Annotated in this window: 62 protein-coding genes and 4 tRNA genes (2 of these 66 only partly in view); 60 read left to right on the top strand and 6 right to left on the bottom strand. The window is 68.1% G+C overall.

Annotated elements, in window-relative coordinates:
• The 9 genes from IEY91_RS29600 to IEY91_RS29640 all read left to right on the top strand — a co-directional run.
• On the top strand, positions 1-875 hold the 3' portion of the coding sequence (locus IEY91_RS29600; protein WP_189176328.1) for a complex I subunit 1/NuoH family protein. It extends 94 nt beyond the left edge of the window; the window shows 875 of its 969 coding nt (coding positions 95-969); the start codon falls outside the window, past its left edge; the stop codon is at positions 873-875.
• Complete coding sequence (locus IEY91_RS29605; RefSeq protein ID WP_189176329.1) at positions 875-1,552, top strand: NuoI/complex I 23 kDa subunit family protein; 678 nt, start codon at positions 875-877, stop codon at positions 1,550-1,552. Before IEY91_RS29600 ends, IEY91_RS29605 begins: the two co-directional genes overlap by 1 nt.
• Complete coding sequence (locus IEY91_RS29610; protein WP_189176330.1) at positions 1,549-2,178, top strand: NADH-quinone oxidoreductase subunit J family protein; 630 nt, start codon at positions 1,549-1,551, stop codon at positions 2,176-2,178. The genes IEY91_RS29605 and IEY91_RS29610 overlap by 4 nt, the downstream gene beginning before the upstream one ends.
• On the top strand, positions 2,178-2,615 hold the full coding sequence (gene nuoK, locus IEY91_RS29615; RefSeq protein WP_189176331.1) for an NADH-quinone oxidoreductase subunit NuoK: 438 nt from the start codon (positions 2,178-2,180) through the stop codon (positions 2,613-2,615). Before IEY91_RS29610 ends, nuoK begins: the two co-directional genes overlap by 1 nt.
• Positions 2,612-4,606: an NADH-quinone oxidoreductase subunit 5 family protein gene (locus IEY91_RS29620; RefSeq protein ID WP_189176332.1), complete on the top strand. Its 1,995-nt coding sequence runs from the start codon at positions 2,612-2,614 to the stop codon at positions 4,604-4,606. Before nuoK ends, IEY91_RS29620 begins: the two co-directional genes overlap by 4 nt.
• A 6-nt stretch (positions 4,607-4,612) precedes the next feature.
• Positions 4,613-6,193: an NADH-quinone oxidoreductase subunit M gene (locus tag IEY91_RS29625; protein WP_189176333.1), complete on the top strand. Its 1,581-nt coding sequence runs from the start codon at positions 4,613-4,615 to the stop codon at positions 6,191-6,193.
• On the top strand, positions 6,190-7,737 hold the full coding sequence (locus IEY91_RS29630; protein ID WP_189176334.1) for an NADH-quinone oxidoreductase subunit N: 1,548 nt from the start codon (positions 6,190-6,192) through the stop codon (positions 7,735-7,737). Before IEY91_RS29625 ends, IEY91_RS29630 begins: the two co-directional genes overlap by 4 nt.
• Before the next feature lie 195 nt (positions 7,738-7,932).
• Positions 7,933-8,796 (top strand): zinc metalloprotease HtpX, encoded by an 864-nt coding sequence (gene htpX, locus IEY91_RS29635; protein ID WP_164321811.1) that lies wholly within the window; start codon positions 7,933-7,935, stop codon positions 8,794-8,796.
• A complete protein-coding gene (locus tag IEY91_RS29640) occupies positions 8,793-9,245 on the top strand; it encodes a YccF domain-containing protein (protein ID WP_189176335.1) in 453 nt (150 codons plus the stop codon). Before htpX ends, IEY91_RS29640 begins: the two co-directional genes overlap by 4 nt.
• 91 nt (positions 9,246-9,336) lie before the next feature.
• Here the strand turns inward: IEY91_RS29640 and IEY91_RS29645 are convergent, their stop codons facing one another.
• A complete protein-coding gene (locus IEY91_RS29645; protein WP_189176336.1) occupies positions 9,337-10,617 on the bottom strand; it encodes an APC family permease in 1,281 nt (426 codons plus the stop codon).
• Positions 10,618-10,729: 112 nt separating this feature from the next.
• Here IEY91_RS29645 and IEY91_RS29650 point away from each other — a divergent pair, with 112 nt between their 5' ends.
• On the top strand, positions 10,730-10,996 hold the full coding sequence (locus IEY91_RS29650) for a GlsB/YeaQ/YmgE family stress response membrane protein (RefSeq protein WP_016640223.1): 267 nt from the start codon (positions 10,730-10,732) through the stop codon (positions 10,994-10,996).
• An 82-nt stretch (positions 10,997-11,078) separates the two neighbouring features.
• Here IEY91_RS29650 and IEY91_RS29655 read toward each other — a convergent pair whose 3' ends face one another.
• On the bottom strand, positions 11,079-11,567 hold the full coding sequence (locus IEY91_RS29655; RefSeq protein ID WP_164321805.1) for a YajQ family cyclic di-GMP-binding protein: 489 nt from the start codon (positions 11,565-11,567) through the stop codon (positions 11,079-11,081).
• A gap of 208 nt (positions 11,568-11,775) precedes the next feature.
• Between IEY91_RS29655 and IEY91_RS29660 the strand changes: the two genes are divergently transcribed.
• Both IEY91_RS29660 and IEY91_RS29665 read left to right on the top strand, forming a co-directional pair.
• Positions 11,776-11,857: transfer RNA gene (locus IEY91_RS29660), tRNA-Tyr, on the top strand.
• A 137-nt stretch (positions 11,858-11,994) separates the two neighbouring features.
• Positions 11,995-12,219, top strand: coding sequence for a hypothetical protein (locus IEY91_RS29665; RefSeq protein WP_164321803.1), 225 nt, complete (start codon positions 11,995-11,997; stop codon positions 12,217-12,219).
• A 58-nt stretch (positions 12,220-12,277) separates the two neighbouring features.
• Here the strand turns inward: IEY91_RS29665 and IEY91_RS29670 are convergent, their stop codons facing one another.
• A complete protein-coding gene (locus IEY91_RS29670; RefSeq protein ID WP_189176337.1) occupies positions 12,278-12,934 on the bottom strand; it encodes an SDR family oxidoreductase in 657 nt (218 codons plus the stop codon).
• A 139-nt stretch (positions 12,935-13,073) separates the two neighbouring features.
• Positions 13,074-14,312 (bottom strand): amidohydrolase family protein, encoded by a 1,239-nt coding sequence (locus tag IEY91_RS29675; protein WP_189176338.1) that lies wholly within the window; start codon positions 14,310-14,312, stop codon positions 13,074-13,076.
• A 301-nt stretch (positions 14,313-14,613) separates the two neighbouring features.
• Between IEY91_RS29675 and IEY91_RS29680 the strand changes: the two genes are divergently transcribed.
• From IEY91_RS29680 to IEY91_RS29715, 8 genes are all read left to right on the top strand, one after another.
• Positions 14,614-14,686: transfer RNA gene (locus tag IEY91_RS29680), tRNA-Thr, on the top strand.
• Between the two features lie 50 nt (positions 14,687-14,736).
• Positions 14,737-14,809 (top strand) — tRNA-Met (locus tag IEY91_RS29685).
• A gap of 88 nt (positions 14,810-14,897) precedes the next feature.
• On the top strand, positions 14,898-15,062 hold the full coding sequence (rpmG, locus tag IEY91_RS29690; RefSeq protein ID WP_003956487.1) for a 50S ribosomal protein L33: 165 nt from the start codon (positions 14,898-14,900) through the stop codon (positions 15,060-15,062).
• A 144-nt stretch (positions 15,063-15,206) separates the two neighbouring features.
• Positions 15,207-15,671, top strand: a complete 465-nt coding sequence (locus tag IEY91_RS29695; protein WP_164321798.1) for a MaoC family dehydratase N-terminal domain-containing protein — start codon at positions 15,207-15,209, stop codon at positions 15,669-15,671.
• A 4-nt stretch (positions 15,672-15,675) separates the two neighbouring features.
• Positions 15,676-16,104, top strand: a complete 429-nt coding sequence (locus tag IEY91_RS29700; RefSeq protein WP_164321796.1) for a MaoC family dehydratase — start codon at positions 15,676-15,678, stop codon at positions 16,102-16,104.
• 152 nt (positions 16,105-16,256) lie between these two features.
• The gene (locus IEY91_RS29705) at positions 16,257-16,832 is read left to right on the top strand and encodes a TetR/AcrR family transcriptional regulator (RefSeq protein ID WP_164321794.1); all 576 of its coding nucleotides are present in this window, start codon (positions 16,257-16,259) and stop codon (positions 16,830-16,832) included.
• 113 nt (positions 16,833-16,945) lie between these two features.
• Positions 16,946-18,379: an MFS transporter gene (locus tag IEY91_RS29710; RefSeq protein WP_164321792.1), complete on the top strand. Its 1,434-nt coding sequence runs from the start codon at positions 16,946-16,948 to the stop codon at positions 18,377-18,379.
• A 125-nt stretch (positions 18,380-18,504) separates the two neighbouring features.
• Positions 18,505-19,560: a UDP-N-acetylmuramate dehydrogenase gene (locus IEY91_RS29715; RefSeq protein ID WP_164321789.1), complete on the top strand. Its 1,056-nt coding sequence runs from the start codon at positions 18,505-18,507 to the stop codon at positions 19,558-19,560.
• A 13-nt stretch (positions 19,561-19,573) separates the two neighbouring features.
• On the opposite strand, the gene IEY91_RS29720 is transcribed toward IEY91_RS29715, so the two are convergent.
• Positions 19,574-20,593 carry an adenosine deaminase gene (locus IEY91_RS29720; protein WP_164321787.1) on the bottom strand — a complete coding sequence of 340 codons (1,020 nt, stop codon included), beginning with the start codon at positions 20,591-20,593 and terminating at the stop codon, positions 19,574-19,576.
• Positions 20,594-20,721: 128 nt separating this feature from the next.
• On the bottom strand, positions 20,722-21,948 hold the full coding sequence (locus IEY91_RS29725) for a pyridoxal phosphate-dependent aminotransferase (RefSeq protein WP_164321784.1): 1,227 nt from the start codon (positions 21,946-21,948) through the stop codon (positions 20,722-20,724).
• Positions 21,949-22,154: 206 nt separating this feature from the next.
• Between IEY91_RS29725 and IEY91_RS29730 the strand changes: the two genes are divergently transcribed.
• The 40 genes from IEY91_RS29730 to IEY91_RS29925 form a co-directional block, all read left to right on the top strand.
• A tRNA-Trp gene (locus IEY91_RS29730) sits at positions 22,155-22,227 on the top strand.
• A 106-nt stretch (positions 22,228-22,333) separates the two neighbouring features.
• A complete protein-coding gene (gene secE / locus IEY91_RS29735) occupies positions 22,334-22,618 on the top strand; it encodes a preprotein translocase subunit SecE (RefSeq protein WP_164321782.1) in 285 nt (94 codons plus the stop codon).
• A 77-nt stretch (positions 22,619-22,695) separates the two neighbouring features.
• Positions 22,696-23,640, top strand: a complete 945-nt coding sequence (gene nusG / locus IEY91_RS29740; protein ID WP_164321780.1) for a transcription termination/antitermination protein NusG — start codon at positions 22,696-22,698, stop codon at positions 23,638-23,640.
• A gap of 303 nt (positions 23,641-23,943) precedes the next feature.
• A complete protein-coding gene (locus IEY91_RS29745) occupies positions 23,944-24,471 on the top strand; it encodes a hypothetical protein (protein ID WP_189176339.1) in 528 nt (175 codons plus the stop codon).
• A 214-nt stretch (positions 24,472-24,685) separates the two neighbouring features.
• Complete coding sequence (gene rplK, locus IEY91_RS29750) at positions 24,686-25,120, top strand: 50S ribosomal protein L11 (RefSeq protein ID WP_016645192.1); 435 nt, start codon at positions 24,686-24,688, stop codon at positions 25,118-25,120.
• Between the two features lie 79 nt (positions 25,121-25,199).
• Positions 25,200-25,922 (top strand): 50S ribosomal protein L1, encoded by a 723-nt coding sequence (rplA, locus tag IEY91_RS29755; RefSeq protein ID WP_164321776.1) that lies wholly within the window; start codon positions 25,200-25,202, stop codon positions 25,920-25,922.
• 212 nt (positions 25,923-26,134) lie between these two features.
• Entirely contained in the window at positions 26,135-27,028 is an 894-nt protein-coding gene (locus IEY91_RS29760; RefSeq protein ID WP_189176340.1) for an SCO4651 family lipoprotein, read from the top strand.
• Between the two features lie 102 nt (positions 27,029-27,130).
• Entirely contained in the window at positions 27,131-27,982 is an 852-nt protein-coding gene (locus tag IEY91_RS29765) for an SCO4651 family lipoprotein (protein ID WP_164321755.1), read from the top strand.
• A gap of 334 nt (positions 27,983-28,316) precedes the next feature.
• Positions 28,317-28,844 carry a 50S ribosomal protein L10 gene (gene rplJ, locus IEY91_RS29770; RefSeq protein ID WP_164321753.1) on the top strand — a complete coding sequence of 176 codons (528 nt, stop codon included), beginning with the start codon at positions 28,317-28,319 and terminating at the stop codon, positions 28,842-28,844.
• Positions 28,845-28,954: 110 nt separating this feature from the next.
• Positions 28,955-29,338, top strand: coding sequence for a 50S ribosomal protein L7/L12 (gene rplL, locus IEY91_RS29775; protein ID WP_164321751.1), 384 nt, complete (start codon positions 28,955-28,957; stop codon positions 29,336-29,338).
• Positions 29,339-29,959: 621 nt separating this feature from the next.
• Positions 29,960-33,445 (top strand): DNA-directed RNA polymerase subunit beta, encoded by a 3,486-nt coding sequence (gene rpoB, locus IEY91_RS29780; protein WP_164321749.1) that lies wholly within the window; start codon positions 29,960-29,962, stop codon positions 33,443-33,445.
• Positions 33,446-33,539: 94 nt separating this feature from the next.
• The gene (locus tag IEY91_RS29785; protein ID WP_164321747.1) at positions 33,540-37,454 is read left to right on the top strand and encodes a DNA-directed RNA polymerase subunit beta'; all 3,915 of its coding nucleotides are present in this window, start codon (positions 33,540-33,542) and stop codon (positions 37,452-37,454) included.
• A 105-nt stretch (positions 37,455-37,559) separates the two neighbouring features.
• On the top strand, positions 37,560-38,108 hold the full coding sequence (locus IEY91_RS29790) for a DUF1707 and DUF4190 domain-containing protein (protein WP_373288049.1): 549 nt from the start codon (positions 37,560-37,562) through the stop codon (positions 38,106-38,108).
• Between the two features lie 263 nt (positions 38,109-38,371).
• A complete protein-coding gene (gene rpsL / locus IEY91_RS29795) occupies positions 38,372-38,743 on the top strand; it encodes a 30S ribosomal protein S12 (protein ID WP_003948652.1) in 372 nt (123 codons plus the stop codon).
• A 2-nt stretch (positions 38,744-38,745) separates the two neighbouring features.
• Entirely contained in the window at positions 38,746-39,216 is a 471-nt protein-coding gene (gene rpsG, locus IEY91_RS29800; protein WP_055553483.1) for a 30S ribosomal protein S7, read from the top strand.
• A 39-nt stretch (positions 39,217-39,255) separates the two neighbouring features.
• Positions 39,256-41,385: an elongation factor G gene (gene fusA, locus IEY91_RS29805; RefSeq protein ID WP_164321745.1), complete on the top strand. Its 2,130-nt coding sequence runs from the start codon at positions 39,256-39,258 to the stop codon at positions 41,383-41,385.
• A gap of 144 nt (positions 41,386-41,529) precedes the next feature.
• Positions 41,530-42,723 carry an elongation factor Tu gene (gene tuf / locus IEY91_RS29810; protein ID WP_164321744.1) on the top strand — a complete coding sequence of 398 codons (1,194 nt, stop codon included), beginning with the start codon at positions 41,530-41,532 and terminating at the stop codon, positions 42,721-42,723.
• Between the two features lie 513 nt (positions 42,724-43,236).
• Positions 43,237-43,545, top strand: a complete 309-nt coding sequence (gene rpsJ / locus IEY91_RS29815) for a 30S ribosomal protein S10 (protein WP_003948644.1) — start codon at positions 43,237-43,239, stop codon at positions 43,543-43,545.
• A gap of 14 nt (positions 43,546-43,559) precedes the next feature.
• Positions 43,560-44,204, top strand: coding sequence for a 50S ribosomal protein L3 (gene rplC, locus IEY91_RS29820; RefSeq protein WP_016645181.1), 645 nt, complete (start codon positions 43,560-43,562; stop codon positions 44,202-44,204).
• Positions 44,205-44,211: 7 nt separating this feature from the next.
• Positions 44,212-44,865: a 50S ribosomal protein L4 gene (gene rplD, locus IEY91_RS29825; protein ID WP_164321741.1), complete on the top strand. Its 654-nt coding sequence runs from the start codon at positions 44,212-44,214 to the stop codon at positions 44,863-44,865.
• Positions 44,865-45,281, top strand: a complete 417-nt coding sequence (gene rplW, locus IEY91_RS29830; protein ID WP_164321739.1) for a 50S ribosomal protein L23 — start codon at positions 44,865-44,867, stop codon at positions 45,279-45,281. Before rplD ends, rplW begins: the two co-directional genes overlap by 1 nt.
• Positions 45,282-45,320: 39 nt before the next feature.
• Positions 45,321-46,157: a 50S ribosomal protein L2 gene (gene rplB, locus IEY91_RS29835; protein WP_016645178.1), complete on the top strand. Its 837-nt coding sequence runs from the start codon at positions 45,321-45,323 to the stop codon at positions 46,155-46,157.
• 12 nt (positions 46,158-46,169) lie between these two features.
• Positions 46,170-46,451 carry a 30S ribosomal protein S19 gene (gene rpsS / locus IEY91_RS29840; RefSeq protein ID WP_003948639.1) on the top strand — a complete coding sequence of 94 codons (282 nt, stop codon included), beginning with the start codon at positions 46,170-46,172 and terminating at the stop codon, positions 46,449-46,451.
• A gap of 40 nt (positions 46,452-46,491) precedes the next feature.
• A complete protein-coding gene (gene rplV, locus IEY91_RS29845) occupies positions 46,492-46,839 on the top strand; it encodes a 50S ribosomal protein L22 (protein ID WP_026290933.1) in 348 nt (115 codons plus the stop codon).
• A complete protein-coding gene (rpsC, locus tag IEY91_RS29850) occupies positions 46,839-47,681 on the top strand; it encodes a 30S ribosomal protein S3 (RefSeq protein ID WP_125514476.1) in 843 nt (280 codons plus the stop codon). The genes rplV and rpsC overlap by 1 nt, the downstream gene beginning before the upstream one ends.
• A 5-nt stretch (positions 47,682-47,686) precedes the next feature.
• A complete protein-coding gene (gene rplP / locus IEY91_RS29855) occupies positions 47,687-48,106 on the top strand; it encodes a 50S ribosomal protein L16 (protein WP_164321737.1) in 420 nt (139 codons plus the stop codon).
• On the top strand, positions 48,106-48,330 hold the full coding sequence (gene rpmC, locus IEY91_RS29860) for a 50S ribosomal protein L29 (RefSeq protein WP_010036720.1): 225 nt from the start codon (positions 48,106-48,108) through the stop codon (positions 48,328-48,330). The genes rplP and rpmC overlap by 1 nt, the downstream gene beginning before the upstream one ends.
• Positions 48,330-48,617: a 30S ribosomal protein S17 gene (rpsQ, locus tag IEY91_RS29865; protein WP_164321735.1), complete on the top strand. Its 288-nt coding sequence runs from the start codon at positions 48,330-48,332 to the stop codon at positions 48,615-48,617. The genes rpmC and rpsQ overlap by 1 nt, the downstream gene beginning before the upstream one ends.
• Positions 48,618-48,756: 139 nt before the next feature.
• Positions 48,757-49,125 carry a 50S ribosomal protein L14 gene (gene rplN / locus IEY91_RS29870; RefSeq protein ID WP_003974257.1) on the top strand — a complete coding sequence of 123 codons (369 nt, stop codon included), beginning with the start codon at positions 48,757-48,759 and terminating at the stop codon, positions 49,123-49,125.
• 2 nt (positions 49,126-49,127) lie between these two features.
• The gene (rplX, locus tag IEY91_RS29875) at positions 49,128-49,451 is read left to right on the top strand and encodes a 50S ribosomal protein L24 (protein WP_164321733.1); all 324 of its coding nucleotides are present in this window, start codon (positions 49,128-49,130) and stop codon (positions 49,449-49,451) included.
• A complete protein-coding gene (rplE, locus tag IEY91_RS29880; protein ID WP_164321731.1) occupies positions 49,451-50,008 on the top strand; it encodes a 50S ribosomal protein L5 in 558 nt (185 codons plus the stop codon). Before rplX ends, rplE begins: the two co-directional genes overlap by 1 nt.
• A 5-nt stretch (positions 50,009-50,013) precedes the next feature.
• Positions 50,014-50,199: a type Z 30S ribosomal protein S14 gene (locus tag IEY91_RS29885; RefSeq protein ID WP_003956452.1), complete on the top strand. Its 186-nt coding sequence runs from the start codon at positions 50,014-50,016 to the stop codon at positions 50,197-50,199.
• Between the two features lie 225 nt (positions 50,200-50,424).
• Positions 50,425-50,823, top strand: a complete 399-nt coding sequence (gene rpsH, locus IEY91_RS29890) for a 30S ribosomal protein S8 (protein ID WP_030359017.1) — start codon at positions 50,425-50,427, stop codon at positions 50,821-50,823.
• Between the two features lie 24 nt (positions 50,824-50,847).
• Entirely contained in the window at positions 50,848-51,387 is a 540-nt protein-coding gene (gene rplF, locus IEY91_RS29895; protein WP_164321728.1) for a 50S ribosomal protein L6, read from the top strand.
• 3 nt (positions 51,388-51,390) lie between these two features.
• Complete coding sequence (rplR, locus tag IEY91_RS29900) at positions 51,391-51,774, top strand: 50S ribosomal protein L18 (RefSeq protein ID WP_058848125.1); 384 nt, start codon at positions 51,391-51,393, stop codon at positions 51,772-51,774.
• A gap of 38 nt (positions 51,775-51,812) precedes the next feature.
• Entirely contained in the window at positions 51,813-52,418 is a 606-nt protein-coding gene (rpsE, locus tag IEY91_RS29905) for a 30S ribosomal protein S5 (protein ID WP_006376045.1), read from the top strand.
• Between the two features lie 2 nt (positions 52,419-52,420).
• The gene (gene rpmD, locus IEY91_RS29910) at positions 52,421-52,603 is read left to right on the top strand and encodes a 50S ribosomal protein L30 (RefSeq protein WP_005481207.1); all 183 of its coding nucleotides are present in this window, start codon (positions 52,421-52,423) and stop codon (positions 52,601-52,603) included.
• 2 nt (positions 52,604-52,605) lie between these two features.
• On the top strand, positions 52,606-53,061 hold the full coding sequence (gene rplO, locus IEY91_RS29915; protein ID WP_164321726.1) for a 50S ribosomal protein L15: 456 nt from the start codon (positions 52,606-52,608) through the stop codon (positions 53,059-53,061).
• A gap of 235 nt (positions 53,062-53,296) precedes the next feature.
• The gene (secY, locus tag IEY91_RS29920; RefSeq protein WP_164321724.1) at positions 53,297-54,610 is read left to right on the top strand and encodes a preprotein translocase subunit SecY; all 1,314 of its coding nucleotides are present in this window, start codon (positions 53,297-53,299) and stop codon (positions 54,608-54,610) included.
• Positions 54,610-55,025 carry the 5' portion of an adenylate kinase gene (locus tag IEY91_RS29925; protein WP_164321722.1) on the top strand. The gene runs 238 nt beyond the window's last position, so the window shows 416 of its 654 coding nt (coding positions 1-416); it begins with the start codon at positions 54,610-54,612; its stop codon lies off the right edge, out of view. The genes secY and IEY91_RS29925 overlap by 1 nt, the downstream gene beginning before the upstream one ends.

Here is a 55,025-nt window from a genome sequence, read left to right on the forward strand (position 1 = left end):
TCATGGCCCACATGCAGGGCCGCCTCGGCCCCATGTACGCGGGCGGCTTCCACGGCTGGGCCCAGCTCGTCGCCGACGGCGTCAAGTTCGCCCAGAAGGAAGACATCGTCCCGGCCGAGGCCGACCGCCGTGTCTTCCAACTCGCCCCCGCCGTGGCGCTCCTGCCCTATCTGCTCGTCCTCCTGGCCATCCCGATCGGCCCCGGCGAGGGCGCGGTCGGGGAGGTCGTCGACGCGGGCATCTTCTTCGTCCTGGCCGTCATGGGCGTCGGTGTCCTCGGCTCGCTGATGGCGGGCTGGGCGTCGGCCAACAAGTTCTCCCTCCTCGGCGGCCTGCGCACCGCGGCCCAACTCCTCGCGTACGAGCTGCCGATGCTGCTCGCCGCCGCCTCCGTGGCGATGGCCGCGGGCACCGTCTCGCTGCCCGGCATCGTGGCCGCCTTCGAGTGGTGGTGGCTGCCCTGGCAGATCGTCGGCGCGCTCGTCTTCTTCGTGGCGGGCCTCGCCGAACTCCAGCGCCCGCCCTTCGACATGCCCGTCGCCGACTCCGAGATCATCTTCGGCGCGTACACCGAGTACACGGGCCTGCGCTTCGCCCTCTTCCTGCTCGCCGAGTATGCCGGGATCGTCGTCCTGTGCGGACTGACCACCGTCCTGTTCCTGGGCGGCTGGCACGGTCCGTGGGGCGCCGACGGGCTCGGCTGGGTGTGGACCCTGCTGAAGACCGCCGTCCTCGCCTTCGCCGTCATCTGGCTGCGCGTCACCTACCCCCGTCTCCGCGAGGACCAGCTCCAGAAGCTCGCCTGGACCCTGCTCGTCCCGCTCGCCCTCGCGCAGATCGCGCTCACCGGAATCGTGAAGGTGGCGATCAACTGATGGCTGCACAACTCCCGCCCGCCCGGTCCCGGATTCCCGGGTCCGGCCTGGCCAAGGGCCTCGCCGTCACCCTCCGCACGATGACGAGAAAGACCGTCACCGAGCAGTACCCCGAGGTCCAGCCCGACCTGCCGCCCCGCACCCGCGGCGTCATCGGCCTGTTCGAGGAGAACTGCACCGTCTGCATGCTGTGCGCCCGGGAGTGCCCCGACTGGTGCATCTACATCGACTCCCACAAGGAGACCCTCCCCGCCGCCGCCCCGGGCGGCCGCGAGCGCAGCCGCAACGTCCTCGACCGCTTCGCCATCGACTTCTCCCTGTGCATGTACTGCGGCATCTGCATCGAGGTCTGTCCCTTCGACGCGCTGTTCTGGTCCCCGGAGTTCGAGTACGCCGAGACCGACATCCGCGAACTCACCCACGAGCGCGACAAGCTCCGCGACTGGATGTGGACCGTCCCCGCCCCGCCCGCCCTGGACCTCGCCGCCGAGGAGCCCAAGGAACTCGCCGCGGCCCGCAAGGCGGCGGAGAAGCTGGCCGCCCAACAGGAGGCCGAGCGGGCCGAGCAGGCTGAACTCGCCGCGCAGGCCGAGAAGCCGGGACAAGCCGAGAAGCCGGGACAAGCCGAGCAGGCGCCGGGGTCCGGGCAGCCCGAGCCGGGGGAGGGCCAGGCATGACCCTCGCCGCAGCCGGCCACGGCACCCTCGCCGCAGCCGCCCCCCAGGGCTTCCTCTCCCCGACCGGCGTCGAGATCGCCTTCGTCCTCGTCGGCCTCGTCACCCTCGGCGCCGCCGTCGTCACCGTCACCACCCGGCAACTCGTGCACGCCGCGCTGTGGCTGGTGGTGGCGCTCGGCGGACTCGCCGTCGAGTACCTCCTCCTGACCGCCGAGTTCATCGCCTGGGTCCAGGTCCTCATCTATGTGGGCTCCGTCGTCGTCCTCCTCCTCTTCGGGCTGATGCTCACCAGGGCCCCCATCGGCCGCTCCCCGGACGCCGACTCGGGCAACCGGCCCGTCGCGCTCGCCGTGGCGCTCGCCGCCGCCGGGGCCCTGGTCTGGGTCGTCGCCGACGCCTTCCGTACGCAGTGGATCGACCTCGACAAGCCGCAGGGCACCACCGACGTCACCGGCTCGATCCTCTTCCGGCACTGGGTCCTGCCCTTCGAGGCGCTCTCGGTCCTGCTGCTCGCCGCACTCGTCGGCGCGATCGTCCTGTCCCGCAGGAACGCCGCCCGCTCCGACCGGGACGGTGCCCCCGGCGGCAGAACCGGCGCCGGCGACAGCGACAAGGAGCAGCGCTGATGCACCTCGCCTATCCCGCGGTCCTCGCCGTCCTCCTCTTCTGCGTCGGCCTGTACGGAGTGCTCGCCCGCCGCAACGCGATCCTGGTCCTGATGTCCGTCGAGCTCATGCTCAACGCCGTCAACCTCAACCTCGTCGCCTTCGACGTCTGGCTGCGCGACGCCCTGCACGCCGGCCAGGCACTGACCCTGTTCACCATCGCCATCGCCGCCGCCGAGATCGGCATCGGCCTCGCCATCGTCCTGGCGGTCTACCGCAACCGCGGCACCTCCGCCGTCGACGACCTCCGCGACACCGCCGAACTCCCCGACGACGGCGGTGACGGCGACGGCGGCACCGACTCCGAAGGCGCCGCCGCGGACGAGCCCGACGAGCCCGGCAAGCCCGATGGGCCCGCCGCGGGCAAGGCGTCGCAGAAGGCTGAGGCCACCGCGTGACCACGACCACCCTCGCCGTCCTCGTCCCCCTGCTGCCGTTCCTCGGCGCCGTCGCGGGCCTGCTGCTCGGCCGCAGGGTCCCCGGCCTCGCCCGCCCCCTCGCGGTGCTTCCCGCGCTCACCTCCCTCGCGCTCGCCGCCATCGTGGCCGTGCGCCAGGGCGGCGACGCGGCCGTGGACGCGGCCACCCAGCTCACGCCCACCGGCTCGGTCCCCATCGACCTCGCCCTGCACATCGACGGCTTCGCGGCCCTCGTCGCCGTGCTCGTCGGCGTCGTCGCCTCCTGCGTGCAGATCTACTCGACGGCCTACCTGCGCGACGACCCGCGCTACCCCTCGTACGCCGCCCTCGTCTCGCTCTTCACCTCCGCGATGCTGCTCGTCGTCTACTCCGGCGACCTGATGGTGCTCCTGGTCGGCTGGGAGATCATGGGCATCTGCTCGTACTTCCTCGTCGGCCACTACTGGGAGACGCCCGAGGCGCGCGCGGCCTCCCTGAAGGCCTTCCTGGTCACCAAGCTCGGCGACGTCCCCTTCCTGATCGGCCTGTTCGCCCTCGCCGTGGACGCGGACTCCTTCCGGATCACGCGGATCCTGGCCACCGTCGCGCAAGGCGGCCTGGACCACCCCACCCTCATCGCGCTGCTGCTCCTCGCGGGCGTCGCGGGCAAGTCCGCGCAGTTCCCGCTGCACACCTGGCTGCCCGACGCGATGGCGGGCCCGACGCCCGTCTCCGCGCTCATCCACGCCGCGACGATGGTCGCCGCCGGTGTCTACTTCATCGCCCGGCTCCTCCCGGTGTTCGCCGCCTCCGCGGCGGCCCTGGTCGTCCTCGCCGTCATGGCCGCCGTCACGATGGCCGGTTCGGCGCTCGCCGCGCTCGCGCAGGACGACATCAAGCGCGTCCTCGCGTACTCGACGATCGGTCAGCTCGGCTACATGACGGGCGCCCTCGCCGTCGGCGACCGCGGCGCGGCCGTCTTCCACCTCCTGTCGCACGGCGCCTTCAAGGCGCTGCTCTTCCTCGCCGCGGGCGTGATCATCCACGCCGCCGGCACCAACTCGCTGGCCGCGATGTCCCGCATGAAGGACCTGCGCGCCCGCGTCCCCGACGCTTACTGGACGATGACCGTGGCGCTCCTCGCGCTCGCCGCGATCCCGCCCTTCAGCGGCTTCTTCTCCAAGGAGGCCGTCCTCGGCGCCGCCGAGCACACGGCCACCGGTCACGCCGAGTCCGCCCCGGAGACGGCCGGTTGGATCGTCCTCGTCGCCGGCCTGGTCACGGCCCTGCTGACCGCCGCCTACGCGGCCCGCCTGTGGCTGCTCGCCTTCCACGGCAGGGGACCGGAGGCACCGGACCACGGCAGGCAGCCGGTCGCCATGACCGCCGTGCTCTGGGTGCTCGCCGTGCCGTCGCTGGCCTTCGGCGTGACCGTCGGCGTCCTCCCGGACTGGTTCGACGGCCACAAGCTCGCCCCGACGCTCACCACCTCCGTCCTCGGCACGGGCTTCGCCCTCGTCGGCGCCCTGGTCACGTACGGCGCCTGGCGGCACACCACCGCCCTCGCCGCCCGCGTCCCGATCGGCGCGGTCGCAGCCCACCCCGACGCCGACGCGGGCCAGGTCGAGGCCGAGGCCATCGCCACTCACGCGCCCGCGTACGGGGACGTGGCCTCCGCCCCCGACCCGGCGGACCCGGGCCGCCTCCTGCTCGGCCCGCTGCACCGCCACGCCGCCGTCGGCTTCCACCTCGACGCCCTCTACGCGGCCCTGTTCGTCCGCCCCGTCCAGGCAGGCGCCCGCCTCGTCCGCTTCCTCGACCGCGAGGTCGTCGACACGTACGTACGCGGCGCGGGCACCGCACCCCGCTGGCTCGGCGCGGCCGTCCGCCGCGCGCAGACCGGCAACGTGCAGACCTATCTGAGCGCGCTGCTCGCGGGCACCGTCGTCCTGGCGGTCGCCGCCGTCCTCGTCGCCACCGCCGGAGCGTGAGCAGCAGTGATCGGTATCAGTGAGTCAGTGATGCAGTTCCTTCTCGCGTTGATCGTCGTCGGCCCGCTCGCCGGTGCCGTCGCCGCTCTCCTCCCGGCCCCGCCCGGGCTGAAGGGGAAGTCGCCGGACCAGGCCGTGCTGCGCCACGGCGTGACCGTGACCGGCGTGATCCTCATCGCGGCGATCGTCCTCGCGCTCGGCTTCGACCACGACCACCCGTCGAAGATGCAGGCCACGACGGACATCAGCTGGATCCCCGCACTCGACGTGCGCATCCACTTCGGCATCGACGGCATCTCCCTCCCCCTTCTGGTCCTGACCGCGCTGCTGACCTTCCTCTGCGCGCTGTACAGCTACTTCAAAATGCCTGCCGGGCCGTCCCCCAAGGCATTCGTGGCGCTGATCCTCGTCCTGGAGTCCGGCACCCTCGCCACCTTCGCCGTCCTCGATCTGCTGCTGTTCTTCCTCGCCTTCGAGATGGTCCTCATCCCGATGTACTTCCTCATCGCCCGCTGGGGTGGCGCCCAACGCACGCGGGCCGCCTGGAAGTTCATCCTCTACACGCTGCTCGGCTCCGTCGTCATGCTGCTCGGCCTGCTCCTCATCGGGCTGAGGGCGGGCACATTCGACATGGTGGCACTCGCCACTGACAACGGCCGTGAGCTGAGTACGTCCGTGCAGGTCATCGCCGTTCTGGCGATCGGGATCGGGCTCGCGGTCAAGACGCCGATGTGGCCGCTGCACAGCTGGCTGCCCGACGCCCACACCGCCGCGCCCACCGTCGGCTCGGTCCTGCTGGCCGGTGTCCTGCTGAAGATGGGAACGTACGGGTTCGTCCGGATCCTGCTGCCGATCGCGCCCGACGGGATGGAGACGTTCGCGCCCTATCTCGCCGCGTTCGCCGTCGTCGGGATCATCTACGGATCGCTGGCCTGCCTCGCCCTCGCAAGGCCCGGCGCGAAGGGCGACCTCAAGCGCCTCATCGCGTATTCCTCTGTCGGCCACATGGGCTTCGTGCTCCTCGGTATCTCGACCATGACGCCCACCGGCGTGAACGGCGCGCTGTTCGCCAACATCGCCCACGGCCTCATCACCGGCCTGCTGTTCTTCCTGGTCGGAGCGCTCAAGGACCGCACCGGCAGCAGCGACCTCGACACCCTCGCCAAGGAGTCCGGCGCCGCCCTGTACGGCAAGGCCCCGCGGCTCGGCGGCCTGCTCGCGTTCGGCGCCGTCGCCTCGCTCGGACTGCCCGGACTCGCCGGATTCTGGGGCGAGATGCTCGCCCTGTTCGGCGCGTTCAAGCCCGCCGACGACCTCAGCCGCCCCGCGTTCCTCACGTTCATGGCGATCGCCGCGTTCGGCACCCTGCTCACGGCCGCGTACATGCTCATCGTCGTACGCCGTGTCTGCATGGGCCCGACCGCCGAAGCCGAAGGGGCACCGAGGCTCGCGGACGTCCACGGCTACGAGTTCGCCGCCTGGACGCCCCTCGTCGCCCTCACCGTCCTCGCCGGCCTCTGGCCCGCGGCCCTCCTCGGCCTCACCGATCCGGCCGTCCAGCAGCTCCTCGCAGGAGGCAAGTCGTGATCGCCGCCGAATCCACCGCGAGCCTCATCCAGTCCGTCGACTGGGTGGCCGTCGCGCCGCCCACGATCGTGGCGGTCGTCGGCCTCGCGGTCCTCGTCGCCGACCTGTTCCTGAGCGAGCGCAACAAGCACCTGCTCGGCTGGATCTCCCTTACGGGCCTGGTCGCGGCGGGCCTCTTCCTGCTGCCGCTCACCGACTCGCACCGCGCTGCCCGCTCAACGTTCTGCCTGAGTGGCCCACGAGCCACCGCCTGCAGCTACACGGTCGACGAGTTCACCCTCGTCATCCAACTCCTCGTCATCGGCGGCGCCCTGCTCACCGCCCTCCTGTCGATGACCGCCCTCAAGGACGCGCGGAACTCCGACAAGGAACTCCCCGAAGGGGAGTACTGGTTCCTGCTGCTCTCCTCGGCCGCGGGCGCCGCGCTGCTGCCCGCCTCCCGCGACCTGGCGACGCTCGTCGTCGCCCTGGAGGTCGCGTCCCTGCCCGCGTTCGCGCTCGTCGGCCTCAAGCGCGGCGACAAGCGCTCCTCCGAAGCGGCCCTGAAGTTCTTCCTGTCCTCGGTGACCGCGACCGCCGTGACCCTCCTGGGCGTCAGCTTCGTGTACGCCGCGACGGGCACCATGCACCTCACCGAGGTCGGCGAGAAGCTCGGGAACGTAGACGGACAGTTGGACACGCTCGCGCAGACCGGCGTCGTCCTGACCCTCGTCGGCTTCGCCTTCAAGGTGGCGGCCGTCCCCTTCCACTTCTGGGTACCCGACACCTACGTAGGCGCGCCTTTGCCCGTCGCCGCGTACCTCTCTGTCGTCGGCAAGGCGGTCGGCTTCACCGGCCTGATCCTCGTCACCGTCGTCGCCTTCCCGGAGTACGCGGACGTCTGGGGCCCGGCGCTCGCCGCGCTCGCCGCCCTCACCATGACCGCGGGGAACGTCGCCGCCCTGCGCCAGCAGGCCACGCGCGCGTACAGCGCGGTCCGCCTTCTCGCCTGGTCCTCGGTCGGCCAGGCGGGCTACCTCCTGGTGCCGATCGCCGCGGCCGGATACGCCGACCAGCGCTCCGACGTCCTGGAGGCCACCGGCGCCACGGTCGCGTACGCCCTGATGTACGCCGCCGTGAACCTGGGAGCGTTCGCCGTCGCCGCCCTGGTCGGCCGCACGCAGAAACTGAACCGTGTCAGCGACTACCGGGGCCTGTACGCGAAGAGCCCGCTGTCGGCCCTGGTCCTCGCGTTCTTCCTGCTCTGCCTGGCCGGCCTGCCGCCGGGCATCATCGGCCTCTTCGCCAAGGTCACCGTCTTCTCGGCGGCGGTCGACGCGGGCCTCGGCTGGCTCGCCGTCGTCATGGCGGCCAACGTGGTGATCGCGCTCTACTACTACCTCCAGTGGACGGCGCTGCTGTTCCGCGCGCCCGAGGGGGAGCCGGTCAAGCACCACGTCCCGGCCCCGCTCACCGTCGCCATCGCGGTCACCGCCGTGCTCGGCGTCGCCCTCTCCGGGGCGCCCCAGCTCGTCCTGCAGTTCGCGGAACACGGCGTGCGCTGAGCCGGACGTACGGCATGGGGTGAACGGGGAGTACGGCACGGACCGTCCCCGTCACCCGCGCGGCCCACACCGCTCCTGAGCGCACAAGGGAACTAGCACCCTCCGCCTGGCGTTGACCAGTGAGGGAGGGTCCACTGAACAGTGGAAGCACCAGCAAGCAGAGGGTTCCCCCGCGCACCACCAGGAGGGCGTACCGTGCACCGCCGGACCAACGGGCTGAAGACCGCCGTACTCCTCGGGGGACTGTCCGCACTCATCCTCGTCATCGGCAGCTTCTTCGGGCGTACGGGCTTGATCATCGCGCTCTTCATAGCGCTCGGGACGAACGCGTACGCGTACTGGAACAGCGACAAGCTGGCCCTGCGCGCGATGCGGGCCCGCCCGGTGAGCGAGTTCGAGGCCCCCGAGCTGTACCGCATGGTGCGCGAGCTCTCCACCCAGGCCCGCCAGCCCATGCCCCGCCTCTACATCTCACCGACGGAGGCACCGAACGCCTTCGCGACGGGCCGCAACCCGCGCAACGCCGCCGTCTGCTGCACGGACGGCATCCTGCGCATCCTCACCCCGCGCGAGCTGCGCGGAGTCATCGGCCACGAGCTGAGCCACGTCTACAACCGCGACATCCTCATCTCGTCGGTCGCCGGCGCCCTCGCCTCCGTCATCATGTTTCTGGTCAACTTCGCCTGGCTGATTCCGATCGGGCGCTCGAACGACAACGAAGGACCCGGCATCTTCGGGATGTTGTTGATCATGCTGCTCGGCCCGCTCGCGGCGTCCATCATCCAACTCGCCATCAGCCGTTCCAGGGAGTACGAGGCCGACGCGTCCGGCGCGCAACTCACCGGCGACCCGCTCGCCCTCGCCAGCGCGCTGCGCAAACTCGACGCCGGGACAAAGCAGTTGCCGCTTCCGCCTGAGCCACGGCTCGAAACGGCGAGCCATATGATGATTGCTAATCCCTTCCGGCCGGGCCAGGGTATGTCGAAGCTGTTCTCCACCCACCCGCCGATGGCGGAGCGGATCGCCCGGCTCGAGCAGATGGCAGGTCGTCAGCAGTGAAGACAGTTCTGAACGTCATTTGGCTGATCCTGTGCGGCCTGTGGATGTGCCTGTTCTACCTGTTCGCGGGTGTGCTTCTGTGCGTCACGATCATCGGCATCCCGTTCGGTCTCGCGTCGTTCCGCATCGGCCTGTTCGCGCTGTGGCCCTTCGGGCGCAAGGCGGTCGAGCGCGGGGACGCGGGAGCGCCCTCGCTGATCGGCAACATCCTCTGGCTGATCCTCGCGGGCTGGTGGCTCGCCCTCGGCCACATCTTCACCGGCCTGCTGCTGTGCGTCACGATCATCGGCATCCCGCTGGGCCTCGCCAACTTCAAGATGATCCCGATCTCGTTGCTGCCGCTTGGCCGCGAAATCGTGCCCACGGACGAGCCGTTCACGGCGGCTTCGTTCGGCACGCCCACACCGAGCGGCCCGCAGGGGCCGCCGTCCGGCGGCCAGGGCTGGTAGGACGCGCCGTCTTCGCCGCCGAGCGGCCGACGGGGGTGCTCGCCGCACCGGCCGGCAGTCGCCCCCGACGGGCTGCCGTCGCCCATGCCCCTCACCGCGGCGCTGCGCCGCCGACCTTCTTCCGTACCCCGTACGCTGCGGCCCCCACGGTCAGCACCACCGAACCCCCCACCACCGAACCCCCCGGCAGCGCGAACGCCAGCGTCACGCAGCCCACGAGGCCCACCGCGGGCCCCACCCGCGCGAGCGGCGCCGAACTCAGCGTCCACGCCGCGGCGTTGGCGATCGCGTAGTACACGAGGACCCCGAAGGAAGAGAACCCGACGGCGCCCCGTACGTCCACCGTCGCCGCGAGCACCGCCACCACCACGCCCACGGCGAGCTCCGCGCGGTGCGGCACCCGGAACCGCGGATGCACCGCGGCCAGCGCCCCCGGCAGATGACGGTCCCGCGCCATCGCCAACGTCGTCCGCGACACCCCGAGGATCAGCGCGAGCAGCGAACCGAGCGCCGCCACCACCGCGCCCACCCGCACCACCGGCACCAGCCCCGGCACCCCCGCGGCCCGCACCGCGTCCGCCAACGGAGCCGTGGCCTCCGCCAGGCCCCCGGCCCCCAGCACCGAGAGCACCGCCACCGCCACACCCGCGTACACGCACAGCGCGATGCCCAGCGCCAACGGCACCGCCCGCGGAATGGTGCGCGCCGGATCGCGCACCTCCTCGCCGAGCGTCGCCACGCGCGCGTACCCGGCGAAAGCGAAGAACAACAGCCCGGCAGCCTGCAGCACACCGCCGAAACCACCGTCCGACAGCCCCACCCCGAGGCGCCCGGCATCGGACCCGGCCGACCCCAGACACACCGCGACGACGGCCACGAGCACCACGAGCACCACGGCGACGATCGCCCGCGTCAGCCACAACGACTTCCGCACGCCCAGGTAGTTGACGGCGGTCAGCATGAGCACGGCGGCCACCGCCACGGCGTGCGCCTGCCCCGGCCAGGCGTACGCGCCCACGGTCAGCGCCATCGCCGCACACGAGGCCGTCTTGCCGACGACGAACGCCCAGCCCGCCAGATACCCCCAGAACTCCCCGAGCCGCTCCCGCCCGTACACGTACGTCCCACCGGACGCCGGATAGCGCGCTGCCAGCCGAGCCGAGGCCATGGCATTGCAGTACGCGACGACGGCGGCGATGCCGAGCCCGACCAGCAGCCCCGACCCGGCCGCACCCGCCGCGGGCCCGAGCACGGCGAACACCCCGGCGCCCACCATCGCGCCGAGCCCGATCACCACCGCGTCGAACACTCCGAGCGTCCGCCGCAACCCCACCGCCTCAGCGGCCCCCTGACGCCCCACAGGCTGTGTCATGCGCCGCACCCTACGGCCCTCCGGGAACCGCACACGGCCCGCCCGACGTCCTCCAGGACAACACCGCACGAAAAGGTACGAAGAGTCACACGCACGAAAAGGCAGGTCACCCATGGGCATCATCAGCTGGATCGTTCTAGGGCTGCTCGCCGGTGCCACCGCCAAACTCCTGCTCCCGGGCCGCGACCCGGGCGGCTTCATCGGTACGACGCTGATCGGGATCGCAGGAGCCTTCGTAGGCGGCTGGATCTCGGCCCGCTTCCTCGACCGCCCGATCGCCGACCACTTCTACGACGGCGCGACCTGGGCAGCGGCCATCGGCGGCTCCCTGGTCCTCCTGATCGCCTACCGCATCCTCTTCGGCCACTCCCGCCGCTGACGCCGACACCACAGACTGCAGCCAGCAGCAAGGGCGGGCACCCGATCCGGGTGCCCGCCCTACGTCGTACGAGATGAGCTGTCTACCGGTAGTTCACGAACTGCAGCGCGAAGTCGAAGTCCTGGCCCTTCAGCAGTGCCTGGACGGCCTGCAGGTCGTCGCGGCTCTTGGAGCTGACCCGCAGCTCCTCGCCCTGCACCTGCGCCTTGACGCCCTTCGGGCCCTCGTCGCGGATGATCTTCGCCACCTTCTTGGCGTTCTCCTGGGAGATGCCCTCCTCGATGGAGGCGAAGATCTTGTACTCCTTGCCGGACAGCTGCGGCTCACCGGCGTCCAGCGCCTTCAGGGAGATGCCGCGCTTGATCAGCTTGGACTGGAAGACGTCGAGGATCGCCTTGACGCGGTCCTCGCCGTTGGCCTCCATCAGGATCTTCTCGCCGGACCACGAGATCGAGGCACCCGCGCCCTTGAAGTCGTATCGCTGCGAGATCTCCTTGGCCGTCTGGTTGAGGGCGTTGTCGACCTCCTGCCGCTCGACCTTCGAGACGATGTCGAAACTGGAGTCGGCCATGTCCTGTGGCTCCTTGTATCGGTGTCTGCGTACTCAGCGTGCACACGGCCTTCGTCGCCGACCGCATCCGCAAAGCCTAGCCACAGCCCGCCCGCGGGTCCCCGGTCCCGGGTGCCGATCAATCGGGTGGCGAACCACCCCCGGGCATCAGGTATCGTTTACGTCGTTGCCACGGGCGCCGCGAACAGCGGTTCCAGACAGCAACCCCGGCGGTGTGCCCGAGCGGCCAAAGGGAGCAGACTGTAAATCTGCCGGCTCAGCCTTCCCAGGTTCGAATCCTGGCGCCGCCACACGAAGGAGACCCTCTCCGGCTTGCGGAAACGCAAGCGGAGGGGGTCTTTTCGTTTTGCCGCGCCACGCGCCACGCGCCGCGCCACCCGGCCCCGCGACCTCGCCCCCGCAGGTAGGCGTGGGCACACTGGGACGCATGTCGTCGCTCAGCTCGTCCCGTCGCAGACACTGCCCGGTGTGCCGTCGTGAAATCGCGGTCGTGGGCGGGCGGTTCGCCCGCCACGATCCACCGGGGCCGCGCGGCGGCGGCGACCTCGTCTCCTGCCCCGGCTCCCGCCGGCACGCCCAGCTGGGCGCCGCGCAGCCCGCGCTCGACGGGTACGTGGTGCCGGAGTTCCCGGGGCAGCTGCCGCTGTTCTGAGAGTTCCGGCTGGTCCGGCTGGCGGGGGCGTCATGCGGCCCCCGCAGACGGCGAAGCCTCAGTTCCCCGCGACCGACTTCACCGCCACCGACACCGGCGTCGACCCGCTGATCAGCTCCAGGGTGAGCCCCGCCGTCGCCGGGGTCTCCAGGAGCTCGGCCAGCGCCGCGGCCACGTCGTCGCGCGGGATCGGGCCGCGGCCCGTCGAGGCCTCCAGGCGTACGAGGCCCGTGCCGGCGTCGTCCGTCAGCATGCCGGGGCGCAGGACCGTCCAGTCCAGGGCGGCCCGGCCGCGTACGTACGCGTCGGCCTCGCCCTTGGCCCGCAGGTAGGCGTCGAAGATCTCGTCGCCGGGGTGGTGCGGGTCCGCACCCATCGACGACACCACGACGTACCGGCGGACCCCGGCCCGCTCCGCGGCGTCCGCGAACAGCACGGCGGCGCCCCGGTCCACGGTGTTCTTGCGGTCGACCCCGCTCCCGGGACCCGCACCGGCGGCGAACACCGCCGCGTCCGCGCCCTCCAGGTGCCGGGCGACCTCGTCCACGGAAGCCGACTCGAGGTCGCACAGCACCGGTTCGGCGCCGCCGTCCCGCAGATCGGCCTCGTGCGCCGGATTGCGGATGATCCCGACGGCTTCGTCACCACGCGCGGCGAGCAGTCGCTCCAGCCGCAGCGCGATCTGACCATGACCTCCAGCGATGACAATGCGCATGTCTCCGACGGTACGGCAGATTTGGGTGCTCGGCCCTGAGGCGGGGGTGCCCCAAGGCCCCCGCGCGCCCATACCGGCCTTCAGCCGCGTCCTCACACGCCGGATGGGCTTGAAACGCGCCTTCCCCCGGCCCCACAGGTCACGCCCCCCGCCCCTGCCGAGGCAGATCGAGCGCCACCGCGGCCGCCGAGTCGCAGTACTCCCGCACCGCGCTGGTCCGCGCCACCACGCGCCCCCGGTGCACGACGACACGGCTGTACGCCAGGGACAGCGCGCCGGCGAGGCTGTCGCCGCGTACCGCGAGGAGTTCGGCCGGAAAGCCCGCCTCCACCCTGACCTCGGGCAGCCCCAGAGCGGCCCGCGCCGCCGAACTCACCGCCCCGTAGGCCTCGTCGGGCCGCAACCCGTGCCGGGACGCCAGCAGATACGCCGCCTCCAGGGGGTCCCCGCGCCCGACCGGATTGGCCACGTCCCGCAGCGCCCCGCTGCCCGCCGCGACCCGCACCCCGGCACTGCGCAGCAGCCGGACCGGCGCCGTCCCCCGCCGCTCCGCGACCCCGCAGCCGCCCTGCGGCAGGCACACCACCGTCACCCCGGCCGCCGCGAGGCGTTCCGCGGTCCGCACCACCGCGTCGGCCGGCAGCCGCCCGAGCCCGCCGCACGGACCGATCGCCACCCCCGGCCGCAGCCCGCCCGCCATCGCCGCGAGCCGCGCCAGACGCGCCGGATTCCCGCCGTCCGTATGCAGGTCGACCGCGCAGCCGTGCTCCGCCGCGAGGTCGAGCACCGCCTCCGCGTACCCCATCGGATCGGGGTCCAGATCCGGACAACCGCCCACTACGGAGGCGCCCATTTTCACCGCGTCCCGCAGCATCGCGATCCCGTCGGCCCCCGCGACACCGGTCAGCAGCCGCGGCACCGCCACCACGGACAGGTCGACGAGCCCGCGCAGCGACCGCCGCGCCTGCAGCACCGCCTGCAGCGAGTCCAGGCCCTGCACGTCACCGATCCGCACATGCGAGCGCAGCGCCGTCGCGCCGTGCCCGAGCTGCAGCAGGGCGGCCTCGGTGGCGCGCCGCTGGACGTCCTGCACTTCGTACGACACCGGGCCCTGGGCGAGCGCCGTCAGGGCCGTGTCGCCGTGCCCGTGCGGCTCCGCGGTCGCGGGCAGCAGGAGGTAGCCGCCGAGGTCCACGCGGGCGGCGGGCGCGGTGAGGCTGCCCGCGGTGCCGACGGCCTCGATGCGGCCGTCCCCGAGCCGTACGTCCACGGTCCTGCCGTCCGTCAGGCGCGCCCCGCAGAGCAGCAGCCCTCCGGAGGCGTCCGGTGTGTCCGGGGAGTCGGGCGAAGAGGGCTGCTGCGGCCGGCTGTCGGGCATCGCGCTCCTGGGGCTCGGGGGCGGCTGCGGGCGGCTCGGGGGGTGTGGGGCCGCGGCCCGGGGGCACGCGACGGCACGGTGCCGAGACACGCAAGATCACGCAGAGTGAGTCGAGCCTAGGACGGCGGCGGGCCCGCTTCGCGGAGGAACGCAATAGTCGTACTGATGTGGTGCGAGGGCTTGGTGAGGCCTGGTGAGGCGGGTGGGACGGCCTGCTCGGAGGCCCGCGCTTCCCCCCGGACGGCCCTGGCGAAACGGATTTGGGCGATCGGCGGCCGAGCGTGTAATGTCTTCATCGCTCGCCCCAATAGCTCAGTCGGTAGAGCGTCTCCATGGTAAGGAGAAGGTCTGCGGTTCGATTCCGCATTGGGGCTCTGATGTGTGAAGGTTCCTCGCTCTCGGGCGGGGATCCCAAGCGCATCGCAGCGGTGTAGCTCAGTCGGTAGAGCAAGCGGCTCATAATCGCTGTGTCACCGGTTCAAGTCCGGTCACCGCTACCCTTAGTAGCCGATTGTGGGGTCGGTCCTCCGATCGGCTACTCTTTTATGCGTTCATCCGTCCATCCGTCCGTCAAGGAGCACTCACGTGGCTGCCACAGACGTCCGCCCGAAGATCACGCTGGCCTGCGTGGAGTGCAAGGAGCGGAACTACATCACCAAGAAGAACCGGCGTAACAACCCGGACCGTCTTGAGATGAAGAAGCACTGCCCGCGCTGCAACTCGCACACCGCGCACCGCGAAACGCGATAAATCAGGCTAGTACTCGAGGCCGTCCCCGCTCATTGGGGGCGGCCTCGAGTCTTTTTTGCGTACGAGGCCTCGCCCGCGTCGTCGTTCGCGCACGCGGCCCGTCCGCGTCACCGGATAACCCAAGCTGCCAGGAGGTGCCGAGCCATGGCGCTCGACCAGTCCTTCGTGGGGCGGTCCTACCCGCCCACCGACCCCTATGAGGTCGGCCGCGAGAAGATCCGCGAATTCGCGGTCGCGGTGGGCGACGCCAATCCGGCGTACGCCGACCCGGAGGCCGCCAAGGCGCTCGGCCACCCCGACGTGCTCGCCCCGCCGACCTTCGTGTTCGCGATCACGTTCAAGGCCGCCGGCCAGGTCATAGAGGACCCGCAGCTGGGCCTCGACTACAGCCGCGTCGTGCACGGCGACCAGAAGTTCGCGTACACGCGCCCCGTGTACGCGGGGGACCGGCTCACGGTGACGTCGACCATCGAGGCCATCAAGTCGCTCGCGGGCAACGACATCCTGGACATCCGCGGCGAGGTCCACGACGCGGCCGGCGAGCACGTCGTGACCGCCTGGACCAAGCTCGTCTCACGCGCGGCGGAGCCCGCCGCAGAGGGGGTGTGACGCGATGACGGCGAAGATCGCATACGACGACGTCGAGGTCGGCACCGAACTGCCCGCCCAGACCTTCCCGGTGACACGCGCCACACTCGTGCAGTACGCGGGCGCCTCCGGCGACTTCAACCCGATCCACTGGAACGAGAAGTTCGCGGTCGAGGTCGGGCTTCCGGACGTCATCGCGCACGGCATGTTCACCATGGCCGAGGCGATCCGCGTGGTGACGGACTGGACGGTCGACCCGGCCGCCGTCGTCGAGTACGGCGTGCGCTTCACCAAGCCCGTCGTGGTCCCGAACGACGACAAGGGCGCGACCATCGAGGTCAGCGCCAAGGTCGCCGCGAAGCTCGACGACAAGCAGGTCCGCGTCGACCTCCTCGCGAAGAGCGCCGACCAGAAGGTGCTCGGCATGTCCCGGGCGGTCGTGCGGCTCGCCTGAGAGGCCTGACGGTTCGGCCACCAGCTGTGCAGTAAGGGGCGTCCGCCATTGCGGGCGCCCCTTACTCGTACTCCTTGAAGACACCCCTGAAGGCAAGGCGCCCTGCAGGCCACCTCTTGACTAAGTTAGTGATTGGACACTAACTTGGTCACATGGTCAGGATGAGCGCAGAGGAGAGGCGCGAGAGCGTCATCCGCGCGGCGATGAGCGAGTTCGCCCGCGGCGGGTACTACGGGACGTCGACCGAGGCGATCGCCAAGCGCGTCGGAGTCTCGCAGCCGTATCTCTTCCGGCTCTTCCCGAGTAAGAAGGCGATGTTCCTGGCGGCGTCCGCGCGCTGCCTGGAGGACACCCGCAAGGTCTTCGAGAACGCGAGCGAGGGCCTGCGGGGTGAGGAGGCCCTGCAGGCCATGGCCACCGCGTACTCGCAGCTCATCGCCGACGACCCCGACAAGCTCCAGATGCAGCTCCAGACGTACGTCGCCGTGGCGGCCGCCGAGGCCGCCGGGGACCACGAGTTCGGCGAGATGGTGCGCGCCGGCTGGATGGAGATCTGGCAGGCCGCGCATCTGCCGCTCGGGGCGGACGTGAACGAGACGACGACGTTCATGGCCTACGGAATGCTGATCAACGTCCTGTCGGCCATGGGCTTCCCCGCCGACCACCGGGTCTGGGAGGGGCTCTGCCCGTCGCCCCAGCCCCGGGAGGGGTCCGCGCAGTCGTCGTAGCCGCAGCGGTCGTGGAAGTCGCGGCCCAAGGTCTGGTCCGCGGCTCGTCATGGCCACGAAAGTTAGTCATCAATAACTAACCCGACATTCGACACTCACCGTCCGGGGGAGACATGTCACAGCAAGCAGCATCCCGCGGGGGAACCGTCTGGGCCCTCGTCATCACCAGCGTCGCCGGTTTCATGGCGGCCCTCGACAACCTGGTAGTCACCACCGCGCTGCCCTCCATCCGCAAGGACCTGGGCGGCCACCTCGAAGACCTCGAATGGACGGTGAGCGCCTACACCCTCACCTTCGCCGTGCTCCTGATGTTCGGCGCTGCCCTGGGGGACAGGTTCGGGCGCCGCAAGCTCTTCGGCGTCGGCCTCGCGATCTTCACCGGCGCCTCGGCCGCGGCGGCCCTCGCGCCCGGCATCAACGAACTGATCGCCGCCCGCGCGGTGCAGGGCGTCGGCGCCGCGATCATGATGCCGCTCACCCTGACACTGCTCACGGCCGCCGTACCGGCTGCCAAGCGCGGCATGGCGTTCGGGATCTGGGGCGCCGTCAACGGCCTCGCGGTCGCCAGCGGGCCGCTCATCGGGGGCGCGCTCACCGAACACGTCTCCTGGCAGTGGATCTTCTGGCTGAACGTGCCGCTGGGCCTGGCCCTGCTGCCGCTCGCGCGGATGCGTCTCTCGGAGTCCTACGGCACCGGCGCCCCGCTGGACTTCACCGGCACCCTGCTCGCCAGCGGCGGCCTCTTCGGCATCGTGTACGCCCTGATCCGCGGCAACATCGACGGCTGGACCAGCGCGACCGTCCTGACCGGCCTGATCGCCGGTGCCGCGCTGCTCGGCGGCTTCGTGCGCCACGGCATCCGTGCCAAGAACCCGATGCTGCCGATGCGGCTCTTCCGGAGCCGGGCGTTCTCCGCGATCAACGCGGCCAGCCTGCTGATGTTCGTCGGGATGTTCGGCTCGATCTTCCTGCTCAGCCAGTTCCTCCAGGGGGTGCTCGGGTACTCGCCGACCGAGGCGGGGCTGCGCATGCTGCCCTGGACCGGCATGCCGATGATCGTCGCGCCGATCGCCGGGTATCTGTCCGACCGCATCGGCGGCCGCCCCGTCGTCACCGCGGGGCTCGCCCTCCAGGCCGTCGGGCTCGGCTGGTTCGCACTCGTCCTGTCGCCCGACGTGTCGTACGCCGCCCAGCTGCCCGCCCTGATCATCAGCGGGATCGGCATGGCGCTGTACTTCGCTCCGGCCGCCAGCCTGGTCATGGCCAGCGTCCGGCCGTCCGAGCAGGGGATTGCCTCCGGGGCGAACAACGCGCTGCGTGAGGTGGGCGGGGCGCTCGGGGTCGCCTTGATGGCGTCCGTCTTCTCCTCGCAGGGTGGGTACGAGTCGCCGGTGGCCTTCGTGGACGGGCTTGAGCCCGCGTTGTGGGTGGGGGCGGGGGTGGTCGCGCTCGGTGCGGTTTCCGCTGCGCTGTTGCCTCGGCGTGGGTCGGCCGCCGTGGCCGCCGAGGTCCCCGTGACCAAGGAACGGGAGCCGGTTTCCGTGTGACGGGGTTCTTATGGGGCTGCGCCCCTGTCCCCTCTGTCGGCCCTTCGGGCCTCGTCAGCAAGCGCCGGACGGGCTGAATCAGCCCGTCCGGCGCTTGCTGTGTGCGCGCCCGTACCCTTGTGCCTGTGCAGGTACTCCACGACGCCCCCCTCGCCCCCCTCACCACCTTTCGGCTCGGTGGTCCCGCGGCGCGGCTGATCACCGCCACGACCGACGCCGAGGTGATCGCCGCCGTTCGGGAGGCCGATGACGCCGGGACTCCGTTGCTGATCATCGGTGGCGGGTCGAACCTGGTCATCGGGGACAAGGGGTTCGACGGCACCGCGCTGCGCATCGCCACCGCCGGGTTCGTGCTCGACGGTGCGGAGCTGGAGCTCGCGGCCGGAGAGGTCTGGACGGACGCCGTGGCGCGGACCGTCGAGGCCGGGCTCGCGGGGATCGAGTGCCTGGCCGGCATCCCCGGCTCCGCGGGCGCGACGCCGATCCAGAACGTGGGCGCGTACGGCCAGGAGGTCTCCTCGACGATCACCGAAGTGATCGCGTACGACAGGAAGACCCGGGAAACGGTCACCATTCCGAACGCGGAATGCGACTTCTCGTACCGCCACAGTCGTTTCAAGGCCGATCCCGACCGCTTCGTGGTCCTGCGGGTGCGGTTCGCCCTGGAGGACGCGGGCGGGATGAGCGCCCCCCTCGCCTACCCGGAGACCGCCCGCACGCTCGGCGTCGAGGCCGGCGAGCGCGTGCCCGCGGCCATGGCCCGCGAGACCGTCCTCAAGCTGCGCGCGGGCAAGGGCATGGTGCTCGACCCCGAGGACCACGACAGCTGGTCGGCCGGGTCGTTCTTCACCAACCCGATCCTCACGGACGAGCAGTTCGCCGTCTTCCACGCGCGCGTGGCCGAGCGGCTCGGCCCGGACACCGCCCCGCCCGCGTTCCCCGCGGGCGACGGCCGCGTGAAGACCTCCGCGGCCTGGCTCATCGACAAGGCGGGCTTCACCAAGGGCTACGGCGACGGCCCCGCCCGCATCTCCAGCAAGCACACGCTGGCCCTCACCAACCGCGGCGGCGCCACCACGGAGGACCTGCTCGCCCTGGCCCGCGAGGTCGTCGCGGGCGTGCGGGACGCCTTCGGCATCACGCTGGTCAACGAGCCGGTGACGGTGGGCGTCAGCCTCTAGGCCCTAGGGCCGCTCACGACGCCAGCCACTCCCCGATCCCCGCCAGCAGCTTCTCCTGCACACCCGCCGGAGCCGCCGACCCCCGCACCGACTGCCGCGCGAGCTCGGCCAGATCGGCGTCCTCGAAGCCGTGGTGCTGCCGCGCGATCTCGTACTGCGCGGCCAGGCGCGAGCCGAAGAGCAGCGGGTCGTCGGCGCCCAGCGCCATCGGCACCCCGGCGTCGTACAGCGTCCGCAGCGGCACGTCCTCGGGCTTCTCGTAGACCCCGAGCGCCACGTTGGACGACGGGCACACCTCGCAGGTCACGCCGCGCTCCGCGAGCCGCTTCAGCAGCCGCGGATCCTCGGCCGCCCGCACGCCGTGGCCGATGCGCCGCGCATGCAGGTCGTCCAGGCAGTCGCGCACCGACGCGGGCCCCGTCAACTCGCCGCCGTGCGGCGCCGCGAGCAGGCCGCCCTCGCGGGCGATGGCGAAGGCGCGGTCGAAGTCCCGCGCCATGCCCCGCCGTTCGTCGTTGGAGAGCCCGAAGCCGACGACACCGCGGTCGGCGTACCGCACCGCCAGCCGGGCCAGCGTGCGGGCGTCCAGGGGGTGCTTCATGCGGTTCGCGGCGACCAGGACGCGCATGCCGAGCCCGGTCTCCCGTGAGGCGCTCTCGACGGCGTCCAGGATGATCTCAAGGGCCGGGATGAGCCCGCCGAGCCGGGGCGCGTACGACGTCGGGTCGACCTGGATCTCCAGCCACCCCGACCCGTCCTTGATGTCCTCCTCGGCCGCTTCCCGCACCAGCCGCCGGATGTCATCGGGCTCCCGCAGACAGGACCGCGCCATGTCGTACAGCCGCTGGAAGCGGAACCAGCCCCGCTCGTCGGTGGCCCGCAGCTTCGGCGGGGTGCCGCCGGTCAGCGCCTCCGGCAGCCGGACCCCGTACTTGTCGGCGAGCTCAAGCAGCGTCGAGGGCCGCATCGACCCGGTGAAGTGCAGATGCAGATGGGCCTTGGGCAGCTCTCTTACGTCACGTACGCGCTCCATTCCAGGATCTTGCCGTACGCACCCCGCGTCCCGGTAGCCGCTTTTTCCCATGGGGTACGCGCCTGAACAAAGAAACGGACCACCGCATCACGTGATGCGGTGGTCCGGTCCTCGTCGGAACGCGCGGGTCAGTCCCGCACCTCCGCCAGCAGCTTCTGCATCCGCGAGACGCCCTCGACCAGGTCCTCGTCGCCCAGGGCGTACGAGAGCCGCAGATAGCCCGGCGTCCCGAAGGCCTCACCGGGGACCACCGCGACCTCGACCTCCTCCAGGATGAGCGCGGCCAGCTCGACGGAGCTCTGCGGGCGCTTGCCGCGGATCTCCTTGCCGATCAGCGCCTTCACCGAGGGGTACACGTAGAACGCGCCCTCGGGCTCCGGGCACACGACGCCGTCGATCTCGTTCAGCATCCGCACGATCGTCCGGCGGCGCCGGTCGAAGGCCTCACGCATCCTGTCGACGGCCGTCAGGTCACCGGAGACGGCGGCGATGGCGGCGGCCTGCGCGACGTTGGAGACGTTGGACGTGGCGTGCGACTGGAGGTTCGTCGCGGCCTTCACGACGTCCTTCGGGCCGACGATCCACCCCACGCGCCAGCCGGTCATGGCGTACGTCTTCGCGACGCCGTTGACCACGATGCACTTGTCGCGCAGCTCGGGCAGGAGGGCGGGAAGGGAGGTGAACTGCGCGTCTCCGTAGACGAGGTGTTCGTAGATCTCGTCCGTCATGACCCACAGGCCGTGCTCCAGGGCCCAGCGGCCGATGGCCTCCGCGTCCTCACGGCTGTACACGGCGCCCGTCGGGTTGGACGGGGACACGAAGAGCACGACCTTCGTGTTCTCGGTGCGCGCGGCCTCCAGCTGCTCCACGGAGACGCGGTAGCCGGTGGTCTCGTCGGCGACGACGTCCACGGGGACACCGCCCGCGAGACGGATCGACTCCGGGTACGTCGTCCAGTACGGCGCCGGGACGATGACCTCGTCGCCCGGGTCGAGGATCGCGGCGAAGGCCTCGTAGATGGCCTGCTTGCCGCCGTTGGTCACCAGGATCTCGGAGACCTCGGGCTCGTAACCGGAGTCGCGCAGCGTCTTCGCGGCGATCGCGGCCTTCAGCTCGGGCAGGCCGCCGGCCGGCGTGTAGCGGTGGTACTTCGGGTTCTTGCAGGCCTCGACGGCCGCCTCGACGATGTAGTCCGGGGTCGGGAAGTCCGGCTCGCCCGCGCCGAAACCGATCACCGGGCGCCCGGCGGCCTTGAGGGCCTTGGCCTTGGCGTCGACGGCGAGGGTCGCGGACTCGGAGATCGCGCCGACTCGGGCGGAGACCCGGCGCTCGGTGGGAGGAGTGACAGCGCTCATGGGGCCCATCGTTCCAGACCGGAAACCCCCGGGACACACGGGTTTCCAGGACGGGCGGATCCGGCGCCCGATCCGCGGGCGGATCTCTTCCTGTTCGACGGGGGGCCCCGGACCACGTACACTCACTCGTCGTTGGCCCTCACCGGCAGCACCTTCCGAACGCACTCGGTGCACACGGTCGGATGCTGTAGGTTGGGGGAAATCAAAGGGTCGTAGCTCAATTGGTAGAGCACTGGTCTCCAAAACCAGCGGTTGGGGGTTCAAGTCCCTCCGGCCCTGCTACACACACCTTCGCCAGGATGTGTGCGCATGTACGTACTGCATTGCACCGCCGTGCGGCTCAACCGGGCGCGGCACGGCCACGACCCGGAATCAGGTGAGACGAGTGACGGACGCCGTGGGCTCCATCGACATGCCTGATGCCCAGGACGAGGCGCCCGACAAGAAGAGGGCGCGCAAGGGCGGCAAGCGCGGCAAGAAGGGCCCGTTCGGCCGACTGGCGCTTTTCTACCGCCAGATCGTCGCCGAGCTTCGCAAGGTCGTCTGGCCGACGCGCAGCCAGCTCACGACGTACACGACAGTCGTGATCATCTTTGTCGTCATCATGATCGGTCTCGTGACCGTGATTGACTATGGCTTCAGCAACCTCATCAAGTACGTCTTCGGCTAAGCCGAAAGCGAAGGGCGCCGCGCCAGGCGCCCCTTTCGCGCGTTCCACCCCTATGTATCCAGGAAGAAGCAGCCACCGTGTCTGACCCGAACCTGAACGACGCCATCGAGTCGGCGGAGTCCGTGGAGGACCAGCTCGACATCGTCGAGGCGGCGGACGCCGAGGACCCGGACCAGGCCGAAGCTGCCGACGCCGCCGCGGGCGAGCCCGCCGAGGTGGCGGCCCTGCACGTGGAGTCCGACGAGGAGGCGGCCGCCGGCGGCATCGCCGTCGCCGAGACCGACGAGGACGCCGAAGCCGACGAGGACACCGAGGTCGAAGAGGCCGCGGCGACCGACGAGGACGAGGACGCCGAGGTCACCGAGACCGCCGAGGACGAGGCCCCCGTCGAGGAGGCCGAGCCGGTCGACCCGATCGCCGCCCTGCGCGAGGAACTCCGCGGCCTGCCCGGCGAGTGGTACGTCATCCACACGTACGCCGGTTACGAGAACCGCGTGAAGACCAACCTCGAGCAGCGCGCCGTCTCGCTGAACGTCGAGGACTTCATCTTCCAGGCCGAGGTGCCGCAGGAAGAGGTCGCGCAGATCAAGAACGGCGAGCGCAAGACCATCCGTCAGAACAAGCTCCCCGGCTACGTCCTGGTGCGCATGGACCTGACGAACGAGTCCTGGGGCGTCGTCCGCAACACCCCCGGCGTCACCGGCTTCGTCGGCAACGCCTACGACCCGTACCCGCTGACCCTGGACGAGATCGTCAAGATGCTCGCCCCGGAGGCCGAGGAGAAGGCCGCCCGCGAGGCCGCCGAGGCCGAGGGCAAGCCCGCCCCGCAGCGCAAGGTCGAGGTCCAGGTCCTGGACTTCGAGGTCGGCGACTCGGTCACCGTCACCGACGGCCCGTTCGCCACGCTGCAGGCCACGATCAACGAGATCAACGCCGACTCGAAGAAGGTCAAGGGCCTCGTCGAGATCTTCGGCCGCGAGACCCCGGTCGAGCTGAGCTTCGACCAGATCCAGAAGAACTAGCTCGACGATCTTCTTGGGCAAAGCCCCTGAGCAGCGGGAAACCGCAGCTCAGGGGCTTTGTCGTGGGCGATCCCGTGGGTGACCCTGTGGGCGATCCCAAGTAGATGTGTTCTGCGCCACAACCATCCGGCGCCTCGGGCTGTCTCACTTGTAGACGGAAACGCCCGGTCTCTTCCTCCACGACACCTCAGCCCGCTTATGGGGATCTCTGTCGCCATGAGCGGCGATTTTTGGTGCTCTGCGGCGGTATGGCATGCCGGGCTCTCTCACCGACAAGCACCGACAAGCAAGGGGGACCACCTGATGCGTGCCCGCAAGACCGCGATCGCCGCCTCCGCCTGCGCCTTCGTCCTGCTCGGCGCCGGCTCGGCGCTGGCCGGAACCGGCCCCGCGCCCGCGCCCGACGCCAGAAAAGCCGCTCCCCAGTCGACCGCACCCTCTGCCGAGGGCAACCCGAGGAGCGCCAAGGCCCAGGCGGCCGGGGTCTGTTCCGACGCCTACCAGATCGGCACCACCGCGTACATCGACCGGAAGGGAGCGCACGCCGCGTCGGTGAAGCAGTTCTACTCGCCCAAGTGCAAGAAGAACTACGGCTACGTCTGGGTGTGGCAGAGCTTCCGCGACAAGGTCAAGGACTACGACGTCAGCACCGGCGTGTACAGCTACGCGCGGGACGAGATCGTCGGCCAGGACTGGTGGAACAAGACCAACCTGCAGGAATTCTGGTCGCTGCCCGCCGCCACGGCGTCGGAGTGCACGTCGGCGATCGGTCAGCTGCGCGCTCCCGGAGACGCGCTCACGGGTCAGGCCATGACGTCCAAGCGCTGCTGAGAGCGGAGCCCGGAGGCCCTGCCTCCGGTGCCACAAGGCCGCGGGCCCCGACCCTTGGGAGGTCGGGGCCCGCGGGCCTGTTCGAGTATCGGTTTGGGCCCCGCCGAGATACCCGTTATCGTAGTGCGGTATGCCTCCATCCGGATGATCGCGACTATCGATGATCATCGCCACGGATGCGGCTCAACACTCTCACTAGGACCCGGAGAGAGCAATGCCTCCCAAGAAGAAGAAGGTCACGGGGCTCATCAAGCTCCAGATCCAGGCCGGCGCCGCCAACCCGGCCCCGCCTGTCGGCCCCGCGCTGGGCCAGCACGGCGTGAACATCATGGAGTTCTGCAAGGCCTACAACGCCGCGACCGAGTCGCAGCGTGGCTGGGTGATCCCGGTGGAGATCACGGTCTACGAAGACCGTTCCTTCACCTTCATCACCAAGACGCCGCCGGCCGCCAAGATGATCCTGAAGGCCGCGGGTGTCGAGAAGGGCTCCGGCGAGCCCCACAAGACCAAGGTCGCCAAGATCACCGAGGCGCAGGTCCGCGAGATCGCCACCACCAAGATGCCCGACCTCAACGCGAACGACCTGGACGCCGCGTCGAAGATCATCGCCGGCACCGCCCGTTCCATGGGCATCACGGTCGAGGGCTGACCTCAACCCCGCCTGACCTCATGTGGCAGGGCCTGCGCGGCCCGGACCACGAACTCCAAACCTGAACTCAGGAGTAGAAGTGAAGCGCAGCAAGACTCTCCGCGCTGCGGACGCGAAGATCGACCGGGACAAGCTGTACGCCCCGCTCGAGGCCGTCCGTCTCGCCAAGGAGACCTCCGCGAGCAAGTTCGACGGCACCGTCGAGGTCGCCTTCCGCCTGGGTGTCGACCCGCGCAAGGCCGACCAGATGGTCCGTGGCACCGTGAACCTCCCGCACGGCACCGGCAAGACCGCCCGGGTCCTGGTCTTCGCGACCGGTGACCGTGCTGCGGCCGCGGAAGCCGCTGGGGCCGACATCGTCGGCGCCGACGAGCTCATCGACGAGGTCGCGAAGGGCCGCCTGGACTTCGACGCCGTCGTCGCCACCCCGGACCTCATGGGCAAGGTCGGCCGCCTCGGCCGCGTGCTCGGTCCGCGTGGTCTGATGCCGAACCCGAAGACCGGCACCGTCACCCCCGACGTCGTGAAGGCTGTCAACGACATCAAGGGCGGCAAGATCGAGTTCCGCGTCGACAAGCACTCGAACCTGCACTTCATCATCGGCAAGGTGTCCTTCGACGACACCAAGCTGGTGGAGAACTACGCCGCGGCCCTGGAGGAGATCCTCCGTCTGAAGCCGTCGGCCGCGAAGGGCCGGTACATCAAGAAGGCCGCCCTCACCACCACGATGGGCCCCGGCATTCCGCTGGACTCCAACCGCACCCGCAACCTCCTCGTCGAGGAGGACCCGGCCGCCGTCTGACACTGACGACAGCCGCGCGTCTGGCGCGTTTGTGACGGGTCCCGCAACCATTCAGGGTGCGGGACCCGTCCCGTTTTCCGGGTACATGCTCGTGCAACGGGCCGTGCCCGCAGGTGCTTTGGATTCGCAGAAGTTCGGACAGGTACGAGGTACGCGGACGAGCGGGCTGCGCTAACGTGCCGGCTCTCCATCGACGCAAGGGGTGGGACGACATGAACGGCACGACTGTGCGACGCGTGGCTCTGGCGATCGCGGCCGCGGCGGCTCTGACCGGGATCACGGCCTGTGGCTCGTCGGACGACTCGGACGGCTCCAAGGGCGCGGACGAGGGCAAGGGCGGCCTGAACGCCAACCCGATATCCGCGCTGCGCACCATCCAGAACACGACCGACAAGGCGGACTCCGCCAAGGTCGAGTCCGAGACGACCATGGGCAGCGTGATGTCCATGGAGGCCAAGGGCGCCCTCGGCTGGGCCGACGGCCTCACCGGCAACATGACCATCACGTACACCGGTGGCCAGATGGCCGAGACGATGCGCCAGGCGGGCAACACCTCCATGGAGGCCCGCTATCTGCCCGAGGCCTACTACGCGAGGATGGGCGAGCAGTTCGCCTCCCAGGCCGGCGGCAAGCACTGGGTGAAGTACGCGTACGACGACCTGGAGAAGATCGGCGGCGGCTCGGGCGCGTACATGAAGGACGCGATGCAGAACAGCACGCCGCAGCAGTCGGTGAAGATGCTGCTCGCCTCCGGGGACGTGAAGAAGGTCGGCGAGGAGGACGTGCGCGGCGTGAACACCACGCACTACTCCGGGACGGTCGACGTCGCCGAGCTCGCGGAGAAGAGCTCCGGCCTCAGCGAGTCCCAACTCGCGGACATGAAGAACCAGTTGGAGCAGGCCGGCATCACCACCGAGACCATCGACATCTGGGTCAACGACGAGAACCTGCTCGTGAAGAAGACCGAGCGGGGCCAGATGAAGACCGGCACGCTGTCCGCCACCGCCTACTACAGCGACTACGGCACCGAGGTCTCCGCCGAGGAGCCGCCCGCCGACGACACCGCGGACTTCAAGGACCTGATGAACCGCCAGCCCGGCGTGTAGCCGAGGTCGATAACGGTCGATACCCGAAGGAGAGTCCCCCTCTCCTTCGGGTAATCTCAGCCCACCGCAATAAGTGGATCAAATGTTCCTAGGGGTGGGGTCATGAGCATTTCCGTACGTAGTGGACGCAAGAGAGCCGCGGGCGCCGCGCTGGCGGCCGTGGTGCTCGCCGGCGGCGCGGTCAGCTGTGGGTCGGAGAAGTCCGACAAGGCGGGGGGCGACATGGCGCCCGCGGCGGCCGTGAAGAAGGCCGCGGCCAAGAGCGAGGACCTGACCTCGTTCACCTTCCGCATGGACGGCAAGGTCCCGGGCGACGGCCGCGTCAAGGCCGAGGCGGCCATGAGCACCAAGCCGCTCTCCATGCGGATGGAGATGAGCGCGACCGACAAGGGCGTCCCGCAGAAGGCGGAGATCCGGCTCGTCGGCGGCGGCCTCTACCTCGGCGGCGGCAAGGAAGCCGCCAAGGAGATGGACGGCAAGAGCTGGATCAAGTTCCCCGCCGAGGGCTTGGGCAAGAACAAGCCCGGCGGCACCTCGCTCTCCGCCCAGGCGGACAACAACCCGGCCGACCAGTCCACGCTCCTCACCGGCTCCGACGACCTGAAGAAGGTCGGCACCGAGAAGGTCGAGGGCGTCGAGACCACCCGCTACACGGGCACGGTCACGATGGACCGGCTGCGCGAGCTCATGAAGGACGAGGACGCGGCCACCAAGAAGCGCCGCGAGAAGAGCTTCAAGCAGTACGAGGACATGGGCGTCGAGAAGCTCACGATGGACATGTGGATCGACGGCGAGGACCACACCAAGCAGTTCCGCGCCCGCGGCAAGGGCGACAAGGGCCCCCTCGACATGACCATCACGTTCATCGACTACAACAAGCCGGTGACCATCAAGGCCCCGCCGGCGAGCCAGGTCATGGACATCGCCAAGGAGATGAAGGGCGCCCAGGGCTGACCCCTGGCCGGCCCGGCAGACCCGATTTGCCTGTCGCGCGGACGTTCGCGTACTCTTCCACAGAAGCCAAAGACCGCTGGTCGTTGCCGTGCGCTCGCAAGAGGGTGCGGTGGCCGAAGGATCCGCTGAAGCTGCGGACGACCCGCGTAGGTGACTGTGGAAGTGCTCCCGGACGGCCCTGCCGTCAGGTCGAGCTCATGCCCCGTGCGCCTGCGCCGGGGCGTTTTGTTTTTTGCAGACCCCCTTCCTGTGTGCCTGATTCAGGCGGTCCGGCGACACGCGGCTGATCGAAAGATCAGTCGAGGATCATCACCCCGGAAGGAGGCCGAGGCTCATGGCGACGTCCGACAAGGTCGCAGCCGTCGAGGAGATCACGCAGAAGCTGCGCGACTCCAACGCTGCTGTTGTCACTTCGTACACCGGACTGTCCGTGGCGCAGCTCAAGCAGCTGCGTCGTTCTCTCGGCGAGAACGCTCAGTACCGTGTGGTGAAGAACACGCTGACCAAGATCGCGGCCAACGAGGCCGGGATCCAGCTGGACGAGCACCTCAAGGGCTCGACCGCTGTCGCCTTCGTGACCGGTGACCCGGTCGAGGCGGCGAAGGGTCTTCGTGACTTCGCCAAGGACAACCCCGCTCTCGTCATCAAGGGCGGTGTCCTTGATGGCAAGGCGCTGTCCGCCGACGAGATCAAGAAGCTTGCGGACCTCGAGTCCCGCGAGGTTCTGCTCTCCAAGCTGGCGGGCGCCATGAAGGGCAAGCAGACTCAGGCTGCTCAGGTCTTCCAGGCGCTCCCGTCGAAGCTCGTCCGCACCGTGGACGCGCTCCGTGCCAAGCAGGACGAGCAGGGCGGTGCCGAGTAATTCGGCTCGCGCAGTGACCGCCGCCTGAGGCGACGGTCGTAGCGGGCCATTTGTACGCCCGCCTCTCATGTACATCCGGCACCAGCCGAATTAGTGGAAGGACCGCCATCATGGCGAAGCTCAGCCAGGACGACCTGCTCGCTCAGTTCGAAGAGATGACCCTCATCGAGCTCTCCGAGTTCGTGAAGGCCTTCGAGGACAAGTTCGACGTCACCGCCGCCGCGGCCGTCGCCGTCGCCGGCCCGGCCGGCCCGGCCGCCGCTGCCGAGGCCGTCGAGGAGCAGGACGAGTTCGACGTCATCCTCACGGGCGCCGGCGACAAGAAGATCCAGGTCATCAAGGTCGTGCGTGAGCTGACCTCCCTGGGTCTGAAGGAGGCCAAGGACCTCGTCGACGGCACCCCGAAGCCGGTCCTCGAGAAGGTCGCCAAGGACGCCGCGGAGAAGGCCGCCGAGGCCCTCAAGGGCGCCGGCGCCTCCGTCGAGGTCAAGTAACACCTCGCCGCGCGCCCACGGGCGCGTGGCACGGAGTCTGCTGACTCTTCCGTGTGGTCGCGGCCCCAGGGCTGTAACGCACACACACCGAACGGCGATCACCCATGTGGGTGGTCGCCTTTCGGCGTTCCCGGGCACGCGTGCGGCGGCTGCCTTGCACTGTCGGTCGCGGCGAGTATGGTGATCTTCGTTGTGCCTGGCGACGGGCCGTGACGGCGACGACGCCAGGCCTTGTCGGGGCATGGGGGCCTTGACGAACCGCACGCAGCGCGCAATTCTCAGGACGCGTCGTCACAACGATCCGCATCCGAGGCATGGATCGGCGACGAAGAGGGCAGTATCGATGTGCGTTGAGGACGTGGCTTGCCGCAGGTGTTGAGAACAAACAGGGTCTCCAGAAACCGAGACTGGACATCAGTGGGCCAGGTGGCTACACTGACCCTTTGCGCTGCCTGTTAGCTGCCTCCTGCCCGTCACCAGGGGCATGCCCTCGCTTGAGCACCGTGGATAGGAACTGCCCTGACCTGGCCTTCTTCGGCCAAATCAGGAAATGCCTCTCTCTGTGTCCAGCTTGGGACCGGTACGCGCGTAGTGAGTCCGAGCCCTCGGAAGGACCCCCTCTTGGCCGCCTCGCGCACTGCCTCGACCGCGAATACGAACAACGGCGCCAGCACCGCCCCGCTGCGCATCTCCTTTGCAAAGATCAAGGAGCCCCTCGAGGTTCCGAACCTTCTTGCGCTGCAGACCGAGAGCTTTGACTGGCTGCTCGGCAATGACGCGTGGAAGGCTCGTGTCGAGGCGGCTCTGGAAAGCGGACAGGACGTCCCCACGAAGTCCGGTCTGGAGGAGATCTTCGAGGAGATCTCTCCGATCGAGGACTTCTCCGGGTCGATGTCGCTGACCTTCCGCGACCACCGTTTCGAGCCTCCGAAGAACTCGATCGACGAGTGCAAGGAGCGCGACTTCACGTTCGCCGCCCCGCTCTTCGTCACCGCCGAGTTCACCAACAACGAGACCGGTGAGATCAAGTCTCAGACGGTCTTCATGGGCGACTTCCCGCTCATGACGAACAAGGGCACCTTCGTCATCAACGGCACCGAGCGTGTCGTTGTGTCGCAGCTCGTCCGTTCGCCCGGTGTCTACTTCGACTCCTCCATCGACAAGACGTCCGACAAGGACATCTTCTCCGCCAAGATCATCCCGTCCCGGGGTGCCTGGCTCGAGATGGAGATCGACAAGCGCGACATGGTCGGTGTCCGCATCGACCGCAAGCGCAAGCAGTCGGTCACCGTCCTCCTGAAGGCTCTCGGTTGGACCACCGAGCAGATCCTCGAGGAGTTCGGCGAGTACGAGTCCATGCGCGCCACCCTGGAGAAGGACCACACCCAGGGCCAGGACGACGCGCTGCTCGACATCTACCGCAAGCTCCGTCCGGGCGAGCCGCCGACCCGTGAGGCCGCTCAGACGCTGCTCGAGAACCTCTACTTCAACCCCAAGCGCTACGACCTCGCGAAGGTCGGCCGCTACAAGGTCAACAAGAAGCTGGGTGCGGACGCTCCGCTCGACGCGGGCGTCCTGACGGTCGAGGACATCATCGCCTCGATCAAGTACCTGGTGAAGCTGCACGCCGGTGAGACCGAGACCGTCGGTGACAGCGGTGTGGGCATCGTCGTCGAGACCGACGACATCGACCACTTCGGCAACCGCCGCCTGCGCAACGTCGGCGAGCTCATTCAGAACCAGGTCCGCACGGGTCTGGCTCGTATGGAGCGCGTCGTGCGTGAGCGCATGACGACGCAGGACGTCGAGGCGATCACGCCGCAGACGCTGATCAACATCCGGCCGGTCGTCGCCTCCATCAAGGAGTTCTTCGGCACCAGCCAGCTGTCGCAGTTCATGGACCAGAACAACCCGCTGTCGGGTCTCACCCACAAGCGCCGTCTGTCGGCGCTCGGCCCGGGTGGTCTCTCCCGTGAGCGGGCCGGCTTCGAGGTCCGAGACGTGCACCCGTCCCACTACGGCCGCATGTGCCCGATCGAGACGCCCGAAGGCCCGAACATCGGCCTGATCGGCTCGCTCGCGTCCTACGGCCGTGTGAACGCGTTCGGCTTCGTCGAGACCCCGTACCGCAGGGTCGCCGACGACCAGGTCACCGACGAGGTGGACTACCTGACCGCCGACGAGGAGGACCGCTTCGTCATCGCGCAGGCCAACGCCGCGCTGACCGACGACATGCGCTTCGCCGAGGCGCGTGTCCTGGTCCGCCGCCGTGGCGGCGAGGTCGACTACGTCCCGGGCTCCGACGTGGACTACATGGACGTCTCGCCGCGCCAGATGGTGTCGGTCGCGACGGCCATGATCCCCTTCCTCGAGCACGACGACGCCAACCGTGCCCTCATGGGCGCGAACATGATGCGTCAGGCCGTGCCGCTGATCACCGCCGAGGCCCCCCTCGTCGGCACCGGCATGGAGTACCGCTGCGCGGTCGACGCCGGTGACGTGATCAAGGCCGAGAAGGCGGGTGTGGTCCAGGAGGTCTCCGCGGACTACGTCACCGTCACCAACGACGACGGCACGTACACCACGTACCGAGTCGCCAAGTTCTCCCGCTCCAACCAGGGCACCTCGGTGAACCAGAAGGTCGTCGTCGAGGAAGGTGCCCGCGTCATCGAGGGCCAGGTCCTCGCCGACGGTCCGGCCACCGAAGAGGGCGAGATGGCCCTCGGCAAGAACCTGCTCGTGGCGTTCATGCCGTGGGAGGGTCACAACTACGAGGACGCGATCATCCTGTCGCAGCGCCTCGTGCAGGACGACGTCCTCTCCTCGATCCACATCGAGGAGCACGAGGTCGACGCCCGTGACACCAAGCTCGGCCCGGAGGAGATCACCCGGGACATCCCGAACGTCTCCGAGGAGGTCCTCGCCGACCTCGACGAGCGCGGCATCATCCGTATCGGTGCCGAGGTCGTCGCCGGCGACATCCTCGTCGGCAAGGTCACGCCCAAGGGCGAGACCGAGCTGACGCCGGAGGAGCGCCTGCTCCGCGCGATCTTCGGTGAGAAGGCGCGCGAGGTGCGCGACACCTCCCTGAAGGTCCCGCACGGCGAGATCGGCAAGGTCATCGGCGTACGCGTCTTCGACCGTGAAGAGGGCGACGAGCTGCCGCCGGGCGTGAACCAGCTGGTTCGTGTCTACGTGGCGCAGAAGCGCAAGATCACGGACGGTGACAAGCTCGCCGGTCGTCACGGCAACAAGGGCGTCATCTCCAAGATCCTTCCGATCGAGGACATGCCCTTCCTCGAGGACGGCACGCCGGTCGACATCATCCTCAACCCGCTGGGTGTCCCGTCCCGAATGAACCCGGGACAGGTCCTGGAGATCCACCTCGGCTGGCTCGCCAGCCGCGGCTGGGACGTCTCCGGGCTCGGGGACGACTGGGCGCAGCGCCTGCAGGCCATCGGCGCCGACCAGGTCGCCCCCGGCACCAACGTCGCGACCCCGGTCTTCGACGGTGCCCGCGAGGACGAGATCTCCGGCCTCTTCGAGGCCACGATCCCGAACCGCGACGGCGACCGGCTGGTCCAGGCCTCCGGCAAGGCCAACCTGTTCGACGGCCGTTCCGGCGAGCCGTTCCCGGACCCGATCTCGATCGGGTACATGTACATCCTCAAGCTGCACCACCTGGTCGACGACAAGCTGCACGCGCGCTCGACCGGTCCGTACTCGATGATCACCCAGCAGCCGCTGGGTGGTAAGGCTCAGTTCGGTGGCCAGCGCTTCGGAGAGATGGAGGTGTGGGCGCTTGAGGCATATGGCGCCGCCTACGCCCTCCAGGAGCTGCTGACGATCAAGTCCGACGACGTGACCGGCCGCGTGAAGGTCTACGAGGCCATCGTCAAGGGCGAGAACATCCCCGAGCCCGGCATTCCCGAGTCCTTCAAGGTGCTCATCAAGGAAATGCAGTCGCTCTGCCTCAACGTGGAGGTGCTGTCCTCGGACGGCATGTCCATCGAGATGCGCGACACGGATGAGGACGTCTTCCGCGCGGCGGAGGAGCTCGGTATCGACCTGTCCCGGCGCGAGCCGAGCAGCGTCGAAGAGGTCTGACGGGAGTCCGGCGGGCTCAGAGATGAGCCCGCCGGCCCCAGGACCCCCGTTTCAGACCCCTAAGACTTACAACCCTGAGAGGGATTGACGCATAGTGCTCGACGTCAACTTCTTCGATGAGCTCCGGATCGGTCTGGCCACCGCTGACGACATCCGTCAGTGGAGCCACGGCGAGGTCAAGAAGCCCGAGACCATCAACTACCGCACGCTCAAGCCCGAAAAGGACGGACTCTTCTGCGAGAAGATCTTCGGTCCGACCCGGGACTGGGAGTGCTACTGCGGCAAGTACAAGCGTGTCCGCTTCAAGGGCATCATCTGTGAGCGCTGCGGCGTCGAGGTCACTCGCGCCAAGGTGCGTCGTGAGCGGATGGGCCACATCGAGCTGGCCGCGCCCGTCACGCACATCTGGTACTTCAAGGGCGTCCCGTCGCGCCTCGGCTACCTCCTCGACCTCGCGCCGAAGGACCTCGAGAAGGTCATCTACTTCGCCGCGTACATGATCACGTTCGTGGACGAGGAGCGCCGCACCCGCGACCTGCCCTCCCTGGAGGCGCATGTCTCCGTGGAGCGCCAGCAGATCGAGAACCGCCGCGACGCCGACCTCGAGGCCCGTGCCAAGAAGCTCGAGACCGACCTGGCCGAGCTCGAGGCCGAGGGCGCCAAGGCCGACGTACGCCGCAAGGTGCGCGAAGGTGCCGAGCGCGAGATGAAGCAGCTGCGCGACCGTGCGCAGCGCGAGATCGACCGTCTCGACGAGGTGTGGAACCGCTTCAAGAACCTCAAGGTCCAGGACCTCGAGGGCGACGAGCTGCTCTACCGCGAGCTGCGTGACCGCTTCGGCACGTACTTCGACGGCTCGATGGGTGCCGCGGCGCTGCAGAAGCGCCTGGAGTCCTTCGACCTCGACGAGGAGGCCGAGCGCCTCCGCGAGATCATCCGCACCGGCAAGGGCCAGAAGAAGACCCGTGCGCTCAAGCGCCTCAAGGTCGTCTCCGCGTTCCTGCAGACCAGCAACAGCCCCAAGGGCATGGTTCTGGACTGCGTGCCGGTCATCCCGCCGGACCTGCGTCCGATGGTGCAGCTGGACGGTGGCCGCTTCGCGACCTCCGACCTGAACGACCTGTACCGCCGCGTGATCAACCGCAACAACCGCCTGAAGCGGCTTCTCGACCTCGGCGCGCCCGAGATCATCGTGAACAACGAGAAGCGCATGCTCCAGGAGGCCGTCGACGCGCTGTTCGACAACGGCCGTCGTGGTCGCCCGGTCACCGGTCCCGGCAACCGCCCGCTGAAGTCCCTGAGCGACATGCTCAAGGGCAAGCAGGGTCGCTTCCGTCAGAACCTTCTCGGCAAGCGTGTGGACTACTCCGCGCGTTCCGTGATCGTCGTCGGTCCGCAGCTGAAGCTGCACCAGTGCGGTCTGCCCAAGGCCATGGCGCTTGAGCTCTTCAAGCCGTTCGTGATGAAGCGCCTGGTCGACCTGAACCACGCGCAGAACATCAAGAGCGCCAAGCGCATGGTCGAGCGCGGCCGCACGGTCGTGTACGACGTGCTCGAAGAGGTCATCGCCGAGCACCCGGTTCTCCTGAACCGTGCGCCCACGCTGCACCGCCTCGGCATCCAGGCCTTCGAGCCGCAGCTGGTCGAGGGCAAGGCCATCCAGATCCACCCGCTCGTCTGCACCGCGTTCAACGCGGACTTCGACGGTGACCAGATGGCCGTGCACCTGCCGCTCTCCGCGGAGGCGCAGGCCGAGGCCCGCATCCTGATGCTGTCCTCGAACAACATCCTCAAGCCGGCCGACGGCCGCCCCGTCACCATGCCCACCCAGGACATGGTGCTCGGCCTCTTCTTCCTCACCACGGACGAGGAGGAGCGCGAGGTCATCGGCGAGGGCCGGTCCTTCGGTTCCACGGCCGAGGCGATCATGGCGTTCGACGCCAAGGAGCTCTCGCTCCAGGCGAAGGTCGACATCCGCTTCCCGGTGGGCACCTTCCCGCCGCGCGGCTGGACTCCGCCGGTCGACGAGGACGGCGACGACTCCGTCGGTGGCGGCGCGTACCAGCAGGGCGACAGCTTCCGGCTGCGTACGACCCTGGGCCGCGCGCTCTTCAACGAGCTGCTGCCCGAGGACTACCCGTTCGTCGACTACTCGGTGGGCAAGAAGCAGCTCTCCGAGATCGTCAACGACCTGGCCGAGCGCTACCCCAAGGTCATCGTGGCGGCGACGCTCGACAACCTGAAGGCGGCCGGCTTCTTCTGGGCGACCCGTTCCGGTGTCACCGTGGCCATCTCCGACGTCGTGGTCCCCGAGGCCAAGAAGGCGATCGTCGCGGGCTACGAGGCGCAGGACGAGAAGGTCCAGAAGCAGTACGAGCGCGGTCTGATCACCAAGGAAGAGCGCACGCAGGAGCTCATCGCGATCTGGACCAAGGCGACCAACGAGGTTGCCGAGGCGATGAACGCGAACTTCCCCAAGACCAACCCCATCTTCATGATGGTTGACTCGGGTGCCCGAGGAAACATGATGCAGATGCGTCAGATCGCCGGTATGCGTGGTCTGGTGTCGAACGCCAAGAACGAGACGATCCCGCGCCCGATCAAGGCTTCGTTCCGCGAAGGCCTGTCGGTGCTCGAGTACTTCATCTCGACTCACGGTGCTCGTAAGGGTCTTGCGGACACGGCTCTCCGTACCGCCGACTCCGGTTACCTCACCCGTCGTCTGGTCGACGTCTCCCAGGACGTCATCATTCGCGAGGAGGACTGTGGCACCGAGCGCGGTCTGAAGCTGAAGATCGCGGTCCGCGGCGAGGACGGCGTGCTCCGCAAGACGGAGAACGTCGAGACGTCCGTGTACGCCCGCATGCTGGCCGAGGACGTCGTCATCGACGGCAAGGTCATCGCGCCGGCCAACGTCGACCTCGGTGACGTGCTCATCGACGCCCTGGTCGCCAACGGCGTCGAGGAGGTCAAGACCCGCTCGGTCCTGACCTGTGAGTCGGCCGTCGGCACCTGCGCCTTCTGCTACGGCCGCTCGCTGGCCACCGGCAAGCTGGTCGACATCGGTGAGGCGGTCGGCATCATCGCCGCCCAGTCCATCGGTGAGCCCGGCACGCAGCTGACGATGCGTACCTTCCACACCGGTGGTGTGGCCGGTGACGACATCACCCAGGGTCTGCCCCGAGTCGTCGAGCTCTTCGAGGCTCGTACGCCCAAGGGTGTCGCCCCGATCTCGGAGGCGAAGGGTCGCGTCCGTATCGAGGAGACCGAGAAGACCAAGAAGCTCGTGGTCACCCCGGACGACGGCAGCGACGAGACGGCGTTCCCGATCTCGAAGCGTGCCCGTCTGCTCGTGGGCGAGGGCGACGCGGTCGAGGTGGGCCAGAAGCTCACCGTCGGTGCCACCAACCCGCACGACGTGCTGCGGATCCTCGGTCAGCGCGCGGTCCAGGTCCACCTGGTCGGCGAAGTCCAGAAGGTCTACAACTCGCAGGGTGTGTCGATCCACGACAAGCACATCGAGATCATCATCCGGCAGATGCTCCGCCGCGTGACGATCATCGAGTCCGGCGACGCGGAGCTGCTGCCGGGCGAGCTCGTCGAGCGCTCGAAGTTCGAGACCGAGAACCGTCGTGTGGTCACCGAGGGCGGTCACCCCGCCTCCGGCCGTCCGCAGCTGATGGGTATCACCAAGGCCTCGCTGGCGACGGAGTCGTGGCTGTCCGCGGCTTCCTTCCAGGAGACGACCAGGGTCCTGACGGACGCGGCGATCAACGCCAAGTCCGACTCCCTGATCGGCCTCAAGGAGAACGTCATCATCGGTAAGCTCATCCCGGCCGGTACGGGTCTGTCCCGCTACCGCAACATCCGGGTCGAGCCGACCGAGGAGGCCAAGGCCGCGATGTACTCGGCCGTCGGCTACGACGACATCGACTACTCGCCCTTCGGGACGGGTTCGGGTCAGGCCGTGCCGCTGGAGGACTACGACTACGGTCCCTACAACCAGTAGGAGCGCACAGCATCATCCACAGGGCGGTCACCCGGCGAGGTCGGGTGGCCGCCCTGCGGCGCGTTGGCGCATCATGGAGTCATACAACTTCCGGGGGAGGCGCGCGTGACGAATCCGTCGTGGCAGCCGGGGCCGTGGCCGCCCAAGCAGCCGGGGCTGCCCGCCCACATGCCGGCTCAAGCCGGCCAGCCTTCGATGCTCGCGGGGCACTCCGACCGCGAGCGGACGGTCGACGTGCTGCGGGCGGGCTTCGCCGAGGGACGCCTGCCGCAGGACGAGTACGAACGGCGGGTGGACCGTGCCCTCCAGGCCCGCACGGTGGGGGAGTTGGGCCTGCTTGTCGCGGATCTGCCGCAGGGCCCGATCGGCTTCCAGCAGCCCGCGCCGCAGCATGTCCCGGCGACGTTCATGCCGGTGGCGCCGCCCACGAACGGCAAGGCGGGCGCGGCGCTCGCCTGTGGGATCGGCACCTTCTTCACCCTGGGCCTGACGGGCGTGCCCGCGGTCGTCCTGGGGCACATGGCCCGCACGGAGATCCGCCGGACGCACGAGGGCGGGGACGGCATGGCGGTGGCCGGGCTCGTCCTGGGCTGGCTGTCGATCGCGGGCTGGGCGCTGTTCCTGATGCTGATCATGATCGCGGCTTCGGCATAGGCCCTGGCACGCCCGGCGTGTCCGGGGTCCGGGGTATTTGTTTTGACCGCAGCCAATGAGGTAGGTACGCTCAGACCTTGTGCCTGGGGTGTGCCTGGGCTCGTGTGCGTGTCCTCAACCGCACGGCGAGCCCGATCCGGCCACCGCAATCTGCGCCCTCCTTGCCCTCGGCGGGAGTCTGCAGCATTCGACACACCCGACCGCGTGGGTCGGCAACGTTCCAGGTTAGCTTTACTATTCGGCACACAGAAACCGGAGAAGTAGTGCCTACGATCCAGCAGCTGGTCCGCAAGGGCCGGCAGGACAAGGTCGAGAAGAACAAGACGCCCGCACTCGAGGGTTCCCCTCAGCGCCGTGGCGTCTGCACGCGTGTGTTCACGACCACCCCGAAGAAGCCGAACTCGGCCCTGCGTAAGGTCGCGCGTGTGCGTCTGACCAGCGGGATCGAGGTCACTGCTTACATTCCGGGTGAGGGACACAACCTGCAGGAGCACTCCATCGTGCTCGTGCGCGGCGGCCGTGTGAAGGACCTGCCCGGTGTTCGTTACAAGATCATCCGGGGTTCCCTCGACACCCAGGGTGTCAAGAACCGCAAGCAGGCCCGCAGCCGCTACGGCGCCAAGAAGGAGAAGTAGAAATGCCTCGTAAGGGCCCCGCCCCGAAGCGCCCGGTCATCATCGACCCGGTCTACGGTTCCCCTCTGGTGACCTCCCTCATCAACAAGGTGCTGCTCAACGGCAAGCGCTCCACCGCCGAGCGCATCGTCTACGGCGCCATGGAGGGCCTGAAGGAGAAGACCGGCAACGACCCGGTCATCACCCTCAAGCGCGCGCTCGAGAACATCAAGCCGACCCTCGAGGTCAAGTCCCGCCGCGTCGGTGGCGCCACCTACCAGGTGCCGATCGAGGTCAAGCCCGGTCGCGCCAACACGCTGGCCCTGCGCTGGCTGGTCGGTTACTCCCGCGCCCGTCGCGAGAAGACCATGACCGAGCGTCTGCTCAACGAACTCCTTGACGCCTCCAACGGCCTCGGTGCCGCTGTGAAGAAGCGCGAGGACACCCACAAGATGGCCGAGTCCAACAAGGCCTTCGCGCACTACCGCTGGTAGTCGCTACCCCCATCGAGACCGAGAGAAGACTGAGCCGATATGGCTACCACTTCACTTGACCTGGCCAAGGTGCGCAACATCGGCATCATGGCTCACATCGACGCGGGCAAGACGACGACCACCGAGCGGATCCTGTTCTACACCGGTGTCTCGTACAAGATCGGTGAGGTCCACGACGGCGCTGCCACGATGGACTGGATGGAGCAGGAGCAGGAGCGTGGCATCACGATCACCTCTGCTGCCACCACCTGTCACTGGCCGCTGAACGATGTCGACCACACGATCAACATCATTGACACCCCCGGGCACGTCGACTTCACGGTCGAGGTGGAGCGTTCGCTCCGCGTGCTCGACGGTGCTGTCACGGTGTTCGACGGCGTCGCCGGCGTTGAGCCCCAGTCCGAGACCGTGTGGCGTCAGGCGGACCGCTACGGCGTCCCGCGTATCTGCTTCGTCAACAAGCTCGACCGTACGGGTGCCGAGTTCCACCGCTGCGTCGACATGATCGTCGACCGCCTCGGTGCGACCCCGATCGTCATGCAGCTGCCCATCGGCGCGGAGGCTGACTTCAAGGGTGTCGTCGACCTCGTCACCATGAAGGCCTTCGTCTGGTCCGCCGAGACCAAGATGGGCGAGGCCTACGACATCGTCGACATCCCGGCCACGCACACCGAGGCCGCCGACGAGTGGCGCGGCAAGCTGCTCGAGGCCGTCGCCGAGAACGACGAGCAGATGATGGAGCTCTACCTCGAGGGCAAGGAGCCCTCCGAGGACGAGCTGTACGCGGCGATCCGTCGCATCACCATCGCCTCCGGCAAGGGCAACGGCGAGACCACGGTCACGCCGGTGTTCTGCGGCACCGCGTTCAAGAACAAGGGCGTCCAGCCCCTGCTCGACGCCGTCGTGCGCTACCTCCCCTCCCCCCTGGACGTCGAGGCCATCGAGGGCCACGGCGTGAAGGACCCGGAGGAGATCGTCAAGCGCAAGCCGTCCGACGAGGAGCCGCTCGCGGCCCTCGCGTTCAAGATCGCGAGCGACCCGCACCTCGGCAAGCTCACCTTCGTCCGGATCTACTCCGGTCGCCTTGACTCCGGCACCGCGGTGCTGAACTCCGTCAAGGGCAAGAAGGAGCGCATCGGCAAGATCTACCGCATGCACGCGAACAAGCGTGAGGAGATCGAGTCGGTGGGCGCCGGTGACATCGTCGCCGTCATGGGCCTGAAGCAGACCACCACCGGTGAGACGCTGTGTGACGACAAGAAGCCGGTCATCCTGGAGTCCATGGACTTCCCGGCGCCGGTCATCCAGGTCGCCATCGAGCCCAAGTCCAAGGGTGACCAGGAGAAGCTGGGTGTAGCCATCCAGCGTCTCTCGGAGGAGGACCCCTCCTTCCAGGTCCACTCGGACGAGGAGACCGGCCAGACCATCATCGGTGGTATGGGCGAGCTTCACCTCGAGGTGCTCGTCGACCGCATGAAGCGCGAATTCCGCGTCGAGGCGAACGTCGGCAAGCCGCAGGTCGCGTACCGCGAGACGATCCGTCGGGCCGTCGAGCGCGTGGACTACACCCACAAGAAGCAGACCGGTGGTACCGGTCAGTTCGCCAAGGTGCAGATCGCGATCGAGCCCATCGTCGACGGCGACGCGTCGTACGAGTTCGTGAACAAGGTCACCGGTGGCCGCATCCCCCGGGAGTACATCCCGTCGGTGGACGCGGGTGCGCAGGAGGCCATGCAGTTCGGCATCCTGGCGGGCTACGAGATGACGGGCGTCCGCGTCACGCTCATCGACGGCGCCTACCACGAGGTCGACTCCTCCGAGCTCGCCTTCAAGATCGCCGGTTCGCAGGCCTTCAAGGAGGCCGCGCGGCAGGCCAAGCCCGTGCTGCTCGAGCCGATGATGGCCGTCGAGGTCACCACGCCCGAGGACTACATGGGCGATGTCATCGGCGACATCAACTCCCGCCGTGGCCAGATCCAGGCCATGGAGGAGCGCAGCGGCGCTCGCGTCGTGAAGGGCCTCGTGCCCCTCTCGGAGATGTTCGGCTACGTCGGAGACCTCCGCAGCAAGACGTCGGGTCGCGCAAGCTACTCAATGCAGTTCGACTCCTACGCCGAGGTTCCGCGGAACGTCGCCGAGGAGATCATCGCGAAGGCCAAGGGCGAGTAACTCACCCGAGTTCACGCTTTAGGCTTGACACCATCCGCCGGGGTTCGACCCCGCAGGGCGAGAACCCCGGCGGCTGGCTTCCCAGCAAAGATCACCTGGCGCCGATGAAGCAAGGCGTACAGAACCACTCCACAGGAGGACCCAGTGGCGAAGGCGAAGTTCGAGCGGACTAAGCCGCACGTCAACATCGGCACCATCGGTCACATCGACCACGGTAAGACGACCCTCACGGCCGCCATTACCAAGGTGCTGCACGACGCGTACCCCGACCTGAACGAGGCCTCGGCCTTCGACCAGATCGACAAGGCTCCCGAGGAGCGCCAGCGCGGTATCACGATCTCGATCGCGCACGTCGAGTACCAGACCGAGGCGCGCCACTACGCCCACGTGGACTGCCCCGGTCACGCGGACTACATCAAGAACATGATCACCGGTGCCGCGCAGATGGACGGCGCGATCCTCGTGGTCGCCGCCACCGACGGCCCGATGCCGCAGACCAAGGAGCACGTGCTCCTGGCCCGCCAGGTCGGCGTTCCGTACATCGTTGTCGCCCTGAACAAGGCCGACATGGTGGACGACGAGGAGATCCTGGAGCTCGTCGAGCTCGAGGTCCGTGAGCTCCTCTCCGAGTACGAGTTCCCGGGCGACGACCTGCCGGTCGTCAAGGTCTCGGCGCTCAAGGCGCTCGAGGGCGACGCCGAGTGGGGCAAGACCGTTCTCGACCTGATGAAGGCCGTCGACGAGTCCATCCCGCAGCCCGAGCGTGACGTCGACAAGCCGTTCCTGATGCCGATCGAGGACGTCTTCACGATCACCGGTCGTGGCACGGTCGTCACCGGTCGTATCGAGCGTGGTGTCCTCAAGGTCAACGAGACCGTTGACATCGTGGGCATCAAGCAGGAGAAGACCACCACCACGGTCACCGGCATCGAGATGTTCCGCAAGCTGCTCGACGAGGGCCAGGCCGGTGAGAACGTCGGTCTGCTCCTCCGTGGCATCAAGCGCGAGGACGTCGAGCGCGGCCAGGTCATCATCAAGCCCGGTTCGGTCACGCCGCACACCGAGTTCGAGGCCCAGGCCTACATCCTGTCGAAGGACGAGGGTGGCCGTCACACCCCGTTCTTCAACAACTACCGCCCGCAGTTCTACTTCCGTACGACGGACGTGACCGGCGTCGTGACCCTCCCCGAGGGCACCGAGATGGTCATGCCGGGTGACAACACCGAGATGAAGGTGGAGCTCATCCAGCCCGTCGCCATGGAGGAGGGCCTGAAGTTCGCCATCCGTGAGGGTGGCCGGACCGTCGGCGCCGGCCAGGTCGTCAAGATCAGCAAGTAAGGTTCCCTTGCTTGTTGGTCGGGGAGACCCGGCTGCTCTGAACTGAGCGCAGCGAGAGGCCCCGTCCGCCATTACGGCGGGTGGGGCCTCTTGTCGTGTCCGGGTGTCCCGGGGACGGCCGCGCCGCTTGACAATCCGCCCGATTGGCCTTCGCCGTCCCACCTGTGGCACACTGTTCAGGTTGCTCGGTTGAGTGCCGATGCTGCGCGCCTCCCGCCGGGAGGACTGGAAGCGAGTCCCACGGTACTCGTCGCCCCATCTGCCGAAAGGCAGCGCTGGAGCGGACGTACGGGAATCTTCCGGGAAGTGTGGCAAGGCGGTTCGACCAGGCACCCGGTGGGTTTCTTCCCCCGGACCCGCGGTCATTCAGGGCCGCAGCCCCTAGCAGGGAAATCCTTCGGGAGATCTGTGTGAGCGGGACTGCGACACGCCCGACCGCGTGGGTCGGATGGAAGTAGAAAACAGGGCCCTCCGGGAGCCAGAGCGTTCGAGACAAAGGACTACTAAGTAGCCATGGCGGGACAGAAGATCCGCATCCGGCTCAAGGCCTACGACCACGAGGTCATCGACTCCTCGGCGAAGAAGATCGTCGAGACGGTGACGCGTACTGGTGCGTCGGTCGCGGGCCCGGTGCCGCTGCCCACTGAGAAGAACGTGTACTGCGTCATCAAGTCGCCGCACAAGTACAAGGACTCTCGCGAGCACTTCGAGATGCGCACGCACAAGCGCCTGATCGACATCCTCGACCCCACGCCCAAGACCGTTGACTCGCTGATGCGCCTGGACCTTCCGGCCGGCGTTGACATCGAGATCAAGCTCTGAGAGGCACGGAAGAGATGACCAAGCAGATCAAGGGCATCCTGGGCGAGAAGCTCGGCATGACCCAGGTCTGGGACGAGAACAACCGTGTCGTCCCGGTGACCGTGGTCAAGGCCGGGCCCTGCGTCGTTACCCAGGTCCGTAAGAATGACATCGACGGCTACGAGTCGGTCCAGATCGCCTTCGGCGAGATCGACCCGCGCAAGGTGAACAAGCCCCTCAAGGGCCACTTCGCCAAGGCCGACGTCACCCCCCGCCGCCACCTCGTCGAGATCCGTACCGCTGACGCCAGCGAGTACACCCTCGGCCAGGAGCTGACCGCTGAGACCTTCGAGTCCGGCGTCAAGGTCGACGTGACCGGCAAGAGCAAGGGCAAGGGCTTCGCCGGTGTCATGAAGCGCCACAACTTCGGTGGCCTCGGCTCCAGCCACGGCACCCAGCGCAAGCACCGCTCGCCCGGCTCCATCGGTGGCTGCGCCACCCCGGGTCGTGTGTTCAAGGGCCTCCGCATGGCGGGCCGCATGGGCAACGAGCGGGTCACCACCCAGAACCTGACCGTTCACGCCGTTGACGCGGAGAAGGGTCTGCTCCTCATCAAGGGAGCGGTGCCCGGTCCGAACGGCGGCCTCGTCCTGGTCCGTACCGCGGCCAAGGGGGCTTGAGGAACCGATGAGCACCATTGACATCCTTTCGCCGGCAGGCGACAAGGCCGGGACCGTCGAGCTCCCCGCGGAGATCTTCGACGTCGAGAAGGTCAGCATCCCGCTGATCCACCAGGTCGTTGTCGCACAGCTGGCCGCTGCCCGTCAGGGCACGCACAAGACCAAGCGTCGCGGCGAAGTCCGCGGCGGTGGCAAGAAGCCGTACCGCCAGAAGGGCACCGGCCGCGCGCGCCAGGGTTCGACCCGTGCGCCGCAGTTCGCCGGCGGTGGCGTCGTCCACGGCCCGCAGCCGCGTGACTACTCGCAGCGGACCCCGAAGAAGATGAAGGCCGCAGCCCTGCGCCACGCCCTCACCGACCGGGCCCGCAACGCTCGCATCCACGTTGTCACCAGCGTGGTCGAGGGCGACATCTCCACCAAGGCTGCGAAGACGCTGCTCGGCAAGGTCAGCGAGCGCAAGAACGTGCTCCTGGTCATCGACCGCGCGGACGAGACTTCGCTGCTCTCCGCTCGCAACCTGCCCCAGGTGCACATCCTGGAGCCGGGCCAGCTGAACACGTACGACGTTCTCGTCTCGGACGACGTGGTCTTCACCAAGGCCGCCTTCGAGTCCTTCGTGTCTGGCCCCAAGGCCGATGAGACCGAAGGGAGCGAAGCCTGATGGCTACGCGTCACCCGAGCATCGCCCCCAAGGCGGCCAAGGCCGCCAAGGCCGCGCGCCTCGCCAAGGCGAAGCGCCACGCCACCGAGGGCAAGAACACCGTTGAGACTCCGCTGAGCAAGTCCTTCACGGACCCCCGTGACGTTCTCGTCAAGCCGGTCGTCTCGGAGAAGAGCTACGCGCTGCTCGACGAGGGCAAGTACACCTTCGTCGTGGCGCCGGGCGCCAACAAGACCCAGATCAAGCAGGCCGTCGAGGCGGTCTTCTCGGTCAAGGTCACCGGGGTCAACACGATCAACCGGCAGGGTAAGCGCAAGCGGACCAAGACCGGTTTCGGCAAGCGCGCTGACACCAAGCGCGCCATCGTGACCCTCGCTGAGGGCGACCGTATCGACATCTTCGGCCAGGCCTCCTAACGGAGCGCCCTGGTCCGAATATCGGACGAGGACTGAGAAATGGGAATCCGCAAGTACAAGCCGACGACGCCGGGCCGCCGTGGCTCCTCCGTCGCCGACTTCGTCGAGGTCACGCGGTCCACGCCGGAGAAGTCGCTGGTCCGCCCGCTGCACAGCAAGGGCGGCCGTAACAACGCCGGTCGTGTGACCGTTCGCCACCAGGGTGGCGGACACAAGCGCGCCTACCGAGTGATCGACTTCCGTCGTCACGACAAGGACGGCGTGCCGGCGAAGGTCGCGCACATCGAGTACGACCCCAACCGCACCGCGCGCATCGCGCTGCTGCACTACGCAGACGGCGAGAAGCGCTACATCATCGCTCCGCGCGGCCTGTCGCAGGGTGACCGGATTGAGAACGGCCCTGGCGCCGACATCAAGCCCGGCAACAACCTCGCGCTCCGCAACATCCCGGTCGGTACCACGATCCACGCGATCGAGCTCCGTCCGGGTGGTGGCGCCAAGTTCGCCCGTTCCGCGGGTGCCTCCGTGCAGCTGCTGGCGAAGGAGGGCTCGATGGCCCACCTTCGTATGCCGTCCGGTGAGATCCGCCTGGTCGACGTGCGCTGCCGCGCCACCGTCGGCGAGGTCGGCAACGCCGAGCAGTCGAACATCAACTGGGGCAAGGCCGGCCGTATGCGCTGGAAGGGCGTCCGCCCGACCGTGCGTGGTGTCGTGATGAACCCGGTCGACCACCCGCACGGTGGTGGCGAGGGCAAGACCTCCGGTGGTCGCCACCCGGTCTCGCCCTGGGGCAAGAAGGAAATGCGTACTCGTGATCGCAACAAGGCGAGTAACAAGTACATCGTCCGCCGCCGCAAGACGAACAAGAAGCGCTAGGAGCGGGTTTAGATGCCGCGCAGTCTCAAGAAGGGGCCCTTCGTCGACGACCACCTGATCAAGAAGGTGGACGTACAGAACGAAGCAGGCACCAAGAACGTCATCAAGACCTGGTCCCGTCGCTCGATGATCGTCCCGGCCATGCTGGGCCACACGATCGCGGTGCACAACGGCAAGACCCACATCCCGGTGTTCGTCACCGAGTCGATGGTCGGCCACAAGCTCGGCGAGTTCTCGCCGACTCGCACCTTCCGCGGCCACGTCAAGGACGACCGGAAGTCGAAGCGCCGCTAAGCGGGGTGGAACGACTATGACTAACACCGAAGGGACAACCATGGAAGCCAGGGCCCAGGCGCGGTACATCCGCGTCACGCCCATGAAGGCCCGCCGCGTGGTGGACCTCATCCGTGGCATGGATGCCACGGAGGCTCAGGCGGTCCTGCGTTTCGCCCCGCAGGCCGCGAGCGTGCCGGTTGGCAAGGTGCTTGACAGCGCCATCGCCAACGCTGCACACAACTACGACCACCCCGACGCGTCTTCGCTGGTCATCAGCGAGGCGTACGTGGACGAGGGCCCGACCCTGAAGCGGTTCCGTCCGCGTGCTCAGGGCCGTGCCTACCGGATCCGTAAGCGGACCAGCCACATCACCGTGGTCGTCAGCAGCAAGGAAGGAACCCGGTAATGGGCCAGAAGGTAAACCCGCACGGGTTCCGGCTCGGTGTCACGACCGACTTCAAGTCGCGTTGGTACGCCGACAAGCTGTACAAGGACTACGTCAAGGAAGACGTCGCCATCCGTCGGATGATGACGTCCGGCATGGAGCGCGCCGGCATCTCGAAGGTTGAGATCGAGCGCACCCGTGACCGCGTGCGGGTGGACATCCACACCGCGCGTCCCGGCATCGTCATCGGCCGCCGTGGCGCCGAGGCCGACCGCATCCGCGGCGACCTCGAGAAGCTCACGGGCAAGCAGGTCCAGCTGAACATCCTCGAGGTCAAGAACCCCGAGGTCGACGCTCAGCTCGTGGCCCAGGCCGTCGCGGAGCAGCTGTCCTCCCGCGTCTCCTTCCGTCGCGCCATGCGTAAGAGCATGCAGTCGGCGATGAAGGCGGGCGCCAAGGGCATCAAGATCCAGTGTGGCGGCCGTCTCGGCGGCGCCGAGATGTCTCGCTCGGAGTTCTACCGCGAGGGCCGTGTGCCCCTGCACACGCTCCGCGCGAACGTCGACTACGGCTTCTTCGAGGCCAAGACGACCTTCGGCCGCATCGGCGTGAAGGTCTGGATCTACAAGGGCGACGTCAAGAACATCGCCGAGGTCCGCGCCGAGAACGCCGCTGCCCGTGCGGGTAACCGCCCGGCCCGTGGCGGCGGCAACGACCGCCCGGCCCGCGGTGGCCGTGGTGGCGAGCGTGGCGGCCGCGGCCGCAAGCCGCAGCAGCAGTCCGCGCCGGCTGCCGAGGCCCCCAAGGCCGACGCTCCCGCCGCCGCTGCCGCTCCGGCTGAGAGCACCGGAACGGAGGCCTGACCGAAATGCTGATCCCCCGTAGGGTCAAGCACCGCAAGCAGCACCACCCCAAGCGCCGCGGTATGGCCAAGGGTGGTACGACGGTTGCGTTCGGCGAGTACGGCATCCAGGCGATGACCCCGGCGTACGTGACCAACCGCCAGATCGAGGCGGCCCGTATCGCGATGACCCGCCACATCAAGCGTGGCGGCAAGGTCTGGATCAACATCTACCCGGACCGTCCGCTGACCAAGAAGCCCGCCGAGACCCGCATGGGTTCCGGTAAGGGTTCCCCCGAGTGGTGGGTCGCGAACGTGCACCCGGGCCGGGTGATGTTCGAGCTGTCCTACCCGAACGAGAAGACTGCGCGTGAGGCTCTCACTCGTGCGGCCCACAAGCTGCCGATGAAGTGCCGGATCGTCAAGCGCGAGGCAGGTGAAGCGTGATGTCGGCCGGTACCAAGGCGTCTGAGCTGCGCGAGCTGGGCAACGAGGAGCTCCTGAACAAGCTCCGCGAGGCCAAGGAAGAGCTGTTCAACCTCCGCTTCCAGGCGGCGACGGGTCAGCTCGAGAACCACGGTCGGCTGAAGGCCGTCCGTAAGGACATCGCGCGGATCTACACCCTGATGCGTGAGCGCGAGCTGGGCATCGAAACGGTGGAGAGCGCCTGATGAGCGAGAGCAACGTGACTGAAGAGACGAAGGCCGCGCGCGGCTTCCGCAAGACCCGTGAGGGTCTTGTCGTCAGCGACAAGATGGACAAGACCGTCGTCGTCGCTGTCGAGGACCGCGTCAAGCACGCGCTGTACGGCAAGGTCATCCGCCGTACGAACAAGCTCAAGGCGCACGACGAGCAGAACGCTGCCGGCGTCGGCGACCGCGTCCTCCTGATGGAGACGCGTCCGCTGTCGGCGACCAAGCGCTGGCGCATCGTCGAGATCCTCGAGAAGGCCAAGTAGGTAATTCCCGCAAGGGAATTCCCAATAGTTCCGTCCGAGGGGGTTTCCCCTCGGATCAGTTCCGCCAGGCTCGGTGGGGGCGGTCTCCCGTAAGGGACAAGCCCCCGCCGGGAACCGGCAGACAAATCAGGAGATAGACGTGATCCAGCAGGAGTCGCGACTTCGCGTCGCCGACAACACGGGTGCGAAGGAAATTCTCACCATTCGTGTTCTCGGTGGCTCGGGTCGCCGCTACGCGGGCATCGGTGACGTCATCGTCGCCACCGTCAAGGACGCGATCCCCGGTGGCAACGTGAAGAAGGGTGACGTCGTCAAGGCGGTCATCGTTCGCACCGTCAAGGAGCGCCGCCGTCCGGACGGCTCGTACATCCGCTTCGACGAGAACGCCGCCGTCATTCTGAAGAACGACGGCGACCCTCGCGGCACCCGTATCTTCGGCCCGGTCGGCCGTGAGCTGCGCGAGAAGAAGTTCATGAAGATCATCTCGCTCGCGCCGGAGGTGCTGTAAGCATGAAGATCAAGAAGGGCGACCTGGTCCAGGTCATCACCGGTAAGGACAAGGGCAAGCAGGGCAAGGTCATTGCCGCTTACCCGCGCGAGGAGCGCGTCCTGGTCGAGGGTGTCAACCGGGTCAAGAAGCACACGAAGGCCGGTCCGACCGCCAGCGGTTCGCAGGCCGGCGGCATCGTGACCACCGAAGCCCCTGTTCACGTGAGCAACGTTCAGCTCGTCGTGGAGAAGGACGGCAACAAGGTCGTCACGCGTGTCGGTTTCCGCTTCGACGAAGACGGCAACAAGATCCGCGTTGCCAAGCGGACGGGTGAGGACATCTGATGACGACCACCACCACTCCGCGCTTGAAGACGAAGTACCGCGAGGAGATCACGGGCAAGCTGCAGGAGGAGTTCTCGTACGAGAACGTCATGCAGATCCCCGGTCTCGTCAAGATCGTGGTGAACATGGGTGTCGGCGACGCCGCCCGTGACTCCAAGCTCATGGACGGTGCCGTCCGTGACCTGACCACGATCACCGGTCAGAAGCCGGCCATCACCAAGGCCCGGAAGTCCATCGCGCAGTTCAAGCTGCGTGAGGGTCAGCCGATCGGTGCCCACGTCACGCTCCGTGGCGACCGCATGTGGGAGTTCCTGGACCGCACCCTGTCGCTCGCGCTGCCGCGCATCCGCGACTTCCGCGGTCTGTCCCCCAAGCAGTTCGACGGCCGTGGCAACTACACCTTCGGTCTCACGGAGCAGGTCATGTTCCACGAGATCGACCAGGACAAGATCGACCGTGTCCGGGGTATGGACATCACCGTGGTCACCACGGCGACCAACGACGCTGAGGGCCGGGCGCTCCTTCGTCACCTCGGCTTCCCGTTCAAGGAGGCGTAAGCGAGATGGCGAAGAAGGCTCTGATTGCCAAGGCTGCTCGTAAGCCCAAGTTCGGTGTGCGTGCGTACACCCGCTGCCAGCGCTGCGGCCGTCCGCACTCCGTGTACCGCAAGTTCGGCCTGTGCCGCGTGTGCCTTCGTGAGATGGCTCACCGTGGCGAGCTGCCGGGCGTGACCAAGAGCTCCTGGTAACTCCCTTCTGTCCTTAGGACATTGGGGATTACCAGAGGCTCTCGGTAAGCAATGAGGTTGGTGGGTGGCCCACCGCACATGCCTTAGGCTTGTGTGGTTGGGCGCCTGCCGCCCTCGTACGACTTACTACGCCGTAGGTCCCCGCACCGCACCCGTCCCGCCTCTGAGTGGGGAGAGGGATGGCGCATACAGGAAACCCCGGCGAGAGAGGCCGAAGGCCAATTCATGACCATGACTGATCCGATCGCAGACATGCTTACGCGTCTGCGGAACGCGAACTCGGCGTACCACGACTCCGTGGCGATGCCGCACAGCAAGATCAAGTCGCACATCGCGGAGATCCTCCAGCAGGAGGGCTTCATCACGGGCTGGAAGGTCGAGGACGCCGAGGTCGGCAAGAACCTCGTTCTCGAGCTCAAGTTCGGTCCGAACCGTGAGCGCTCCATCGCGGGCATCAAGCGGATCTCGAAGCCGGGTCTGCGCGTGTACGCGAAGTCCACCAACCTGCCGAAGGTGCTCGGCGGCCTGGGCGTGGCGATCATCTCCACGTCGCACGGTCTGCTCACCGGCCAGCAGGCGGGCAAGAAGGGCGTGGGTGGGGAAGTCCTCGCCTACGTCTGGTAGCGGAAGGGAACGGAGGAAACAGCTATGTCGCGTATTGGCAAGCTCCCCATCACGGTTCCCGCCGGCGTGGACGTCACCATCGACGGCCAGACGGTCACGGTCAAGGGCTCTAAGGGCACCCTGACCCACACCGTCGTGGCGCCGATCGAGATCGCCAAGGGTGAGGACGGCGTCCTGAACGTCACCCGCCCCAACGACGAGCGTCAGAACAAGGCCCTGCACGGCCTGTCCCGCACGCTGGTGGCGAACATGATCACCGGCGTGACCACGGGTTACGTGAAGAAGCTCGAGATCAGCGGTGTCGGTTACCGCGTCCTGGCGAAGGGCTCCAACCTGGAGTTCTCGCTCGGCTACAGCCACCCGATCCTGGTCGAGGCGCCCGAGGGCATCTCGTTCAAGGTCGAATCGGCGACCAAGTTCTCGGTCGAGGGCATCGACAAGCAGAAGGTCGGCGAGGTTGCGGCCAACATCCGCAAGCTGCGCAAGCCTGACCCGTACAAGGCCAAGGGCGTCAAGTACGAAGGCGAAGTCATCCGCCGCAAGGTCGGAAAGGCGGGTAAGTAAGCCATGGCATACGGTGTCAAGATTGCTAAGGGCGACGCTTACAAGCGTGCTGCCATCAAGCGCCGTCACATTCGTATCCGGAAGCACATCTCCGGTACGGCCGAGCGTCCGCGCCTGGTCGTGACGCGCTCCAACCGCAACATCGTCGCCCAGGTCATCGACGACGTGAAGGGTCACACCCTCGCGTCGGCGTCCACCCTGGACACGACGATCCGTGGTGGCGAGGGCGACAAGTCGGCACAGGCCAAGCAGGTCGGCGCCCTGGTCGCCGAGCGCGCCAAGGCCGCCGGTGTCGAGGCTGTCGTATTCGACCGTGGTGGTAACCAGTACGCCGGGCGCATCGCCGCCCTGGCGGACGCCGCCCGCGAAGCCGGGCTCAAGTTCTGAGCCGCTTCCGTAGCTAGCGGAAAGAGAGAGGTAATCCAATGGCTGGACCCCAGCGCCGTGGAAGCGGTGCCGGTGGCGGCGAGCGGCGGGACCGGAAGGGCCGTGACGGCGGCGCAGCTGCCGCCGAGAAGACCGCGTACGTTGAGCGCGTTGTCGCGATCAACCGCGTCGCCAAGGTTGTGAAGGGTGGTCGTCGCTTCAGCTTCACTGCGCTCGTCGTAGTGGGCGATGGTGACGGCACCGTCGGTGTCGGTTACGGCAAGGCCAAGGAGGTGCCGGCCGCCATCGCCAAGGGTGTTGAGGAGGCCAAGAAGCACTTCTTCAAGGTCCCCCGTATCCAGGGCACCATCCCGCACCCGATCACGGGCGAGAAGGCCGCGGGCGTCGTCCTGCTCAAGCCTGCTTCCCCCGGTACCGGCGTTATCGCCGGTGGCCCGGTGCGTGCTGTCCTGGAGTGCGCCGGCGTTCACGACATCCTGTCGAAGTCGCTCGGCTCGTCCAACGCGATCAACATCGTGCACGCGACCGTGGCGGCCCTCAAGGGCCTGCAGCGTCCCGAGGAGATCGCGGCTCGCCGTGGTCTGCCGCTCGAGGACGTCGCCCCCGCGGCTCTCCTGCGTGCACGTGCGGGAGCGGGTGCGTAATCATGGCTCAGCTCAAGATCACGCAGACGAAGTCGTACATCGGCAGCAAGCAGAACCACCGCGACACCCTGCGCTCCCTTGGTCTCAAGGGCATCAACACGCAGGTCGTCAAGGAGGATCGTCCCGAGTTCCGCGGCATGGTGCACACCGTCCGCCACCTCGTGACGGTCGAGGAGGTCGACTGATCATGGCGGAGAACAACCCGCTCAAGATCCACAACCTCCGTCCCGCCCCCGGCGCCAAGACCGCGAAGACCCGTGTCGGTCGTGGTGAGGCGTCGAAGGGTAAGACGGCCGGTCGTGGTACCAAGGGCACCAAGGCCCGTTACCAGGTTCCGGAGCGCTTCGAGGGCGGGCAGATGCCCCTCCACATGCGTCTCCCGAAGCTGAAGGGCTTCAAGAACCCGTTCAAGACCGAGTTCCAGGTCGTCAACCTGGACAAGCTCGTCGCCCTCTACCCCGAGGGTGGCGAGGTCACGGTGGCCGATCTGGTCGCCAAGGGCGCCGTTCGCAAGAACAGCCTTGTCAAGGTCCTCGGCCAGGGTGAGGTCACCGTGGCGCTGCAGGTGACGGTTGACGCCGTCTCCGGCTCCGCCAAGGAGAAGATCACCGCCGCCGGCGGTACCGTCACCGAGCTCGTCTGAATTTCCCAGGCGTCTCGATGACTTGAGCGATCCCGACCGGGGATGCCCCACAAAAGGGGCATCCCCGGTTGGTCGTTCCAAGGGGGGCACGGTCGCCGGTAAGGTGGCGTGCACTGTTAACTTTCCGCGCGGTCTGTCCTCGCGACAGGGCGTGCGGTCTTGCCTGTTACGTACTTATCCGTCGGACTCACCACCGTCACCTCTACGCAGTAGCGCGGGGGTCGCAGGAGGCACCGTGCTCACCGCGTTCGCCCGGGCGTTCAAGACGCCCGACCTGCGCAAGAAGCTGCTCTTCACGCTCGGCATCATCGTGATCTACCGGCTCGGGACACACATCCCGATCCCCGGGGTCGACTACACGAATGTCCAGAAGTGCATTGACCAGGCGAACGCCAACCAGGGCCTGTTCGGTCTGGTCAACATGTTCAGCGGTGGCGCACTGCTGCAGATCACGATCTTCGCGCTCGGGATCATGCCGTACATCACCGCGAGCATCATTCTGCAGCTCCTGACCGTGGTGATCCCGCGCCTGGAAGCCCTCAAGAAGGAGGGCCAGGCCGGCACGGCCAAGATCACGCAGTACACGCGTTATCTGACCATCGCGCTCGCGATCCTGCAGGGCACCGGTCTGGTCGCCACCGCGCGCACCGGCACGCTGTTCAGCGGCTGCTCGGTCGCCTCGGAGATCGTGCCCGACCAGACGATCTTCGTGACCATCACCATGGTCGTCACCATGACCGCGGGAACGGCCTGTGTGATGTGGCTCGGTGAGCTCATCACCGACCGCGGCATCGGCAACGGCATGTCGATCCTGATGTTCATCTCGATCGCCGCCACCTTCCCCGCCGCCCTGTGGGGCATCAAGAAGCAGGGTGACCTGGCGGGCGGCTGGATCGAGTTCGGCACCGTGATCCTGGTCGGTCTGTTCATGGTCGGCCTGGTCGTCTTCGTCGAGCAGGCCCAGCGCCGCATCCCGGTCCAGTACGCGAAGCGAATGATCGGCCGCCGGTCCTACGGGGGTACGTCGACGTACATCCCCCTGAAGGTCAATCAGGCGGGCATCATCCCTGTGATCTTCGCCTCTTCGCTGCTCTACATTCCCGCGCTGGTGGCCCAGTTCGCGGGTGGGCAGTCCAGCTGGAAGACCTGGATCGAGCAGAACCTGACCAAGGGTGACCACCCGATTTACATCGTCACCTACTTCGTCCTGATCGTTTTCTTCGCCTTCTTCTACGTGGCGATCTCCTTCAACCCGGAGGAAGTCGCGGACAACATGAAGAAGTATGGTGGCTTCATCCCGGGCATCCGGGCTGGCCGCCCGACCGCTGAGTACTTGAGCTACGTACTCAACAGGATCACGTGGCCGGGCTCGCTGTATCTGGGTCTGATCGCTCTTGTGCCAACGATGGCGTTGGTGGGCTTCGGGGCCAACCAGAACTTCCCGTTCGGCGGGACGAGCATCCTGATCATCGTGGGTGTGGGTCTGGAGACCGTGAAGCAGATCGAGAGCCAGCTCCAGCAGCGCAATTACGAAGGGTTCCTCCGCTGATGCGAATCGTCCTCGTCGGGCCGCCCGGTGCCGGCAAGGGAACGCAGGCCGCGTTCCTTGCCAAGAACCTGTCGATCCCGCACATCTCCACGGGCGACCTCTTCAGGGCCAACATCAGCCAGCAGACCGAGCTGGGCAAGCTGGCCAAGTCCTACATGGATGCCGGAAACCTGGTCCCCGACGAGGTCACCATCGGGATGGCCAAGGACCGCATGGAGCAGCCCGACGCGGAGAACGGTTTCCTCCTCGACGGCTTCCCGCGCAATGTGTCGCAGGCCGAGGCGCTCGACGAGATGCTGAAGACCGAGGGCATGAAGCTGGACGGCGTCCTGGACCTCGAGGTCCCCGAGGACGAGGTCGTCAAGCGCATCGCGGGCCGGCGCATCTGCCGCAAGGACTCCAGCCACGTCTTCCA

This window comes from Streptomyces lasiicapitis, assembly GCF_014646335.1.
Taxonomy (GTDB): Bacteria; Actinomycetota; Actinomycetes; order Streptomycetales; family Streptomycetaceae; genus Streptomyces; species Streptomyces lasiicapitis.

Coding starts and splice junctions, on each gene's coding strand:
- rplV (WP_026290933.1), top strand. CDS start 46,492: ATGGAAGCCAGGGCCCAGGCGCGGTACATCCGCGTCACGCCCATGAAG.
- IEY91_RS29720 (WP_164321787.1), bottom strand. CDS start 20,593: ATGGAGCGCGTACGTGACGTAAGAGAGCTGCCCAAGGCCCATCTGCAT.
- rpsJ (WP_003948644.1), top strand. CDS start 43,237: ATGGCGGGACAGAAGATCCGCATCCGGCTCAAGGCCTACGACCACGAG.
- rplO (WP_164321726.1), top strand. CDS start 52,606: ATGGCGGAGAACAACCCGCTCAAGATCCACAACCTCCGTCCCGCCCCC.
- IEY91_RS29745 (WP_189176339.1), top strand. CDS start 23,944: ATGCGTGCCCGCAAGACCGCGATCGCCGCCTCCGCCTGCGCCTTCGTC.
- rplJ (WP_164321753.1), top strand. CDS start 28,317: ATGGCGACGTCCGACAAGGTCGCAGCCGTCGAGGAGATCACGCAGAAG.
- rplB (WP_016645178.1), top strand. CDS start 45,321: ATGGGAATCCGCAAGTACAAGCCGACGACGCCGGGCCGCCGTGGCTCC.
- IEY91_RS29675 (WP_189176338.1), bottom strand. CDS start 14,312: ATGCCCGACAGCCGGCCGCAGCAGCCCTCTTCGCCCGACTCCCCGGAC.
- rpsC (WP_125514476.1), top strand. CDS start 46,839: ATGGGCCAGAAGGTAAACCCGCACGGGTTCCGGCTCGGTGTCACGACC.
- rpmC (WP_010036720.1), top strand. CDS start 48,106: ATGTCGGCCGGTACCAAGGCGTCTGAGCTGCGCGAGCTGGGCAACGAG.
- IEY91_RS29760 (WP_189176340.1), top strand. CDS start 26,135: ATGAACGGCACGACTGTGCGACGCGTGGCTCTGGCGATCGCGGCCGCG.
- rplW (WP_164321739.1), top strand. CDS start 44,865: ATGGCTACGCGTCACCCGAGCATCGCCCCCAAGGCGGCCAAGGCCGCC.
- IEY91_RS29610 (WP_189176330.1), top strand. CDS start 1,549: ATGACCCTCGCCGCAGCCGGCCACGGCACCCTCGCCGCAGCCGCCCCC.
- IEY91_RS29725 (WP_164321784.1), bottom strand. CDS start 21,948: ATGAGCGCTGTCACTCCTCCCACCGAGCGCCGGGTCTCCGCCCGAGTC.
- IEY91_RS29885 (WP_003956452.1), top strand. CDS start 50,014: ATGGCGAAGAAGGCTCTGATTGCCAAGGCTGCTCGTAAGCCCAAGTTC.
- IEY91_RS29670 (WP_189176337.1), bottom strand. CDS start 12,934: ATGCGCATTGTCATCGCTGGAGGTCATGGTCAGATCGCGCTGCGGCTG.
- rpsE (WP_006376045.1), top strand. CDS start 51,813: ATGGCTGGACCCCAGCGCCGTGGAAGCGGTGCCGGTGGCGGCGAGCGG.
- rplP (WP_164321737.1), top strand. CDS start 47,687: ATGCTGATCCCCCGTAGGGTCAAGCACCGCAAGCAGCACCACCCCAAG.
- IEY91_RS29700 (WP_164321796.1), top strand. CDS start 15,676: ATGACGGCGAAGATCGCATACGACGACGTCGAGGTCGGCACCGAACTG.
- nuoK (WP_189176331.1), top strand. CDS start 2,178: ATGCACCTCGCCTATCCCGCGGTCCTCGCCGTCCTCCTCTTCTGCGTC.
- rplE (WP_164321731.1), top strand. CDS start 49,451: ATGACGACCACCACCACTCCGCGCTTGAAGACGAAGTACCGCGAGGAG.
- IEY91_RS29705 (WP_164321794.1), top strand. CDS start 16,257: ATGGTCAGGATGAGCGCAGAGGAGAGGCGCGAGAGCGTCATCCGCGCG.
- IEY91_RS29645 (WP_189176336.1), bottom strand. CDS start 10,617: ATGACACAGCCTGTGGGGCGTCAGGGGGCCGCTGAGGCGGTGGGGTTG.
- IEY91_RS29710 (WP_164321792.1), top strand. CDS start 16,946: ATGTCACAGCAAGCAGCATCCCGCGGGGGAACCGTCTGGGCCCTCGTC.
- rpsG (WP_055553483.1), top strand. CDS start 38,746: ATGCCTCGTAAGGGCCCCGCCCCGAAGCGCCCGGTCATCATCGACCCG.
- IEY91_RS29605 (WP_189176329.1), top strand. CDS start 875: ATGGCTGCACAACTCCCGCCCGCCCGGTCCCGGATTCCCGGGTCCGGC.
- IEY91_RS29655 (WP_164321805.1), bottom strand. CDS start 11,567: ATGGCCGACTCCAGTTTCGACATCGTCTCGAAGGTCGAGCGGCAGGAG.
- IEY91_RS29650 (WP_016640223.1), top strand. CDS start 10,730: ATGGGCATCATCAGCTGGATCGTTCTAGGGCTGCTCGCCGGTGCCACC.
- IEY91_RS29765 (WP_164321755.1), top strand. CDS start 27,131: ATGAGCATTTCCGTACGTAGTGGACGCAAGAGAGCCGCGGGCGCCGCG.
- IEY91_RS29665 (WP_164321803.1), top strand. CDS start 11,995: ATGTCGTCGCTCAGCTCGTCCCGTCGCAGACACTGCCCGGTGTGCCGT.
- rplC (WP_016645181.1), top strand. CDS start 43,560: ATGACCAAGCAGATCAAGGGCATCCTGGGCGAGAAGCTCGGCATGACC.
- IEY91_RS29695 (WP_164321798.1), top strand. CDS start 15,207: ATGGCGCTCGACCAGTCCTTCGTGGGGCGGTCCTACCCGCCCACCGAC.
- rplK (WP_016645192.1), top strand. CDS start 24,686: ATGCCTCCCAAGAAGAAGAAGGTCACGGGGCTCATCAAGCTCCAGATC.
- rpsH (WP_030359017.1), top strand. CDS start 50,425: ATGACCATGACTGATCCGATCGCAGACATGCTTACGCGTCTGCGGAAC.
- rplX (WP_164321733.1), top strand. CDS start 49,128: ATGAAGATCAAGAAGGGCGACCTGGTCCAGGTCATCACCGGTAAGGAC.
- fusA (WP_164321745.1), top strand. CDS start 39,256: ATGGCTACCACTTCACTTGACCTGGCCAAGGTGCGCAACATCGGCATC.
- rpmD (WP_005481207.1), top strand. CDS start 52,421: ATGGCTCAGCTCAAGATCACGCAGACGAAGTCGTACATCGGCAGCAAG.
- rpsQ (WP_164321735.1), top strand. CDS start 48,330: ATGAGCGAGAGCAACGTGACTGAAGAGACGAAGGCCGCGCGCGGCTTC.
- rplF (WP_164321728.1), top strand. CDS start 50,848: ATGTCGCGTATTGGCAAGCTCCCCATCACGGTTCCCGCCGGCGTGGAC.
- rplL (WP_164321751.1), top strand. CDS start 28,955: ATGGCGAAGCTCAGCCAGGACGACCTGCTCGCTCAGTTCGAAGAGATG.
- rplR (WP_058848125.1), top strand. CDS start 51,391: ATGGCATACGGTGTCAAGATTGCTAAGGGCGACGCTTACAAGCGTGCT.
- rpsS (WP_003948639.1), top strand. CDS start 46,170: ATGCCGCGCAGTCTCAAGAAGGGGCCCTTCGTCGACGACCACCTGATC.
- rplD (WP_164321741.1), top strand. CDS start 44,212: ATGAGCACCATTGACATCCTTTCGCCGGCAGGCGACAAGGCCGGGACC.